This window comes from Megamonas funiformis (genome assembly GCF_010669225.1).
Taxonomy (GTDB): Bacteria; Bacillota; Negativicutes; order Selenomonadales; family Selenomonadaceae; genus Megamonas; species Megamonas funiformis.
The window spans coordinates 2,018,501-2,076,171 of record NZ_CP048627.1 but is presented as its reverse complement, the minus strand read 5'-3'; the positions used below and the strand labels follow the sequence as shown (position 1 = coordinate 2,076,171).

The window sequence follows — 57,671 nt, the reverse complement described above, 5'->3', positions numbered from 1 at the left end:
TATATGCTCGTAAATATGATGCTGAAACAGGCAATTTAGATAATTTATCCATACAGGAATTTGAACAAGGCAAAATGGTGCGTGTAGAAAATGCAGAATATGCTAAATGGAGTGTTGATGAATGGGTAATGTATAATGGCGTATTATATGATTTATCTCAACCAAACACAGAACGTATGATGAAATTTGACTCACAAGTTTTGCCAATAAATCAAACTCCTAAACAGATTATTAAAAGTCAGAAAAAACCTGATGAAATGACAATTAAAGAACTTCGTGAACAAATTAATATAATGAAATCTCAATATGTAGATACTAAAAAATTAGAGATAGAATTATATCAACGTTTTACAGTGCCAATGGCTAGCTTGATGTTTGCTTTAATTGGGGCGCCACTTGGCATTCAACCAAATCGTAGTTCTTCTTCTATCGGTTTTGGTATAAGTATTATAATTATTTTCATTTACTATACTTTGATGACTTTAGCTGGTGCAATTGGACAAAATTCCTTTATTCCGCCAGTTATAGCTGTTTGGATACCTAATATTGTAACTTTGATAGCAGGTATTTATTTAATTCGTAAAGAATCAAAATAAAATAATAAGTAGGTGGTATGAACCGTGTATGGCATTATGCTGATTGTCGTATTAGTTTTAACCGGTGGCGTAATCGCTTTCATTGGCGACCGCCTAGGCAGTAAAGTTGGCAAGAAAAAATTATCATTATTTGGTTTAAGACCAAGACATACATCTATTTTGGTAACAATTATCACAGGTATATTGATTACAACTGTTACCTTTGGTATATTGGCTATTGCTTCTAAAGATGTTCGTACCGCTCTTTTTGGTATGAATAAATTAAAGGCAGAACTAAATGAAAAACAATCTATGCTTGAAGAAGCTTCAGGCGCTTTAGTCAACGTAAAAAACGATTTAAATACGACTAAAGAGGAATATGCTAAATCTAAAAAGGATTTAGAAGAAACTCAAGAGGATTTAGAAATTGCCCAACAAGCGGCTGAACTTCTAAGACAAGAACAAGTTGCTTTGCAAAATAGAAATCAAGAATTGTGGTCAGATAATCAGACTTTAATAGAACATAATCAAAGTTTAGCCGAAAATAATCAATTTTTATTAGCCAATAATGAAAGCTTGAAAGCTGATAATTTAGAATTGGAAAAAACGAATAATGACTTGCAAGAAGGTATAGAAAATATTCGTGAACGACCAATAATTTATCGTGTAGGCGAATTATTGGCTAGCGGTGTAATTAAAAAGACTGATGACCCAGTAAAAATTCAAAACGATTTAAATCAAATCATAGCATTAGCTAATAGTAAAATAATTGATAGATTGGGAACAGAAGGCTCTAAAGATGGCGTTTGGATTTATCCTATTGAATATCAAAAAGCGATGGATAGATTAAAGCAAGCTAAAGGAGATACAGTTATTCGCCTTATTGTAGCTGCTAACTTAGTAAAAGGTGATCCTGTATTGACTGAATTAGAGATGCATCCTAATCGTGTAGTTTATCAAGAAAATGAATTTGTATATCAAAAGATATACAATGTTCCTATTGATGGTAGTAATAGTGAAATGTTGATAAGTGATTTTCTACGTAATGTGAATATGACAGCTATAAATAATGGTATTTTGCCAAATCCTTTGACTGGTACAGTTGGTGTGATAAACGGCAATCAGATATATGCCATTGAAAAAGCTTTAGCTGAAAACAGAGGTAAAGATGTTTTAATTAGTGCCTTTGCAGCTGCTGATACAGAAGTTTTAGGACCATTGCGTTTGCATATCTATTTAAAAAATGAAACAGAGCAAGAGATTAATCATGAATGATGAAATTTTAGCTATTGATCCAGGTAGAGAAAAAACAGGCATAGCTATTTTAAAGAATAGTGATGTTTTAGAGCATAAAATAATTAATTCAGAAGAATTAGTGCAAATAATAAAGTCTTTGCTGGAGAAATACATTATCAAGACGATTGTCATGGGAAATGGTACGAGCAGTAAGAAAAAATATGATTTATTAAAACAAGAATTTATAGATAGAGATATAGTTTTAATAAATGAATATCGAACAACAGATGAAGCCAGAAAATTATATTTTCAGGAAAATCCACCTAAAGGTTGGAAAAAATTAATTCCTTTAGGTATGCAAGTACCACCAGTTCCTGTTGATGATTATGCTGCTATTGTTATCGGTAGGAAATATTTAAAGGATAATAAATAATTTTAGATTTTGAGACTGTATTTTAGAAATTAGATGAAATTATTTAGTCTAGTTTTTAAAATACAGTTTTTTTATAAAGTGATTGTATATGTATGTATAAACATAAATACAAATATGACTTTTGTCACTTATTTTTATGCCTAGCTTAATGCTATAATGATAGAAGGTGATATAGATGAAGCGTTTTTATAAGAACATGACATATATAATAATTTTTTTTATGGTATTAATAATTTTTACAGTTACATACAACATATATACGGCACCTGTTGCTAAACATAAAGTTTTTGGTGTTAGTTATATGACCATGAATAATCCATTCTATAAAATAATCAATAATGAGATTTTAAAAGTAGTAGAGAAAAATAATGATACTTTGATTACTTTAGACCCAGAATTAGATGTAGATAAGCAAAATGAGCAGATATATAAATTCATAGACCAAAAAGTAGACGGAATTTTTATAAATCCTATTGATTTTGAACAAATAGAGCCAGCTTTACAGGCAGCAAAAAGAGCAAATATTCCTGTAATTATCATAGACGCCCCAGTTAGTGATGAAAGTTTAGTGAATTGTACGATTGTTTCGGATAATTATGATGCTGGTGTTCAATGTGCAAAAGATATGATGGAAAGATTAGATAGTGCAAATATTGTTCTATTGAAACATACAACAGCAAAATCAGCAAAAGAGCGAATTGAAGGTTTTTTGAGCGTAATTGATAATAATGAAAAATATAAAGTTATAAACGAAGCTGAATGTGATGGGCAATTGGAAATTGCCATGCCTAAAATGCAAGAGATTATAGAAGAAACACCTGATATAGACGTAGTAATGGCGTTAAATGACCCAAGTGCTTTAGGTGCATTGGCTGCTTTAGAAAAGAACAATAAAAATGATGTAATGGTATATGGAATAGATGGCACGCCAGAGATAAAAGCTTTGATTGGCAGAAATCAAATGATAGTCGGTACGGTAGCGCAATCACCTATCAAGATGGGGCAAATAGCTGTAGAAAATATGTATAATATTTTAAATGGCAAAAAAATAGAAAAAAATATAATAATACCTATTTCGCTGATAAACAAAGAAAATTTATTTAAATATGATGAAGATAGGTGGCAATAATGAATAGAACATATGGATTATTTTTCTTTATTGTTAAAAATACGATGTTTATTTTAAATGTGATAATTGTTTTATTTTATGTAGCAGTTATTGCGATTACAACAAAATATATCATTGGAAATGATTTGGCGAGGAGTTTTCTTGATAAAGTAATGTATATGCCTACGGCTCCAGTATATATTATTAGTGGGTCTGTTGGTTTATTACTTTGTTTAGCTTATTGCGTTTATTATCGAGAGTTTAATAATATAAGAAATAAAACAATAAATTACTTATATAGTTTGTTAGAAGTAGTAATTTCAGTAATACTTATTTTTTTAATATATTTATCATATAATGGAATAATTTTATTTGTTTTTTGTGATTGTATGTATCATCTGAAAAAAGGCTTGAAGTATCAAGTCTTATTAGTTGCATTAGGTCTTATATATTTATTGGCAAATTATGAAATAGTTACATATTTTTATACTTTAGTTAATATAGAAGAATATTTCCTAGTCTATGATGCTAGCATAAGAAATTGTTTAATAATCATAAAGAGATTATTAGAAGGCTTTAATATAATATTGTTTATAATTTTTATGATTATTTATATCTTGAAGCAGATACAAGAAAATGAATATATCAGTAAAAAATTATCCATGGTGGCAATGATAAATAAAAAAATGCAAAAATATGTTATTGTTACGGAAAAATTTGGTGAAAAAAATGAACGCAAGCGTTTGGCTAGAGAACTTCACGATACGATAGGACATGCTTTGGCAGGAATGGCTGTGGGCGTTGATGCGTGTATCACTATGATTGATAAAAATCCTCAATTGGCAAAAGCACAATTAAAAGTAATATCCAAGGCTATACGCAAGGGCATGAAAGATGTTAGAAATTCACTAAATAAGATGCGACCAGATTTTTTACAGCAGTATAGATTAAAAGAAGCTATTGAAAAAATGAAAGAAGAGATATCTAATGTAACGGATTTGAAGATAAATTTAAATTATCAGATTGATGAAACTGGTTTTGATACTAAGATAGAAGATATCTTATTTAGAGTTATTCAAGAAAGTATAACAAATAGTATACGACATGGATTGGCTACAGTTGTGGATATTAATATTTACAAAGAAAATAATTTATTGTGTTTAAAAATAAAAGATAATGGTAAAGGTTGTAAGGCTATAAACTATGGTTTTGGTCTAAAACAAATGGTAGAAAGAGTTTCTCAAATAAGAGGCGATATAAATTTTTATAGTGAAAATGGTTTTACAACTGAGATAAAAATACCTTTATAGAGTAAAAATCTTATAGAGAAGGAGAGTTATTGGATGCGGTATTTCCAATAATAATTGCGAAAATGATAAAAGTATTAATAGCAGATGACCAAGAATTGATAAGAGAGTCGTTAAAGATAATTTTAGGCGCACATGATAATATTGAAATTGTTGGTGTCGTAGGCAACGGGTATGAAGTATTAGAAACACTGAAAAAACATAAAGTGGATATTATTTTAATGGATATAAGAATGCCTAAAATGGACGGTGTATATTGTACTAAGCTCGTAAAAGAACAGTATCCAGAGATAAAAATAGTGATATTGACGACTTTTGATGATGATGAATATATATTTAGTGCTTTGAAATATGGTGCAAGTGGTTATTTATTAAAAGATGTGGGCATGGAAGAATTGTATGAAGATATTATGGTTATCTATAATGGCGGAGCTTTGATTAATCCAGATATAGCTACAAAAGTAGTAAGCATGTTTTCTAATATGTCGAGAAATAGAAATTTAATTATTAATGTTGAGGAAAATTGTCTAGATGAATTATCTAAAAATGAATGGAAGATAGTTCAAAATATAGGATTAGGTTTATCAAATAAAGAAATTGCTAAAAAAATGTTTTTATCTGAAGGTACAGTCAGAAATTATTTAAGTTCCATTTTATCTAAATTAGATCTACGAGACCGCACGCAATTGGCTATTTGGGCTGTACAGACAGGTCAAATTGCAAAGGATTTTGATAATGATTAAGAAAGTTATAATAAGTTTTATGGCTATAGTATTTATTTATGTAGCTGTAACAAATATATATACGAATAAAGTAGTAATACATTTAGGTATATTTGTAGGCAATTGGGAATTGCCAAATGGAAATGATTATAAAGTCATAGATGATGCTATAGCTCGTTTTGAAAAATTACATCCTAATGTAGAGATTGAATATGAAAGTGGTATTTTAAAATCTGATTATTCTTTGTGGTTAGCCAATAAAATTGTAAATGGTGAAGAACCTGATGTATTTATGATTGTAGATGAAGATTTTAATACGCTGAGTTCTTTAGGTGTTTTAAAGGATTTAACGGAAGAAATAGAAAATGATAAGAAATTTAATAAAGATGATTATTATGAGAGTACTTTAAAAGCTGGTCAATATGAGCATAAACAATATGCTTTGCCATATGAAAGTAATCCTATGTTGATGTTTGTAAACAAGACTTTATTAGAAAAAGAAAATATACCTATACCAGAAAATGATTGGACTTTAGATGACTTTTATAATATTTGTCAACAAGTTACAAAAGATACTAATGGTGATGGGGCTATCGACCAGTATGGTTGTTATAATTTTAGTTGGTTAAATTCTATGTATAGTCATGGTATAAGATTATTCGATGAAGATGGAAAAGAATGTTTTATCGATCAAGATGAAGCAAAAGAAGCAGTTATTTTCGTAGAAAAATTAAATAAATTAAATCAAGAACATATCATTACGAAGGAAGAATTCAATACAGGTAAAGTGGCATTTGCTCCTATGTCTTTTGCGCAATATCGTACATATAAGCCATATCCTTGGAGAGTAAAAAAATTCTCTGATTTTGAATGGGATTGTATAAAAATGCCGTTGATATCATCTAATGATAAAGGAAGTGAAATTTCTTCATTATTGATGGGAATATCTTCGAGAAGTAAAAATGCTGATATAGCTTGGGAATTTTTGAAAATGCTCACCTATGAAAAAGAAACACAAAAGGATTTATATAAGTATTCACAAGGAATTTCTTCTTTAAAATCAATCAATAAATCAGAAGATATTGTATGCCTTTTAGGTAAGGATAATAAAGAAAATCAGATAAATGTAAATCTTTTAGATGAAGTTATGAATAAAACGTTAGAACATAGTAGATTTAAAAAATATAATCAAGCTTTGAATTTAATTGATATAAAAATTAATGATATGATAAGAAATAAAAACGATATTGATATAGGTTTATTGGAATTGCAAAAGGATATAAATAAGTATTTAAATGAATAATGAGAAATAGTTTTATACTGTTTTTGATGGTAATAGTAGCTTAAAATTCTGTTTTTAGGCTACTATTTTTTATTGTTCATAATGAATGAAATAAAATTGTGACAAATGTAATGCCCATTTTGTGATTGTAGACATATGATTATTTTCGTCAATATTGATAGAATAGTTGATGTAAAGAGAATTATTAGAAAATATAAAAAATAAAGGAGCAACTACTATGAAGTATGTAATATTAGTTAGCCATGGAAAATTTGCAAATGGCTTAAATGATGCTTTATCTATGTTGGCAGGAAACAGAGAAGATATTTTATCTGTTGGTCTTGAAAATGGAAAAAGCGTAGATGAATTTACAGCATTATTCACTGAAAAAGTAAAAGATATTTCAAATGATGATGATGTTATTTTACTAGGTGATATAATCGGTGGTTCACCACTTACAAATGCCACAAATGTTTTAGTTAATAAAGGAATTAAAACAGTTATTTTAGGCGGAATGAATTTACCATTAGCTTTAACAACTGTTTTGATGAAAGACACTGTTTCTTTAGATGAAATAGCAAATCAAGTTTTAGAACAGGCTCGTATGGCTATGCAAGAATTTAAAATAGTAGAAGAGTCTGAAGAAGATATTTAATTTTAGGTAATTATTTTAGGAGGTTTTTATAATGTCAGTTTCATTTATTCGTATTGATGACCGTATGATTCATGGTCAAACTTGTACTCGTTGGGCTAGAGAATATCCTTGTGATGGATTAATCGCTGTAAATGATAAAGCAGCAAAATCCGATGTATTAAAAGCAGCTTATAAAGCAGCTAGTGGTAAAAAAACATTTGTTTGGACTATAGAAGATTTTAAAAAGAAAGCTCAAAAAGTTTTAGATAGCGATACACGTTATTTCTTAATTACAAAAGACCCTATTGATATGAGAAAAATCTTAGTTGAACAAGGTTTTAAATGTGGTATTACAAAAGTAATCGTAGGTCCATGTAATGACCGTGAAGGTTCAACAACACTTGGAAATAATCAGTCCATTACTCAAGAAGAAGCACAAGCTTTAGAAGATATCAGTAAAGCTGGTTATAGCATTGAATTTTCTTTATTACCAGATGTTTCTATTGGTAATTGGGATAAATTCAAAGGTAAATTTGGTTTTTAATTAGATTGTATATAAGATGAAGTGGAGGGAGTTTCATGGAAATAAGTTGGCTCCAAGCCATTATATTAGGTATATTTGCTTGTTTAGCTAGTATGCCTGGTATGGGTGGTACTGTAATTGGTAACTATACATTAGGTCGTCCACTCGTTGGGGGCTTAGTTTGCGGTATTGTTTTAGGTGATATTCAAAGCGGTATTTTAATTGGTACTGCAATGCAGGTTGTATACATAGCACTTGTTACTCCAGGTGGTACAGTTTCTGCTGATGTTCGTGCTGTAAGTTATATTGGTATTCCTCTTGCAATGATAGCTGTTAAATCTTTAGGTCTTGATCCAGCAAGTCCAGCAGGTATTGGTTTGGCTACTTCATTTGGTTCCATGGTAGGTACACTTGGTACAGTTTTATTCTATGGTACTGCTACTATCAACCTTGCATGGCAACATATTGGTTGGAAAGCTGTTGAAGAAGGTAATTTCCATAAATTATATTTCGTAGATATGGGTCTTCCTTGGATTTCTCATATTATATGTTCTTTCATTCCAACTGTAGTTATGTGTTTATATGGTCAAGATGCTGTAGAAGCTATTAAAACTTATTTACCAATGGACGGTATTGCAATGCAGACATTATTCACAGTAGGTGCATTACTTCCATCAGTTGGGGTTGCTATCTTATTAAAACAAGTTGTTAATGATGTTATGGATTTCATTCCATTTTTCTTAGGTTTTGCTTTAGCTGCAGGTTTAGGATTAAACTTAATCGGTGCTGCTATCGTTGGCGGTATGTTTGCAATTATCAATTATAAAATTCAGATGCTTCGCATAGAAGCTAAAAAAGCAGCAGCTAGTGGAGCAACAAGCTATGATGATGACGATGAGGAGGATATTTAAATGGAAAAGAAAATTTCTAAGAAAACACTAAATAAATCTTTTAGAAATTGGTACTATGGACATTTAACATGTTTCTCCCAAGAACATATGCAGACTTTTGGTTATTTATGTGCTATGTTGCCAATTATCGAAGAATTATATAAAACAAAAGAAGAACAGAAAAAGGCAATGCAGACATATACAGCCTTCTTTAATACAGAACCACAGGTTGGTAGTGTAGTTGTAGGTATTACTGCAAGTTTGGAAGAAGCAAAAGCTAATGGCGCAGATGATATCAATGCAGAAACAATAAATGGTCTTCGTGCAGGTCTTATGGGACCACTCGCTGGTATCGGTGACTCCTTGGTAGTAGGTACATTAATTCCAATTTTATTAGGTATTGCAATGGGTCTATCTACTGGCGGTTCTCCAATTGGGGCAATCTTTTATATAATCGTTTGGAACTTACTTATTACTTGGGGTATGAGATTTTTATACTTCAAAGGTTATGAACTCGGTGGTAAAGCAATTGATTTCTTAGTTGGTGAAAGAGCTACAGCTATCCGTGAATCTATCGTAATGTTAGGTACTATCGTAATTGGTGCTGTTGCTGGTACTTGGATTAATATCAGAACAGGCTTCACTATGACTGCCGAAGGTGCAGATAAACCATTTTTAGTACTCCAAGATACATTAAATGGTGTATTCCCTAATATTTTATCAGCTGTATTTGTTATTTTCTGTTGGTATTTATTGACTAAGAGAAATATGTCACCAATTTATGTTATGCTTTTATTAGTAGTTATTGCTTTCGTTGGTGTATTAGTTGGTTTCTTCGATACAGGATTAACTTATTGATGAAAGGTGATTTTTTATGCAGAGCAAAATGAAACAAGCTTATATTGGAGAAATACAATATCAAACGAAGATGTTGAATAATTTAAAAGTTTGGCTTAGAAATATGATAATGCTTTCTTCTATATCATTAATATTGATTTTATTTGGAGATGAGATATATTCTTTCTTATCAACTGTAGGTATAGTATTAATGGTTTTAAGTGTGATAGCTTGTTTGATATTGAGCTTAGGCATAAAAAATGGACAGGATAATATTAATAAATTGATTAACTATATAGAAAAATAACAGCAATAAAAGGCTATGATGAATATAATTTCCCCCATCTAAATATTATTCATCATAGCCTTTTTAGAGTTTAAAATAATTTTAGTTTAAGTGGGTGATGATATGGATTGGAAAATTGTATTTTCAGATATTGATGGAACAGTATTAAATTCTAAACATGAATTATTGACTAGTACAATTGAAGCTGTACAAAAATTAGCTTTAAAAAATATACCATTTGTATTGGTGTCAGCGCGTATGCCTAAAGCTATGAAATTAATTCTTGATGAAATGAATGTAAAAATGCCAATGATTAGTTATGGTGGGGCTTTAGTTTTAGATGAGCAAAATCAAATTTTACATGATGATAAAATTAATAAATTAGATACGAAGGCTATTATTGATGAAATAGAACTATTATGGCCTGATGATGTAGTAATAAATTATTATAGTGATGATAATTGGTTTATAAAAGATGAAGATAATAAAGCTGTAAAGAGAGAAGAAAATATCACTAATGTAAAAGCAAGTCAGGCGGATTTTAAAGAATTGATAAATAAAGATATATTGCCTAATAAAATATTATGTATGACAAAAGCAAATATCAGCTCAAAAATAGAAGCTGTTTTGCAAGAGAAGTTTCCTCAATTAAATATAGTGCGTTCAAGTGATATTTTAATTGAAATCATGAATAAAGATGTAAGTAAAGCAAATGGTATCGAAGTATTATTGCATCATTTGAATATGACACCTGAACAAGCTATTGCCTTTGGGGATAATTATAATGATTTAGATATGTTGAAATTGGTAGGAAGAGGAGTAATTATGCAAAATGCTCCAGAAGAAATCAAAAAACAAATGGAATATATAACAAAGTCTAATAATGAAGATGGCATTTATGAATATCTGCAAAAACTTGATTTAGTATAAGAGGAGATGAAAAAGATGTTATGGGAGAATAGACAATCTAATTATGATAAATATCCTAAAATAAAGATAAAAGAAATAGATGAATTATCTAGTGAAGCTTATGAAGGTTATGCAGATATTGTAAATGTTTTGAATTTAATTGAAGGTGAAGAAGCAATTGTAACTTCACCAGAAAATTTATTTGCTCCATTTGTCGTTCATTATGCAGAAACATTCATAATACCTGAAAATATAAAAGAATATACTATAGCACCATACGGAAAATCTAAAGGGCAAAAAATTGCAACATTAAAAGCTTATGTGCGAGTTTAATTTCTATTCGTAAATAAAAAAGCAAGGATTAAAACATTTGTTTATATCCTTGCTTTTTGTTTAGGCGATTAATATATGAGCCTTATTTAATTCAGTTTTTATTAATTCCAAAGTTTCCATATTAGGAATTTCAATTGTATGATAATGAAGACCTTTTGTTATGCTCATTAAAGCAGAAGCATTTGTTTTTTCTTTTTTTGCCAAAAATAACTGAATATCTCTACGACTATTGATGAAGAGATTAACACGAATTTCACCATATAATGGGTGTTCAACGATAACATCACGGACTTTACCACCATTATCAATGATAATTTCTAATTCTGTTTGTAAATTATCATCATTATGTTGGCAGGCTATAGTGGCGAGTTGTTCTTCTTTTGCTTGGTCGTGAGGTAGTAAATATCCTCTAGGTGTAGCAAAGATATTATGACCAGAAGCTCTTAAAACGGTAATATCTCCGACAATAATCTGTCTACTGACTTTAAAGATATTGGCTAGTTCTGAGCCAGTGATTGGCGTATTAGTTTGTTTTAACGTATAAAGGATTTGTTCACGTCTTTCATCTGTATTCATATAAATCACTTTCTTTTTTATTTAATTAAATCGGCAACAGTAGCATTAACAGCTTTTATTAAATCTTGTGGTGCAAGTAAAATCTGTTCTCCGCGCACACCTGCACTGATAGCTATTTTAGGCCATTTCAAAGCTGTTTCATCAATGAATACAGGATAAGCTTTTTTTGCACCAAGTGGAGAACAACCACCACGCACATAACCAGTTAAAGGCAATAGTTCTTTAAGATGTATCATTTCTACCTTTTTAAAATTAGCAACTTGAGCAAGTTTTTTTAGATGCAATTCATCATCACCAGGGATACAAGCCATGATGATATCATTTTTATCACTTCTAGCTACTAAAGTTTTAAATACAGTTTTTATATCCATATTTACATCTTTAGCAACATGGATAGCACTTAAGTCATTTAAATCTACTTTATATTCTTTTAGTTCATAATCTATCTTTAAGCGGTCTAAAATGCGAGCCGCATTAGTCTTTTTCATAATGATATCCTCCTAAAAATATTAATGAATATAGCTATTATTATAGCATTTAGAAAACTTTTTTAAAATATTTTATATTTTTTTCAAAAAAAGTGTTGACATTTATTTGAAATCGGGTTATTATATAGAAGCTGACTCACGGAGACAGCAACAAGCAAGAAATGTTCTTTGAAAACCAAACAATGCACAATATGTTTTCTAACATAAACGAATGTGCGGTATCTGCTTTTTATAGCAGATTACCTAATAAATTCTTTTTAAACAGATAATTAAGAGCCAATCGGTTCTTCGAAAAATAATTTTTTTTGGAGAGTTTGATCCTGGCTCAGGACGAACGCTGGCGGCGTGCTTAACACATGCAAGTCGAACGGGGTGTTTATTTCGGTAAACACCAAGTGGCGAACGGGTGAGTAACGCGTAAGCAATCTACCTTCAAGATGGGGACAACACTTCGAAAGGGGTGCTAATACCGAATGAATGTAAGAGTATCGCATGAGACACTTACTAAAGGAGGCCTCTGACATAAGCTTCCGCTTGAAGATGAGCTTGCGTCTGATTAGCTAGTTGGTGAGGGTAAAGGCCCACCAAGGCGACGATCAGTAGCCGGTCTGAGAGGATGAACGGCCACATTGGGACTGAGACACGGCCCAGACTCCTACGGGAGGCAGCAGTGGGGAATCTTCCGCAATGGGCGAAAGCCTGACGGAGCAACGCCGCGTGAACGATGAAGGTCTTAGGATCGTAAAGTTCTGTTGTTAGGGACGAAGGATAAGGATTATAATACAGTCTTTGTTTGACGGTACCTAACGAGGAAGCCACGGCTAACTACGTGCCAGCAGCCGCGGTAATACGTAGGCGGCAAGCGTTGTCCGGAATTATTGGGCGTAAAGGGAGCGCAGGCGGGAAACTAAGCGGATCTTAAAAGTGCGGGGCTCAACCCCGTGATGGGGTCCGAACTGGTTTTCTTGAGTGCAGGAGAGGAAAGCGGAATTCCCAGTGTAGCGGTGAAATGCGTAGATATTGGGAAGAACACCAGTGGCGAAGGCGGCTTTCTGGACTGTAACTGACGCTGAGGCTCGAAAGCTAGGGTAGCGAACGGGATTAGATACCCCGGTAGTCCTAGCCGTAAACGATGGATACTAGGTGTGGGAGGTATCGACTCCTTCCGTGCCGGAGTTAACGCAATAAGTATCCCGCCTGGGGAGTACGGCCGCAAGGTTGAAACTCAAAGGAATTGACGGGGGCCCGCACAAGCGGTGGAGTATGTGGTTTAATTCGACGCAACGCGAAGAACCTTACCAAGACTTGACATTGATTGAAAGACTTAGAGATAAGTTCCTTCTCTTCGGAGAACAAGAAAACAGGTGGTGCATGGCTGTCGTCAGCTCGTGTCGTGAGATGTTGGGTTAAGTCCCGCAACGAGCGCAACCCCTATACTATGTTGCCAGCATTTCGGATGGGAACTCATAGTAGACTGCCGCGGACAACGCGGAGGAAGGCGGGGATGACGTCAAGTCATCATGCCCCTTACGTCTTGGGCTACACACGTACTACAATGGGATGAACAGAGGGAAGCGAAATCGCGAGGTGGAGCGGATCCCTAAAAGCATCTCTCAGTTCGGATTGTAGGCTGAAACTCGCCTACATGAAGTCGGAATCGCTAGTAATCGCAGGTCAGCATACTGCGGTGAATACGTTCCCGGGCCTTGTACACACCGCCCGTCACACCACGAAAGTCATTCACACCCGAAGCCGGCTAAGGGCCTATGGTACCGACCGTCTAAGGTGGGGGCGATGATTGGGGTGAAGTCGTAACAAGGTAGCCGTATCGGAAGGTGCGGCTGGATCACCTCCTTTCTAAGGAGCATGCGTTACCGAGGTAACGGCATGTGTCGAGCACATTCGAGCATTGTTTGGTTTTGAGAGAATATCTCTCTATATGGGGGTGTAGCTCAGTTGGGAGAGCACCTGCCTTGCAAGCAGGGGGTCAGGAGTTCGAATCTCCTCATCTCCACCATATTAAATAATAAGCCTTCGGGCATTAGATAAAGACAGGATAACCTGTCTTTTTTGTTTGTGTAAAAATAAATATATTTTCATATATGGATAATAGAATAAGGAGGAAGACATCAGTGAATAGCATTATGGTAACAATCGCTTCTGTTTGTTTAGTAGCTCTTACAGTTATTAATTTCTAAGAGGGAATAATTTGTAATTATTGTTTTTAATTAGAGAAAGGATTTTAAAATGAAAAGCAATGGCAAAAATATAGTTATATTAGTGATGTTTTGTTTATTAACTGTTGTATTTGCTGGTTGTGGAAATACTTCTCAAGATAATAGTTCTCAAAAAACAGAAAAGCAACAAGAAGTTTATATTGTAGCAGCTGCTAGCATGACAGATGCTATAAAAGAAATTGGTGCAAATTATGAAAAAGAATATCCAAATGTGAAATTAACATATAACTTTGGAAGTTCTGGTGCCTTACAAACACAGATAGAACAAGGGGCTCCTGCTGATGTATTTATTTCAGCAGCACAAAAACAGATGAATGCCCTAGATGAGAAAGGATTAATTGATAAGTCCACGCGTAAAGATTTATTGGAGAATAAAGTGGTTTTAATTGTGCCAAAAGACAGTGAATTATCTTTAAATGATTTTGCTGATGTGGCTACAGATAAAATCAATAAAATAGCTTTAGGTGAACCAAAAGCTGTACCAGTTGGACAATATTCAGAAGAAATCTTCTCTAATTTAAAGATACTAGACGCTATGAAACAGAAGGCAGTATATGCTTCTGATGTACGTCAAGTTCTCGGTTGGGTAGAAACAGGCGAAGTAGATTGCGGTATAGTTTATGCTACAGATGCAGCTATTTCTGATAAAGTTAAAGTATTGATGGAAGCACCAGAAAATACGCATAAACCTGTAGTTTATCCAATAGCGATGGTAAATTCCTCTAAAAATCCAGATGTAGCAAAAGATTTTATTGCATATTTATCTCAAGATGCACAAAAAAATATTTTGGCAAAATATGGATTTAACGTAAAATAATAAAATATATAGCGACAAATTAAAGCAGATTAATGCTTTAGCTTGTCGCTATTTTCATTTGAGGTGAAAATATGGATTTTTCTCCATTATATATTTCCTTAAAAACAGCGGGACTTGCTACAATAATTACTTTTATTTTAGGTATATATGCAGCTAGATTTATTTGCAAATTAAAAAAATATCAAGGATTTATAGATGGCATCATCACTTTACCTTTAGTTTTGCCTCCTACTGTAGTGGGTTTTTTCTTATTGTTATTTTTAGGAAAAAATAGTTTTATTGGACAATTTTTAGCTGTATTTGATATTAATATAATTTTTTCCTGGCCAGCTACTGTAATTACAGCAGTTGTAGTTTCTTTTCCATTGATGTATAGAACGACGCGTGGAGCTTTTGAGCAGATAGATAAAGATTTGATTTTTGCAGCGAGAACTTTAGGTATGAGTGAAGAAAAAATCTTTTGGAAGATTATATTACCTTTGGCAAAATCCGGTATATTAGCAGGTGCAATTTTATCTTTTGCTAGGGCTTTAGGTGAATTTGGAGCGACAATTATGCTAGCGGGTAATATTCCAGGAAAAACGCAGACAATGTCTACAGCTATTTATTCAGCAGTGCAAGCAAATGACCAAGAAACGGCTTTTGTTTGGGCAGGGATAATAATTGTTGTATCATTAATGGTAATGGTATTGATGAATTATTGGTTAAAACAGCAACAAAAAGTCAATAGTTGAGGTGAAGTAAATGGCTTTAGAAGTAGCAATAAAAAAATATTATCCTGATTTTAGTTTAGATGTGAATTTTTACACTGAAAAAGGAATTTTAGGTGTATTAGGTGCATCTGGTTGTGGTAAGAGTATGACTTTAAAATGTATTGCAGGGATAGAAACACCAGATGAAGGTAAAATAATTCTCAATGGTAGAGTTTTGTTTGATAGTGAAAAAAAGATTAATTTATCACCACAAAAGCGAAATATAGGCTATTTATTTCAAAATTATGCGTTATTTCCTCATATGAATGTTGAAGAAAATATTGCTGTAGGTATAAAAATTAAAGAAGAGCAAAAAGAAATTATAGCTAAGTATTTAAAAATTTTTCATTTAGAAAATTTAAAAAAGGCTTATCCTAAAAATTTATCAGGAGGGCAACAACAAAGAGTAGCATTAGCTAGAATTTTTGCTTCACAGCCTGATATATTAATGTTAGATGAACCATTTTCGGCTTTAGATGATTTTTTGAAATGGCAAGTTGAATTAGAATTAGCAAAAGTTTTAAAGCTTTATGGTAAAAATGTATTATTCGTTTCCCATAATAGAGATGAAATTTATCGTTTTTGTGATGAAATTATGGTATTATCACAAGGAAAAACTGTGTCTTTTAGCACTAAAAAAGATTTATTTGAAAAACCAAATTCAATAGCTGCTTCTAAATTGAGTGGTTGTAAAAATCATTCACGCATAGAGAAAATAGACAAGTATTTATGTAGAGCTATTGATTGGAATATAGATTTAACAGTTACTAGTGAAATAAGTGATAAAGATAGATACATAGGCATTAGAGCCCATGAATTAATGATAGTTGATGATAAAGAAAGAAAAAAAGATATAAATGTAGAAGAAGTCATCATTGATGAATTAGTAGAAAATATTTTTAGCATAGTTATAATGTTGAGAAAAGAAAATGCTAAACAAGCCATTCGTTTAGAAGTCAGCAAAGAGTATTGGCAAAATAATAAAAGAATTGGCGATACTATATATGTAAAATTACCTCAAGATAAGATTTTTCTTTTAGATAAGTAATAAAAAAACTCATTTCAATGAAATTGACTATAAAAAAGATATATTTTCATAGTTAATTTAAATATTGAAATGAGTTTTTTATTTTATTTGCTAATTGTAAATTTAAAAACAGTATATTTATCAGACTGTTTTTCTGTTGTCAATTTTATTTGATGTAAACTAGCTAGATGTTGGGCAATTTTTAGTTCAATGCTATTTAAGATAGTATCATCTTCTGCGGTCTGATAAAATTGAGGGAACATTTCTGGTAGGTGTTCGACAGATATTTCATCATTATTGTTTTGCATATAGATATAATAATTGTTATCATCTTCTAAAATCTTTATGATTAAATCACTTTTTTGAGGATAGATTTGAAGTGCTTTATCTAAAGTTTCACAAAACATTTGTTTAAGACGATTTTTATCTCCTGTAAATAAAATGATTTCTTTAGCTAGACTTATTTTTAAATCTATCTTTATATTTTGTTCCTTAGCTACTTTTTCACGAGCTTTTATACTATCTTGAAGAATTTCTATTAAATTGAGCAAATCTTTTTGAAGTGTAAAATCTTTATTATCTAATTGAGATAAATCTAAAAGATTACTAGCAATCATATCTAGTTTATCAATATTTTTTTGCATTTGTTTTAAATATGGCTCAGGTATATTGGATTTTTTTTGAGCTAATTCTTGTATATCATGTTTTAATTCTTTTAAAGGTGTATGGAGTTTATAAGCTGTTTTTATGATTAAATTATTATCAGATTGAGCTTTAGCTTTAGATGTAGTTTCGAGATTTTGTAAATATAAAGAAAGACGATTTAAGTTTTGAGCTAGTTGAGCTATCTCATCATTAGCTTTTGTTTTTATATGGGAAGTATAATTATGGTGCAAAATCTTTTCAATAAATTGATTTAATACTTCTAAAGGTAAAACGTATTTTTTTAGGAGAACTTTTAAGAGAAGTATTAAAATTACAAATAGAACTATAGAACAAAATAGCATTAAAGCAATTCCATCATACCAACTGAATTTTAATGTAGGCATTTTGCTATGAAACAGCAATGCTCCTTTGACATTACCTTCACTATCATATATAGGAACACCAACTGTAGTATAATGTGGCTGTGTATATATATTAAAGGTTTGAGTGCGAATATTTTGACCGTTTAAAATGGATTGAAGGTCATTGGCTGCTTGAGCTGGAAGTTGGTCATAAGTTAATGCTGGATTAAAGCGAGAACCTACAATTTGCAGTGTATTTTTATCTACAAGCCATATTTCACCTTGTTCTAATATATTTACTAATTGCAAAACATTAGCGTTATATATATTATTTAAAGGATTGTTACCTGTAGACTTACTCAAAATATCAGCTAAAGATAAAGCTGTGCTTTCTAAACGACTGCTTTCTATGTTTTGAGAATGTTGAAAGAATAGATAGCCAAATACTGCACTAAACGAAACAACGAATAAAATGAGTATTGTGGACATGATTAATAAAATTTTATTGATAAGTTTTGACATAATATAACCTCTATAAATAATCATAAAGTGAATTTAAATAGATTTTAGCATAAAAAAGAGAAAGAAAAAACACTTTTCGATGATTAAAAACACTTGAAATATAAAGCTTTTTATAGTTTTTATAAAAATATAAAAAAAAAATCAAAAAAAGTGTTGACAAGAGGCTCATTATTTAATATACTATAGAAGCTGGCTCGTGAGCCAACAAGAAAAAAGCCAAACGGCTTGAACATAAGAATATGGGCCTATAGCTCAGCTGGTTAGAGCGCACGCCTGATAAGCGTGAGGTCACTAGTTCAAGTCTAGTTAGGCCCACCATTATTGATCTTTGAAAACTACACAGAAGAAGAAATGCAAAAAACAAATTCACCATATGAGTAGGCTGTTAATGATTTATCATTTACAGATACTATAGTTAGAACAAAAGTTCTAACCTCATTAAAAGAATTAGCTTCTCTTATGAGTTTAAAGTGGATTGAACCAAGCATTTTAGGATTTAAACAAATTACATTAGCGAAGACAAACGCAAATGACCTTAAGTAAGTTAAGTGAACAAGGGCATACGGCGGATGCCTTGGCGCCAAGAGCCGATGAAGGACGCGGTAAGCTGCGAAAAGGCATGGGTAGGAGCAAGCATCCAGTGATCCATGCATATCCGAATGGGGCAACCCACCATCAGTCATGTGATGGTACGAAAGAGGCAGACCTGGGGAACTGAAACATCTAAGTACCCAGAGGAAAAGTAATCAATTGAGATTCCCTAAGTAGCGGCGAGCGAAAGGGGAAGAGCCCAAACCATGAAACTTCGGTTTTGTGGGGTTGAGGACCGGCAAAAAGAGGAAACTTCTTAGTCGAATGGTTTGGAAAGGCCATGCACAGAAGGTAAAACACCTGTAGGCGAAAAGAAGTCAATCGGGCTGGTATCCAGAGTACTGCGAGACACGTGAAACCTTGCAGGAAGCAGGGGGGACCACCCTCCAAGGCAAAATACTACTTGGCGACCGATAGCGCATAGTACCGTGAGGGAAAGGTGAAAAGAACCCCGGGAGGGGAGTGAAATAGAACCTGAAACCGTATGTCTACAAGCAGTCGAAGCACCTTAAGAGTGCGACGGCGTGCCTATTGAAGAATGAACCGGCGAGTTACATTATGTTGCGAGGTTAAGTGGGAGACACGGAGCCGAAGCGAAAGCGAGTCTTAATAGGGCGACTAGTAACATGGTGTAGACCCGAAACCGCAGTGATCTATCCATGGTCAGGTTGAAGCGCAGGTAAAAATGCGTGGAGGACCGAACCCGTGAGTGTTGAAAAACTTTGGGATGAACCGTGGATAGGGGTGAAATGCCAATCGAACGCGGAGATAGCTGGTACTCCCCGAAATAGCTTTAGGGCTAGCCTCAGGGAAGATTATAGACGGTAGAGCACTGATCTGGCAAGGGGGCGTAAAGCCTACCGACCCTAGTCAAACTTCGAATGGCTATAATTAAGACCCTGGGAGTCAGACTGCGAGTGATAAGACCCGTAGTCAAGAGGGAAACAGCCCAGACCGCCGACTAAGGTCCCCAATGCTGTACTAAGTGGAAAAGGATGTAAGACTTCATAAACAACCAGGATGTTGGCTTAGAAGCAGCCACCATTAAAAGAGTGCGTAATAGCTCACTGGTCGAGAGGCCTTGCGCCGAAGATGTCCGGGGCTCAAGTACAGAACCGAAGTCGCGGCAGGATTATATAATTCTGGGTAGGGGAGCGTTGTATATCCGACTGAAGGTGTACCGGAAGGAGCGCTGGAGGATATACAAGAGAGAATGCCGGTATGAGTAGCGAAAAGAACAGTGAGAATCTGTTCCACCGAAAGCCTAAGGTTTCCTGAGCAACGCTCGTCGACTCAGGGTAAGTCGGGACCTAAGCCGAGGCAAAAAGCATAGGCGATGGACAACAGGTTAATATTCCTGTACCGCTTCAAATCGTTTGAGCAATGGAGTGACACAGAAGGTAGCTTGAGCACGCGAATGGATGTGCGTGTCGAAGGTGGTAGGTTGCAGTATAGGTAAATCCGTACTGTATAAGACCGAGAACTGATAGATAGACGATACTTCGGTAAAGTCAAATTCAAGTGAGCCATGCTGTCGAGAAAAGCTTCTAGTGAGAGATGAGGCGCCCGTACCGAAACCGACACAGGTAGGCGGGGAGAGAATCCTAAGGTGCGCGGGACAACCCTCGTTAAGGAACTCGGCAAATTGTATCCGTAACTTAGGGATAAGGATAGCCGGAGGATGTGAAGGGATTTACTTCTGGAGCGTCAGCCGGTGGCACAAGAGAGGCCCAAGCGACTGTTTAGCACAAACACAGGTGCCTGCAAAAGAGAAATCTGACGTATAGGTGCTGACACCTGCCCGGTGCTGGAAGGTTAAGAGGAGGGCTTAGAGGAAACTCGAAGGCTTGAATTGAAGCCCCAGTAAACGGCGGCCGTAACTATAACGGTCCTAAGGTAGCGAAATTCCTTGTCGGGTAAGTTCCGACCCGCACGAAAGGTGTAACGACTTGGGCACTGTCTCAACGAGGGACCCGGTGAAATTGAAGTACCTGTGAAGATGCAGGTTACCCGCGACTGGACAGAAAGACCCCATGGAGCTTTACTGCAACCTGACATTGATGTTCGGTAAATAACGTACAGGATAGGTGGGAGACGGAGAAGTATTGGCGTTAGCTGATATGGAGTCAACCTTGGGATACCACCCTTTATTTATTGGACCTCTAACTGAAGAAGTAACGACTCTCAGGACAGTATCAGGCGGGCAGTTTGACTGGGGCGGTCGCCTCCCAAAATGTAACGGAGGCGCCCAAAGGTTCCCTCAGCGCGAACGGAAACCGCGCAAAGAGTGTAAAGGCAGAAGGGAGCTTGACTGCGAGTCAGACACGACGAGCAGGTACGAAAGTAGGGCTTAGTGATCCGGTGGTTCCGAGTGGAAGGGCCATCGCTCAACGGATAAAAGCTACCCTGGGGATAACAGGCTAATCTCTCCCAAGAGTCCATATCGACGGGGAGGTTTGGCACCTCGATGTCGGCTCATCACATCCTGGGGCTGGAGCAGGTCCCAAGGGTTGGGCTGTTCGCCCATTAAAGTGGTACGTGAGCTGGGTTCAGAACGTCGTGAGACAGTTCGGTCCATATCCATCGCGGGCGTAAGAGACTTGAAGGGGGCTGCTCCTAGTACGAGAGGACCGGAGTGGACGGACCAATGGTGTACCAATTATCCCGCCAGGGGTACAGTTGGGTAGCTACGTCCGGAAAAGATAAACGCTGAAAGCATCTAAGCGTGAAACTTGCCTTAAGATGAGGTCTCCCAAAGCGAAAGCTTGAAAGACACCTTGAAGATGACGAGGTTGATAGGCCAGGAGTAGAAGTTCAGTAATGAATGTAGCGTACTGGTACTAATATGTCGAGAGCTTAACTTAAAAAAGAAATGACTTGGAGCAAAGTAATCTTCTGAGTGGTTTTGAAAGATTAATATCTTTCAAAAAAGAAAAAGAGAATATCTGGTGACGATGCCTAAATGGTTCCACCTGTACCCATACCGAACACAGTAGTTAAGCATTTAGAGGCCAAAAGTACTTGCATGGAGACGTGCTGGGAGGATAGGAAGTTGCCAGTTAGAGCCTTTAGGCTCATTATAATGGAATATGGCGGCTATGGTGAAGCGGTCAACACGGCGGATTGTGGCTCCGTTATTGCGTGGGTTCGATCCCCACTAGTCGCCCCATTAAATTAGGGGTATAGCTCAATTGGTAGAGTAGTGGTCTCCAAAACCATTGGTTGTGGGTTCAAGTCCTACTGCCCCTGCCATTATAGCATACAGTATTCCATTAAGTTTTATTAAAATTTTATATCATGGAGCGATACTCAAGAGGCTGAAGAGGACGGTTTGCTAAATCGTTAGGCGGCTTCGCCGTGCGAGAGTTCGAATCTCTCTCGCTCCGCCACTTTAAAAATGTAGAGTCTTTGGATTTTATAATCTAAAGGCTCTTTTTGTTTTTATTGACTTGTATTGACTTGTGATGATAAACAAGATATGATTAAGTTAGGATATAATTTTGTATCGGTCATAATAAGAAAGGAACTTTATTATGAAAAAAATAGTTAAATACTTTATGATGGTTATTACCTTATGTATATTTGCTTTAACGGCAAATAGTTTTTCCATGGCTGAAGCTTCAGCATTATATACTCCAGCTAGCTATTGGAATAATGATACAAATTATCCATTAGCATTTTCACAAAACGGTGTAAATAGATATGTTGACGTATCTTCAGCAAAAATTATTGAGCAAGAAGAAAAAGTTGAAGAAAATACCAAAACAGCAGTATTTTCTTATGATGTTGTGATGGTAGATGGGGATAAAACAACAAAATTCACTTATAAAACGATGATAAGATTTGTAAATGATGAAATGTATGTTGCTAGTGCTAGAGGAAATGGCAATGGCTGGTTCCAATTAAGCAGTCGTTCTTTTGATCAACCACAATATAATGCAACGCTGATTTTAGCAGATTATTTTGGGATAAATAAATAAAAAATAATAGTAGAAAAGGCAGTTTATGATTAATTTCATAAACTGCCTTTTTTTAATGGATTTTTATGAACCATTTGAAGAAATGGAAGCTAATAATGTTTGGTTTTTTTCTTCTAGATCTAATTCATATTCAACAATTTTACGTTTTTCTTCTATAGTTAATTTGTGATCTGGTTTTGTTAAAACGGGAGAATTGTCAATATTTTTTGAAGTCAATAATCTTAATAAAGAAAGAAAATGTTGACGATCTTTAGCTGGTAAATTGATATATTTTGTAATAAAAGATATATCATCTATATTTAGATTATATTCATTAGCTAGTTTTTCTAAGTTATCAGTTGCTTTTGGATTGGGTTTATCTTTTATATTTAGATTATCATAAATCAATGAATTTATATCAACATCTAAAGCATCTGTGATAGCTATAAGAGTACCAATTTTGGGATCTTTGATAACAGAAGATAAAATCTTATTCAAAGTACTGAGGGGAATACCTGATTTTTGAGCTAAAACTTCATTAGTATAACCTTTTTCTTGTTTTATTTTTTTTATTTTTTCCAATATAGGTTTAAAGGATTCCATAATATATTATTCCTCCATTTTGGATTATTGAAATAGTATATCATTTATAAATTTTAGTGTAAAGTTGACAGATTTCTAAAAATTTTAATATTTCCTTTGAGGTATTTGACTTTTTCCATAAATGGAAGTAAAATAAAACTAAAATATTTCCATATTTGGAAAGGTGGTGGTATTATGTATAATAATTTAGTTAATGAGATTGTAAAAAAAGGCTATAAAACAGAAGAAATAGCACATATACTAGCTAATTTGCTAAATTGTTCAGAAGAAATTATCGAAAATAAGCTAAAACATGTTGGGGAATTTACATTCCAAGAAGTAATAAAGATAAATAGTGAGATTTTTAATAATGAAATGGATATAAAATATCTATTTACAGAAGAACAAGATAATGAAGCTACATATCATGACGATATTATACAGAAATCAAAGCCGTCTAAATGGTGGATATAAATGAATAGTAGTTATTTTATTATTTTTTGAAGCAATAATTACTAAACCGAGGGAGGATATTTTTATGGCAAGTAATAAAAAAGCCCAGATTTTAGCAGCAGTAATGTGTGCTTCTTCCATTTTTGGAAGTTATACAGTGGTATCAGCAGCAGATACACCTACTAAAATAGAAAGTACAGATAAAAATTCATCTGTAACAGCTAATGGTAGTACTATCACAGCTACAGCTGGAGCACAAGGTAGTCAACAATCTACAATTACTTTAGGTAATAAAAGTTTAGCTATTAATGTTGGTAAACAAACAACAACAGATGGAACTACTTATGGTACATTTACTTTAAATAGTAGTAATCTTGCTGTGAATAATAGTGGTTTGTCTGTTAAAAATACTAAGGGAATTGTAGTGGGTAGTATTAGTAATACAGGAGCTATTACTGGTACAGGATTAACTATAAAAAATGGTACTGGTACTACATTAGCAAGTTTAAATAATAATGGGTTGAATATTTATGATGGTATTAATACGAAAGCAACAGCTACTATTACTAAGGCAGGGGCTATTACTGGTACAGGATTAACTGTAAAAGCAGTATCTGATCCTATTAAACCAGAGGGCAATTATGTTGAATCAAAAGTAACAACTAGTGGAGTAGCAGATACTATAAAACAGGGTGGTTTTACTAGAGCTACATCTAATGTAACAACTAATTCTATAAAAGATACAATATACACTGACAGTGGAACAGAATTGTCATCTATAAATGTATTTAAAAATACTGCTGCAAATGGTATTGAAAATGGTAAAGTATCATTAACAGCTAAAAAAATAGTTACTGATAATCAAACATCAACTACAACAACATCTACTTTAACTTTAGGTGGAGATAATGCAAGTTTAAAAGTAGGTAACTATGGATTTACTGTTGATAGTAATAACAATGTATTATTTAGCGGTAAAAATGCAAGCTTAACATCTACAGGATTAACTGTAAATGGAACAGGAACTTCTAGTATTAAATCTACAAATGCAACAACAGGTGCTATGGGACAAAGCCAAGTATCTTACAATGGTGTAACAGATACAGTAACAAATGGAACAAATACAACAACATCTACAGTAGGTGCTACTGGTGTAACAGATACAGTAACAAATGCATCTAATCAAACACTAGCACAATCACAAGTAAATACTGCTGGTATAACATTAACAGCTAATAAATATGATGAAGAAAATACTAAAACATCATCTTCATTATCGATAAAAGGTGATAGTGCAACATTAACATCAGGTACTGCTTATGTGAAAGTAGATAATACTTTAGGAAATGTAACATTATCTGGTAATAATGCAACATTATCTGGTAGTACATTTACATTAAAAGATGCAACAAATGGAAAAACTTTAGCAAGCTTAGGTGCTAGTGGATTAAGCATTAATAATGCTGATGGTATTAAAGTTGGTGGTATTAGTAATACTGGAAATCTTATAGCTAATGATGGAATGAATGTTACAGATAAGAATTCTAGTTGGGTAAATATTGGAACATCAACAATGAAAAAGGATATAGCAGCTACTACAACTACATCATATGCTGGAATTACTAATAAAATTGATACAACATTAGCTGGTAATAAAACATATACATCTGGTACAGTAGTAGGACCTACAAGTGTAACAACAACTGTACAAGGTAATAATACAACAGATGCGATTTCTGGTAATAAGAATAAAACAACATCTACAGTAAGTGCTACAGGTGTAACAGATACAGTATACAATGTAAAAGGCAATCAAGTAGCTTCTTCAAGTGTAACAACAAATGGCATTGTTAATACAACAACAAATTTAAGTATAGATGGATCTACTAATAATACAATGAGTACTAGTATATATCAAGATAAAAGAGGTATATCTGCAAGTGCTACTAAAAAAGATGAAAATGGAACAGTTGGTACATCAACTTTAACTTTAGCTGGAAATAGTGCAAGCTTGAAAGTAGGTAACTATGGATTTGCTGTTGATAGTAATAACAATGTATCAATTGCTGGTAACAATGCAACATTATCTGGTAGTACATTTACATTAAAAGATGCTAATGGTAAAACAGCAACATTAAATACTAGTGGATTAACATTAAAAGATGAAGATGGTAATACTACTGGTGGTATTAGTACTACAGGTGCTGTTACTGGTACAAGCTTAAATATTACAGCTAAAAATACAGCTGGAAATAAAACAACATCTACAGTAGGTGCTACTGGTGTAACAGATGCAGTGTATGGTACTGATGGAGCTAGAGTAGCATATTCAAATGTAGGAACAGGTGGCATTTCTAATACAACATCTTTAAAAACTACTACAGGAAAAATAGATACAGCGATTAATCAGAATACATCTGGAGTAGGTATTAGCTCTACAAAATATGATACTAATAATAATGTTACAGACAAAACATCTGTTAGTGTAAATGGTGGTACATCATCTATTACTTCTTATGGAAACTATATTTATGGTGAAGATGGAAAAGCAACATCTTATAATCAAGCCTCTATAAGCTTAAATGGTAATACTGGTACAGCTACAATAAGAGGTGGTAGTAACACAGCTTCTTCAACATTGACTCTTAATGAAGCAGGTGTAGCTTTATCTGGTAAAAATGTAGGCTTAAATGCAAATGGATTAACATTGTACAAAGATGTTGATGGTGTAAAAACTCAATATGCAAGCTTATCTACTGGTGGTTTAAGTGTAAATGGTACAGGTAGTACTACTATTAAATCTACAAATGCAACAACAGGTGCTATAGGACAAAGCCAAGTATCTTATAATGGTGTAACAGATAGCTTTACAAAAGATGATGTAACAAATTCTGTAACAACAAATGCTAATGGAACAACTTTTTCAAGTACAGGAAATGGTTCTACAACAATAAAAGGTGACACAATAAAAACTACTAATCTTATAGTTAATGGTAAAGATATAGGAGGAGTAGCTACTGATGTAGCAGGTATTGATCGTAATACTGAAAACGAAGATGGATTAGGTTATTATACTCAAATTGAAGGAAAAACAAAAATATATAACACAGGTCGTTTTTCTACAGCTAATGGTAATTTTGTAGTAGATCCATATGGAAGCATAACATCAAAAGCTGGTAATTACCGTTTTAATATGGATAGAACAAATGGTTTTGATTTGGGCTATGCAGCAACAACTAGTTTCACTTTAGATAACACAGGTGTAAGTCTTGGTTTTAGAAATAACAGTTTTATATTAGATAAAAATGGTGCAACATTTATAAATGCTAATGGAGAAAATGTATCTTTTACATCTATTAATGGTGGAACTATTACAACAGGTGAAACTGTAATAAATGGTTCTTCAATCACTACAAAAGATTTATATGTAGATAATATTCATTTGAATGGTGCTATTACAGATGGTAATGGTAATGTTGTAGGTGGAGGAGATTTATCACTTGGTGCAGATGGTACATTAGATCTTAAATATAATGCTAATGGTATTACTAATACTTTTGTTAGTGGTGCAACAGGGGTTCATTCTTCCTTTAGCAATGGTACAACAACAGCTAGCAGTAGTGTAGGATATATTGATGATAAAAATACAATAGGAATTAAAGATCAAGTAGGAAATACTAGTGTTACTACAACTACTGATGGTACAACATTTGCAAATGGTAGTGGTTCTACAACAATTAATGGCGGTAATATTACAACAACTGGTGATGTAACAGTTGGTGGAGATTTATCTGTTGGAGATAACTTTAAAGTTGATGGAACAACTGGTAATGTAACTGGTGGAACATATAATGGAGTACAAATTTCTACAGATAAAGATGGTAATGCTATAATTGGTGGCACAAATATCGGCGACTTAGCAACAAATGAAGAAGTAAATAAAGTAAATGATAAAGTAGATGCAGTTGATAATAAAGTTGGAGATACATCAAAACTTGATAAAGAAATTACAGACAATCAGAATTATAAAGATAATCCAAATCTTGTTGGTGCAGTAAATGCCGAAGCTGATATTCGTCGTAATGAAATTTCTAGAATTGATGGTCAGATTGAACAATTAGATGGTAGAGTAGGTAGTTTGGAAAATCGTATGAGTGATGTAGAAGATCGCATTGATAAAGTAGGTGCTATGTCTGCAGCTATCGCAAACCTTCGTACTATGGGATTTGACCCAGAAGCTCCAACAGAAATCGCTATTGGTGTAGGTCAGTATAAGAGCGAAACAGGTCTTGCTCTTGGTGTATTCCATTATCCAAATCAAGACTTCATGCTCAGTGCAAGCATTTCCACTTCTGGTGATGAAGTAATGGGCGGTATCGGTGCTACATGGAAACTCGGTCGTAAATCTGCTGCTGAAAAAGCAAAAGATGAAGAAGCAAGACGTCTTGAAAAAGCTGAAGAAATGAAAAAATTAGCTCAAGATGCAAAAGTAAAAGCTCAGGCTGAAAGACATGCTAAATTATTAGCAGAAAGAGAAGCTCAAAAAACAGCTTAATAGTTAAATTATAAGTTATAAATCTAGAGGATAAGCGACAGATATTCTGTCGCTTATCTATTATAAAAAAATAGTGATAGTAAAGGACGTTGTTTAATATGAAAAAAGTTATATTTACAGTAACATTAATTATGATGATGGCTTTTAGTGGATTATGTTTTGCAGCTGATGGTAATGATTTAAATAAAGAACAAAAAGTAGCAGAAACTTTTATGGAAGTATTTACTAAAGATCAAATTCCTGCATATGATGTAGTTAGTAAAGATTTTTCAGATACCTTAAAAACAAATGTAAATGAAAAAGCTTACAAAGATTTATCTAAACAAATCAAAGAACAATATGGTAATGTCAAAGAAGTTAAGTTCTATAATTTTCAAAGATTTGACCAAGGCGATAGAGTAACTTATGTAGCAGCATTTGATAAAGAACAAGCTGTAGCTATTATGCTTGCATTTGATAAAGACAAAAAATTAACAGATTATGTATTTACTCCATTACAAGTAGAAGAAGCTTCTAAATAATATAGGTAGTGAATATGGACATTCTAAAAGATAATATAGGCATAATAGGAGTTTTTTTTGTAGTTATTATAGGTGTGGGTATATTTTTTTTGAGTAAACCTGCAAAACCAGTAGAAGCACAATCAAATAAAATGATTGGAGAAACAAATATTGGTACTGTATATATAGATACAGATACTATAGAAACAGTAAAAAAAGATGGACATTTTTATTTAATAGTATCTGCTGAAGAACACTACAAAGAAAGTGATTTTTTAACTGAACTTAGAAAAGGTGAAGATTTAAAAGATACTGTTTCTTCATTAACATTATATATGTTTACTAATGATGGAAGATATTATTGTATGCCACAAAGATATTTAATTGATTCACAAGGTAAAGTTTGTGGTGATTTAGGTTCTAGTATGCAATTACAAATGATTGATGATGAAATAATTTTTAAGATTTATACAAATGCATTAAAAACTTTAGAAGATAAAAATCGTTTTCTAAAAATGATGGAGAAATAAATGCATTTAAATAAGATATGCCCAGTTTGTCATCAATCTTTCGAAGCTAGAAGAAAAGATCAAGTGTATTGTACCTATTATTGTCGAAAAAAACATCATAAAGAAACATACTATAGCAAAAATAGGATTGTAGAAGATATAAATGATGAAGAAAATACAGGAGTTATACTAAGACAATTTAGATGTAAAAAATGTCATGAATTAGTAACAGTTGTGAATAAGCATGATAGGCGAACTATTTTTTGTTCACCTCGTTGTGAAAAGTTATATTGGAAACATCCTAAAAAGATAATAAATAAAAATTAAATATTGTAAAGAAGAAAGTAAAAGAGGAAATTAAATTTTTTAATTTAATTTCCTTTTTTTATTTGCTTTTTTTTATTTTTTATGTATAATAATAAAGGTAATAGGTATTACCTTTTAAGAAAGAGGGTTGATTATGGAACAAATTGGGAAAAAAGACTATATTAATGAAAAAATTCCTGTAAGTAAATTAACAATATTAGGGTTTCAACATGTATTAGTAATGTATTCAGCGGCAGTAATTGTGCCAATAATTTTAGCTAATGCTTTGCAATTATCTAATTTAGATTTAGCTTTTTTGATTTCGGCAGATTTATTTACTTGTGGTATTGCTACTTTTTTACAATCCTTTGGTATTGGTCGATTTATTGGAATCAAATTACCAGTAGTATTGGGATGTGCAGTAATAACTTTAGGTCCTATGATTTCTATCGGTAAAACTGGTGGAATGACAGTTTTATATGGTGCAATTTTATTATCTAGTGTATTAGTTTTTGCGTGTTCATTTTTTATTAATAAGATTATTAAATTCTTTCCACCAATAGTAATAGGGTCTTTAGTAACTATCATTGGTTTTTCACTAGTTCCTTTGGCTTTACAAGATATGGCAGGTGGAATTGGAGCAGAAAATTTTGGTGATCCAATAAATTATTTAGTTGCTATTTTTGTATTGATAATTATTTTGTTGATAAATCGTTTTTGCAAAGGTTTTGCAAAATCTATAGCTATTTTAGTAGGCTTAATTTTAGGTACAATATTTGCTAGTTTTTTTGGTATGGTAGATTTATCTCATCTAAATGATGCAGATTGGTTTAAGCTTATTCATCCATTGCATTTTGGTGCTCCAGAATTCACATTCAACAGTGTAGTTGTAATGTCTATCTTTTTAGTTATTAGTGTAGCTGAATCTGTGGGGATTTTTTACATGATTGCTGATATTTGTGAAGTGAAAATAACGCCAAAAGATATAGCAAATGGTATTCGAGCTGAAGGTTGTGCTCAATTTTTAGGCGGATTATTCAATTCTTTCCCATATGTTACCTTTTCTGAAAATGCAGGACTTATGACTGTTACAGGCGTAAGAAATAGATTTGTATTAGTAGCTGCAGCAATTATTTTAGTTATCTTAGGTCTTGTTCCTAAATTTGCGATGCTCACTACATTAATTCCTCATCCAGTATTAGGAGGAGCTATGATATGTCTATTTGGTACAATTGGTGCAAATGGTATTAAAATCTTATCTAGTGTAGATTTTAAAAAGAATGAGAATATTATTATTGTAGCTTGTAGTATTGGTATTGGTTTAGGAACAACTGTTACACCAGGGCTTTTTAATGAAATGCCAGAAATTTTGAAAATGCTTCTAGAAAATGGTATTTTTACAGGCACTGTTACAGCTATTATTTTGAATACTTTATTTAATTATAGTGAAATTTTTAAAACAAAATAAAATATGGATATATCTGGTAGAGATAAATTGACAGCTTGATTTTTTCAGTCATATAATTAAAACAAAATTAGTTAATTAGTAGAGGAATTGTAAATGAAATTTTGTAAAGTAAAAGAACAAGCATTGAGTCAATTGACAAAACAATCTATTTTACAGTATATACAATCAATGGATTTATCTATATCAAACAAGCTCCCTAGAGAAGAATTATTGGCTCAAGAATTAGGTGTTAGTAGAATTACTGTAAGAAGTGCATTAAATGAGCTTGCTAGTGAAGGTATTATTTTTCGTAAACAGGGAAAAGGAACATTCGTTAATCAACAAGCTTTGGGCATGAATGTAGTATTTAATCCTATTGGAGATTTACGTGATGTAATTGCTAATAGTGGTTATGAGGTAAAAACAGAAGTGTTATCTACTAATAAGCGTTTAGCTACAGATGATGAAGCTAAGAAATTACAGTTAGATAATAATGAGGAAGTTTTTATTGTTGAGCGAATGTTTTATGCTAATGAGATGCCAGCTATTTATTGTGTTGATAGAATTCCTGTAAAAATAGTTAAAGAGAATTTTTTGCAAAACTGCTTAGATATGTCTATATATAAATATTTTAGCGAATTTTTAAAGCGTACAATTATTTGGGACAAAGTAGAATTATCTACAATAACAAATCAGGAATTATCTTCTTTGACTGATTATTTTAAATGTGAACAAATAACAAGCTTTTTAAATTGCGATATTATCAATTTTGATAATAATGATGAACCTGTCTTTTATGCTAATGAATATGTAGATACAAAATTTATTCATTATCAATTAATTAGACAAAAGAAATATTAATTATAAGTAATTTGTGAGGTAAAATTATGGATCATTTATTTTATTTAAGAAAAGCAATTGAAGTATCAAAAAAATCTCGTGAACATGGAAATACTCCATTTGGTGCTATCTTAGTAGACGGTGAAGGCAATATTTTATTAGAACAAGAAAATATTGAAATCACAGAATATAATTGTAGTGGTCATGCTGAAACTAGCTTAATGATAAAAGCTTCTAAAAAATACAGTAAAGATTTCTTATGGAATTGCACTCTTTATTCTACTGCTGAACCTTGTGCAATGTGTGCAGGTGCTATATATTGGGGTAATGTAGGTAAAGTAGTTTATGGTATTAGTGAAAAACGCCTTTTGGAATTAACTGGTGATGATGAACAAAATCCTACTTTTGATTTACCATGTAGAGAAGTATTCGCTAGAGGTCAAAAAGATATAAAAGTAGAAGGTCCATTCCCAGAAGTGGAAAATGAAGTAGTAGAAGTTCATAAAGATTATTGGAATAAATAATTTAAGATAAATAATAAAATAAGTAATATAGGAAAGCTTGATGAAATCTTAGAAAATATAGATAAGATTTTATCAAGCTTTTTATTTTTAGCTATTAATCATAGAGCATTTTGTAAATAATAAGGTTTATTATGGATAAAATGTATAAAATTTTTATCTTTTTTCTTAAAAATAATGTAAATATGTAAATTTTTTATGGATTGTATGATATAATGGAAAGCGTATTATTTTATAAATTAAGGGTGTGATAATTTGAAAAATCTTAGTATGAGCGCTAAAGTTTTTCTAGGTTTTGGGATAGGGATTATCTTAGGTCTTATTTTTCAAAAAGATATTTTATGGTTACAACCTATTGGAGATTTATTTTTAAAACTCATTAAAATGATTGTTGTTCCTGTTGTATTTTTATCTATTATTAGTGGAATATCTAGTATAGGTGATATTGGAAAATTAAAACGCATAGGAACAAAGGTAGTAGGGTTTTATATTGTAACTACAGTGCTTTCTGCAATTATTGGTCTTATTGTGGCACATATAATGAAGCCAGGTGCTGATTTTGCTGTAAGTCAAATTGTAGATACAGGCGAAGTGATAAAACCTGCTGAGCCAATGACTGTTAGCCAGACTATTTTGAGCATGGTTCCTGATAATCCGATAACAGCTTTAGCTACAGGTAATTTAATGCAAATTATCGTATTTGGGGTATTTATTGGTATTGCGATAACTATTTTGGGTGATAGAGTAAAAAATATTAAAAAAGTTATTGATGAAGCCAATATTATTATGTTTAAAATCACAGATATGGTAATGCAAGTAACTCCATTTGGGGTAACTGCTTTAGTTGCTTGTAGTGTTGGCGAATATGGTTTATCTATTTTTAATATTTTAGGTAAATTTATTTTAACTCATTACATAGGTGCTTTTTCTGTAGTGTTATTTATGTATGTATTTATTATTAAATACATTGCTAAGATTTCATTGAAAGATTTCTTTACTAAAATTACAGAGGTTTGGTTAGTAGCATTTAGTACAACAAGTAGTTCTGGTACTTTACCTGTTAGCTTACGTGTTACTGAAGAAAAATTTAAAGTAAAAGATGAATTGGCATCATTTACTTTGCCTATTGGTGCAACTATCAATATGAATGGGATTGCTGTATATTATGCTGTTACTGTATTATTTGTAGCTCAAGTATATGGTGTAGAACTTTCTTTAATGCAACAAGTGATGTTTATCTTTATGACTACATTGATTTCCATAGGTACTCCTGGTATTCCAAACAGTGGCATTGTATTGACTATAATGTTACTTACAACAATGGGGCTTCCTATTGAAATTATGGGTATGATAGTTGGTATCTTCCGTTTAATAGATATGATTCATACTGCACTCAATGTAACAGGCGATGTAGTAAGTACATTGGCTGTAGCACGTATTGAACATATGTATAAAGAATAATTTTAAAGGTGGATTATTATGAGTGATGAAAATAATAAAATGAAGCGAGGGCTGAAAAATCGCCATATGCAAATGATTGCACTTGGTACTTCTATTGGTACGGGGCTGTTTTATGGTTCTGCACCAACAATTAAATTAGTAGGTCCAGGGATTATTTTATCTTATGCTTTAGCTGGTGTTTTCATTTTCTGTATCATGAGAATGGTAGGGGAAATGTCTGTAAAAGAGCCTGTTTCTGGTTCATTTGTTTATTTTGCGAATAAATATTTAGGTCCTTTTGCAGGTTATTTAGCAGGTTGGAATTATTGGTTTTTATATTTATTAGTTTGCTTTGCGGAATTATCTGCAATTGCTATTTATGTAAATTATTGGTTTCCTGATGTACCTCATTGGATAACAGTTTTAGTCTGTATTGTAGTAGTAACAACTGTAAATTTAATCAATGTAAAAACTTTTGGTGAAGCAGAATTTTGGGCATCATTTATTAAAATTTTAGCTATCTGCTGTATGATTGTATTTGGTTTTTATTTGATATTTACAACAATGGGACCATTTCCTGATAATTTTAGTAATTTATGGAATAATGGTGGCTTTTTCCCTAATGGTGCTTGGGGATTTGCACAGTCTTTAGCTGTAGTTATGTTTTCTTTTGGCGGTGTAGAATTAATCGGTATTGCAGCAGGAGAAGCTGAAAATCCAGAAAAAACTTTACCAAGAGCTATAAATGAAGTATTGCTTCGTATCTTAATTTTCTACATTGGTACTATGGTAGTATTGATGACACTTGCTCCATGGGATGAAGTTGGTTTAAATGCTAGCCCATTTGTACAGATTTTCTCTAATATCGGTGTTCCAGCGGCAGCTAATATTTTAAACTTCGTAGTAATTGTAGCAGCACTTTCTGTATACAATAGTAGTTTATATAGTACATCTCGTATTTTGCACAATTTGGCGCAAAATGGAAATGCACCTAAGATGTTTGCTTCTTTATCTCGTCGTGGTATACCAATGGTAGGTATTTTGGTATCTACAGCAATTTCTTTATTGCTTGTAATTTTGACTTATATTTTACCTGAAAAAGTTTTCATGTATTTATTATCAACTGTAGTTGCAGCACTTGTTATCACATGGGCAACTATAGCTATAACTCATATGAAATTTAGAATGAAATTCATACAGGAAAATCGTTTGGATGAACTTCATTTTAAAGCATTTTTATTCCCGTATATTAATTATTTTTGTTTTATTTTCTTAGCTGCTATTGTAGTGATTATGTTCTTTATGGAAGACATGAGAATATCTTTAGGGGCATTAGTAGTTTGGGTAGCATTTATTTATATAACATATAAATTGAGAGCAAAAGTATAATAAGGTATGAATTAAGATGAAAAGCATTAACTATTGATTTTTGATAGTTAGTGCTTTTTGTCTGTAATTTTTATACATATTATTTTATTATTTATAGGGATTTTTTATTTGTTTATTGTAAAGTTGATAAGGTAAATGATAATATATTATTTATGTTTTTAGATTTTATTAAAAAAGGTGGATAGATATGGATAATAATGAACACAAAATGAAGAGGGGCTTAAAAAGTCGTCATATGCAAATGATTGCTTTAGGGGCTTCTGTTGGTACAGGTTTATTTTATGGTTCTGCACCAACAATCAAATTAGTAGGGCCTGGTATTATTTTATCTTATTTATTAGCAGGGATTTTTATTTTCTTTGTCATGAGAATGTTGGGTGAAATGTCTGTTAGAGAACCAGTATCTGGTTCTTTCAGTTATTTTGCTGATAAATATTGGCATAGATTTGCAGGTTATTTAGCAGGTTGGAATTATTGGTTTTTATATATGATAGCTGGTATGGCTGAATTATCCGCAACAGCAACATATGTCAATTTCTGGTTACCTGATTTTCCACAATGGCTCACTATTTTAATTTGTATTTTAGTAATTATAACTGTTAATTTAATCAATGTAAGTTTTTATGGTGAATCAGAATATTGGGCATCATTTATTAAAATAACAGCTATTTGCTGTATGATTGTTTTCGGTTTGTATTTAATTTTTACAACAATGGGACCATTCCCTCAAAATTTCAGTAATTTATGGGTAAATGGTGGATTTTTTCCTAACGGTGCTTGGGGCTTTGCGGCTTCTTTAGTAGTAGTTATGTTCTCTTTTGGTGGTGTAGATTTAATTGGGATAACAGCAGGAGAAGCTGAAAATCCAGAAAAAACTTTACCAAAAGCTATAAATCAAATTTTAATTCGTATTTTAATTTTCTATATCGGTACTATGGTAGTATTGATGAGTCTTTCTTCATGGGATCAAGTTGGTCTTCAAGGCAGTCCATTTGTACAGATTTTCTCTAATATTGGTATTCCAGCAGCAGCTAATATTTTAAACTTTGTTGTATTAGTAGCAGCATTATCTGCATATAATGGTATTTTATATGGTACATCTCGTATGCTTTATGGTTTAGCAAAAGAAGGAAATGCACCAAAAATTTTCGCTTCCTTATCTCGTACTGGTATTCCAATGGTAGGGATTTTAGTATCAGCAGTTATTGGTATAATTCTTGTAATAATGACATATTATTTCCCTAAAGAATTATTTATGTATTTATTATCTATTGTAGTAGCTGGCTTAATCATCAGCTGGTTTATTATCACTATTACACATATGAAATTTAGATTGAAATTTACTCGTGAAAATCGTTTAGATGAACTTAAATTTAAATCTTTATTTTATCCATATACAAATTATTTCTGTATCTTGTTCTTAATTGCAGTAGTAGTGATTATGACACAAATACCAGATATGTTGATTTCTATAATAGTTTTACCTATTTGGGTAATATTTATTTATATGACATATTTATTTAAAAAGAAAGATTAGAGGTGTAAATCATGAATTTAGAAGTAATTCATCATGTGGCAATTATCGTATCTGATTATGCGAAATCTCGTCATTTTTATGTAGATTTATTGGGTTTTGAAGTGATTAGAGAACATCATAGAGAAGATAGAAATGATTATAAGCTAGATTTAAAATTAGGTAGTTGTGAATTGGAGATTTTTGGTAAAGCAGATGCACCAAAACGTGTAAATAATCCGGAAGCTTGTGGACTTAGACATTTAGCTTTTAAAGTGGAATGTATAGAAAAGACTGTAGCAGAATTAGAAAAATTGGGCATTGAATGTGAACCAATTAGATGGGACGATTTTACGCAGAAAAAAATGACATTTTTTAAAGACCCTGATGGACTGCCATTGGAATTACATGAATAGAATATAATAAAAAGAGATTTATGAATTTGTTTATATAGAGCAAAGGTAATAAATCTCTTTTTATTTTAATAATCTTTTAATTTATTTCTAATAGATTTCTTATTGAATATGTTCATTAAAGATGATAATATAAGGTTAATGAATATATTCAATGGAGGTTGAATTTACAATGAAGAAATTTAGAATTTTATTGATGATGGTGTTATGTTTAGCTTTTGCTTCTACAGCTGCATTTGCTGCTGCTGCAAACAAAGCAGTAGATAATGTGGTAAGTATGCATGGTCAGATTGTATCTATTAATGATGACATGATTACTATAAAAGATACAAATTCTGATAATACAGTGGCTTTAATCGTGCGTTGGGATACTGAAATTTTAAATGGTAAAAATGGTGAGGATGTAGACCTCAATCGTTTACATGTAGGCGATGAATTAACAGCATATTATAGCTCTATTTCCACTCGTAGCCTCCCACCACAAAGCAGAGCATATGCACTTGTAATGGGTGATGGTCAGCATGATGGTATCTATATGCATGTTAGCAAAGTGGATAAAGTAAAAAATGGCGTTAAATTTTTAAATACTAATGAAGATATGTTCGTTACAATTCCTGAAAATGTAGAAGATGATGCTAAAGAATTAAAACAAGGTGATAAAGTTTTAGTATGGTATGATTTTGTAGCAATGAGCATGCCTGGACAAGCTACAGCTACAAAAGCAGTTATCTTAGACTAATTATTGTAAAAAGATAGCTCAGATTTTATCATTTTTATAAATTAGGGCTTCCTATGGTTTATTTAATGAATAAATGGCTATAGGAAGTCTTTTTGCTTATTTTATAAATTTTGTAAGGTTTTAGTTAATAGTGTATTTATAAGTGAAAAATTTTTTTGTATAATAAAGCAGTATAGTAAGTTTCTTGTAAATTTTAGTGATTTTGGTAAAGCGAGAAAGAAGGATTATATTGCTAAATAAAATTTTGTTAGGTTTAAATAAAAATTTAACAAAAATAATAAAAACCTTTATCTTTTTTTGGTTATTATTATGTGTCTATCGTTTGATTTTTATTTGGGGGATGAGTGAATATCTCAGTGCAGGTAGTGGACATAATTTAATTCTTACAGCAATTTATAGTGGGGCAAAATTAAGTTTGCAAACAGCAGGCGGACTTACATTATGTATGCTCATTGGTTTTATCGCTGAAACTATATGGCATAGATTAAAATATTTTCGCTATATTTGTTCATTTGTGATTTTGTTTATAACCACATTATTATTTGTAGCTAGATTTCCTTTTTATCAACAATTCCATAGCGGTTTCAATCAAATGTTATTTACAGCAATGCATGAAGATTTATATGCATTATTTATTTCTTTGGTGGAAGAATTTCAGTTGCCATTGAAATTGCTATTAATAATTGCTTTAGTTGCTATCTTGAATTATGCTTTTAATAAATTTTTAGTTTATAGTTTTAAAGTTAAAAGATGGCAAATATTACCAGAGAAAATAAAAACGGTTTCCTTGCTCATGTGCATATATGTCTTAGGTACATTATCTTTATATGGCGGTGGCTGGAGCTGGAAATCTGGTGTGAATTGGGAAAATGCAGGAATTACAAATGATACATTTTTAAATGAGTCTATTTTAGATGATTATCAAGCTATTTATCGAGCATATGCAAATCAAATGCGTATGGAAGCTTGTAATGGACTTAGTTTTTCAGCGCAAAATGTGAGAGATTTAGCAAAATCTTTAACAAATAAAGATGGCGGAAATGATTTAAGTATATATCTAGCTAAAGAAGCAACAGGGGCTAAGATAGAAAAACCAAAACATATTTTTGTGATTGTATCAGAAAGCTATGCGAACTGGCCATTATTAGATAAATATAGCAATTTGCATATTGCTGATAATATGAAAAAAATAATCGCTGAAGATGATACGATTTATACTTCGCATATGTTGCCTAGTGGCTCAAGTACAGTAGGTGCTTTAATGACTATGGTTACAGGCATGGCAAATTCTAATTTATATTTGACAACTATGCCAGAAGCATTAGCAAATCCTTATATCACGGCAACAGCACCACAGATGAAAAATTTAGGCTATGAAACAAGTTTTTGGTATGCTGGTCCTGCTACATGGGAAAATATTCAAGAATTTACATTAGCACAAGGCTTTGATAATTTTTATAGTAGAGGCAATATTGACCCTAATGCTACAGGTAGCGTATGGGGCGCTGATGATGAATATTTATATGATGCTATTTTTAAACAGATTGATGATAATAAAATGACTTTTTCAGTGATTTTAAATACATCAAATCATTCACCATTTAATATTGACTTAGAAAAAGAAGGTTTTGATGTTAGTAAAGTGATTGAAGGTTTGCCTGATAAAGAAAAAAATAATCAAGAATTAATCAAAGAGCTTGGTCATTTTTGGTATGCAGATAAGATGGCAAGTGATTTCATCAATAAAGTCAAAGCAAAATATCCAGATAGTTTATTTATTTTTGTGGGCGACCATGCTGATAGATATAATATCGATAAAGTACCTACAATGTATGAACGCTATAGCGTGCCACTTATCATCACAGGAAAAGGCATACAAAAAGATTTATTGCCAGAAGATATGGCAGGAAGTCAAATAGATATTATGCCAACAGTGATAGATTTAATAGCTCCAGAAGGTTTTACTTATTATAGTGTGGGGAAATCTTTGAGTGAAAATAAATTAGGTCAAAGTTATGCTTTTTGGATAACTGCTGATGCTATCGGCAATACTGATGATTTAGTAGAAAAACCACAATATTTTAATCGTGAAGCCTTGCCAGATAGAACTGTTTTAGAAAATTATATCAATGGTGTAAGAGCTATTTCTTGGTGGCTTGGCAAATATGGTACAATTATAGATGAAGCCTTGTTGCAGTAAAATAAGAATAAGGTATAATTATATAGAAAAATAAAAAAGATAGGGTGAATAATTTTGAGTAATTTAGAAGTTGGTATTGTAGGATTGCCAAATGTGGGTAAATCTACTTTATTTAATGCTATTACAAAAGCAGGTGCAGAAGCAGCAAACTATCCATTTTGCACAATTGAACCAAATGTAGGTGTTGTAGATGTTCCTGATGAAAGATTAAAAGTTCTTCATGAAATGTACAATTCTAAAAAAACTACTCCTGCAAGCGTAAGCTTTGTTGATATTGCAGGTTTAGTAAAAGGCGCTTCTCGTGGTGAAGGTTTAGGAAATAAATTCTTATCCCATATTCGTCAAGTAGATGCAGTAGCTCATGTTGTACGTTGTTTTGCTAGTGGTGATATTACTCATGTTGAAGGTAGTGTAGACCCAATTCGTGATATTGAAATCATCAACACTGAACTTTGTTTAGCAGACCTTGATTCTGTAGAAAAACGTTTAGATAGAGTTTCTCGTACAGCTAAAAGCGGTAATAAAGAAGCTCGTGCTGAAGAAGCTGTTTTGGAAAAAGTAAAAAAAGTAGTAGAAGAAGCTATTCCAGCACGTCAGGCAAAACTCAGTGAAGATGAATTAGAACTCATCAAAGATTTGAATTTATTGACTTTAAAACCTACATTATATGTAGCAAATGTAAGTGAAGATGAAGCAGCTACTGCTGAAAATGATAATGAATATGTAGCAAAAGTAAAAGAATATGCTCAAAAAGAAAATGCAGGTGTTGTAGTAATTTCCGCTAAAGTAGAATCTGAAATTGCAGAACTCGATGAAGAAGAAGCAAATGAATTTTTATCTGATTTAGGACTTGATGAATCTGGTCTTAATAAATTAATCAAAGCAGCTTTTAAATTATTAGGTCTTATGACTTTCTTGACAGCTGGTGAAGATGAATGTCGTGCATGGACTATTAAAGTGGGTACAAAAGCTCCACAGGCTGCCGGTAAAATTCACTCTGATATAGAGCGTGGCTTCATTCGTGCAGAAATCGTATCTTATGATGATTTAGTAGCTTCTGGAAGTGTAGCAGCAGCTCGTGAAAAAGGTCAAGTTCGTGTAGAAGGTAAAGATTATATCATGCAAGATGGCGATGTTACACATTTCCGTTTCAATGTTTAATGCATAAATAAATATAGGGAAAATTCTTCCCTATATTTTATCTGGAAAATTTTAATAAAATTTTAATAATTTAATTAATTTAAAGCAAAAGGAGTGTTATTTATGCGTAAATTTAGTTTGGTCGGCTTAGTGATGGCTCTATGTATTTTATTTTCTTGTAGTCTAGTACAAGCACAGGATTTAAGAACAATTTCTGTAGATGGAAGTTCTACGATAAAAGTTGCTCCAGATAAAGCAACTATAAGTATTAGCATTGAAAATACTGCAAAAGATGCAAAATTGGCTTCAGCACAAAATGCTCAAATCATGCAAAATATTCAAAGTGCTATATTGGGATTAGCTATAACTAAAGATAAAATGCAGACAACAAATTATAATTTATATCCTGTATATAACACTAAAGATAATAGTAGAGAAATCATTGGCTACAGTGTATCAAATGAAATTACTGTTACTATAGATAATATCGATATGGTAGGAACTGTGATTGATACAGCAATTAATGCAGGTGCTAGTAATGTAAATTCTATAGAATTTGGTTTAAAAGACAGCCAAGTTTATAAAGATAAAGTATTACAGCAAGCTATCGCAGATGCTAAACGTAAAGCACAAGTAGTTGCTAATAGCTTAGAAAAATCTATAGTAAATGTAGTCAGTGTAAATACTGGAAGCACATATATTGAAGCTAAAAATTTCAATAATGCTATGTATATGAGAGCAGCTGATGCAACAGGAGCAACTTCACCTATTCAAAGTGGTGATATCAGTGTTAGAGCAAATGTATCAGTTGTATTTGAAATGAATTAATTAGATAAAAAAAAGACTTTAGTTCTATTTAGAGCTAAAGCCTTTTTTTGCGTAATATTATAATTTTTCACCAGCATATTTGATTAAAATATGACCACTTCTGCGATTTGTAGCAAGTGGAATATTGTGAACGTCGCAAATGCGAAGAAGTGCGTTGATATCAGGTTCGTGAGGCTGAGCGTTTAATGGGTCGCGCATGAAAATTACATAATCTACTTTTTCAGTTGCTACCATAGCACCGATTTGTTGGTCGCCACCTAAAGGACCAGACATCATAGTTTCAACATTTAAATTATATTTTTCGTTGATTAATGTACCAGTTGTGCGAGTTGCTACAAGATGAAATTGTTTTAAGACATCAAGATGATTGCCAACAAATTCAAGCATTTCTTCTTTTTTCTGGTCATGGGCAATTAATGCGATAGTTTTCATAAATTTAACACCTACTTAATAATATAATTCCTTTTCATTTGTTATGGAACAAAGAAAAGGAATATAGGAGAAATAATAAAACATAAAAGGATTTCCATATATTAATCTTCTTTGTATCGACATAAACATCTAAAGGATATTATAAGTATAAACTATTTGACTTTTTTGGTAAAGAAAAATTCAGGTAAAATAATTCCAAGATAAGGTATTAATAAATTTGATAGCTTGTTATATAATATTACTTTAAAGTGTTGATAGAGCATATTTATTGCGGTATAATTATAAAAAATGAATTATATTCATATTTTGAAGAGGTGTGGGTGTGTATCCTATTAATTTAATTTTGGATAATAAGCCTTGTGTAGTCTTAGGTGGCGGACATGTAGCACTGAGAAAAGTAAAAGGTTTATTAGAGGCAAAGGCAAAAGTTACAGTTATCTCTCCTCAAATAGTGGAAGGTTTGGCTAAACTAGTGGAAACAAAAGCTATAATTTGGCAAAAAAAATGCTATGAACAAGGAGATTTAACTGATTTTATTTTGGCTATTTGCGCTATAGGCAATGAAGAAGTAAATGCACAAGTTCGAAAAGAAGCAAATCAAAAAAAAGTGATATTAAATGTAGTTGATAGATTAGAATTTTGTGATTTTGCTTTGCCTGCAAAAATTAGAAGAGGTGATTTATTAGTAACTTTTTCAACTAATGGAAAATCACCAGCATTATCTAGATATTTGCGTTGTAAAATGGAACGAGAATTTGACGAAACATATGCAAATTGGTTAGATAAATTAGTGCAATTAAGAAAAGAAGCTATTGAAAAATTGCCAACAAGTGATGACCGTGAAATCTTTTGGCGTAGTGCGTTAAGTGATGATGTGATGGAACTTGTAAGGGCTAAAAAATATGATGAAGCGGAGGCGAGCATAAGAGATGCAATTAGTGGTTTTAGGGCTTAATCATAAAACTGTATCTGTAGAAGTACGTGAAAGATTTGCCATTTCTGTTGACAATATTAATAAAGGATTACGTCATTTAGATAATTATAATGGAATTAGTGAAGTTGTAATTTTATCTACTTGTAATCGCACAGAAATCTATGCTGTTGTAGATGATGCAAACGAAAATATGCAAGATGTAAAAGAGTTTTTCTTCACGCTTGCAGGAAGTGATGATGCAAAAGATGAGTATTTTTATTATCATGTAGATAAAGATTGTATACGTCATTTATTTGCAGTAGCTTCTAGCTTGGATTCACTTATCATTGGTGAAGGTCAGATTTTAAGTCAGGTTAAAAAAGCTTATTCAATGGCAAGAGAAGCTCAAGCGACAAGTACAATTTTAAATACTTTATTTCACCGTGCGATTACTACAGGAAAAAGAGTGCGTACAGAAACTAGAATTGCTTATAATGCAGTATCTGTTAGTTATGCCGCTGTACAATTAGCTTTAAAGATTTTCGGCAATCTAGAACATAGCAATACGCTTATCTATGGTGCAGGTCAAATGGCAGAACTCACTGCTCGTAATTTAATGGGCAAGGGCGCTAAGAAAATTTATGTAGCTAATAGACATTTTGATAAAGCACAGGAATTAGCTAGTCAATTTGGCGGTGAAGCAGTAGGTTTCCGTGATGCTTTGCGCAAAGCAAATGATGTAGATATTGTAGTAACTTCCACAGGAGCACCTCATTATGTAGTAAAACCTTGGGAAACACAATTATTCATGTCTAAGCGTAAAGGTAGACCGCTTGTCATTATTGATATAGCAGTGCCTCGTGATGTTGATCCAGATGTAGCAGAGATAAAAGGCGTAGAATTATATAATATTGATGATTTAGAAGCTGTAGTTGAAGATAATATCAAAGAACGTGAATATGAAGCATATCAAGCTCAAAAAATTATTGATGAAGAAGTAAATTCAATTTTAGAGCGTTTTCAATATTTATCTTGTCAGCCAGTAATGGCTCGTTTATCAACAAAAGCTGAGCGCATTCGTCGTCGCGAAGTGAAACGAGCAATGACAAAACTTGGCGATTTAACTGAAAGTCAGGTTAGAGAAATTGAACATATGTCACATATGATTGTTCGTAAATTATTGCGTGAGCCAATGATTAAGTTAAACAGTTTTGCAGGAACACAACAAGAAGATTATTATGTGAATGCTGTAACTAAGTTATTTAAAATAGATGTATTAAAAGAGAGGGAATAATAGTGCGTAAAAAGATTGTTATTGGTACACGTAGCAGTAAATTAGCATTATGGCAGGCAGAATATGTGGCAGATCGCCTACGTAAACAATATGAAGGTTTGGAAGTTGAGTTGATGCATATTGTTACTAAAGGCGATAAAATTCTTGATGTGCCACTTGCTAAAATCGGTGGCAAAGGATTATTTACAAAAGAACTTGAAGTAGCAATGTTAGAAAAACGTGTAGATTTAGCAGTACATAGTTTAAAAGATATGCCTACTGTATTACCAACAGGATTATCTTTGACCACTATAACTAAGCGTTTAGATTGTGGAGATGCACTAGTTAGTCCAAAATATAAAACTTTAGAAAATTTACCACAAGGGGCTAAGGTAGGAACTTCTAGTCTTCGTCGCAAGGCTCAATTATTAAAAGCACGACCAGATTTAGATATTCATAGTCTTCGTGGAAATGTAAACACAAGACTTCGTAAATTAGAAGAAGAAAATTTTGATGCTATTGTTTTAGCAGTAGCAGGGCTTAAAAGATTAGGCTTTGGTGATAAAATAACACAGATTATTCCTCGTGAAATTTGTCTTCCAGCTGTAGGTCAAGGTGCTTTGGCTATAGAAACTAGAGAAGATGATGAAGAAATAAAACAAATGCTTGAATTTTTGCATGATGATAAAACAGCAGATGCGACAAAAGCAGAACGTAGCTTTTTGGCTCGTGTAGAAGGCGGTTGCCAAGTGCCTGTTGGTGTCTATGCTCAAGTTGAAGATGATGATAATTTGTCTGTAGAAGCTGTAATTGGTTCTATTGATGGCAAATGTATAATCCGTGATAAAATCATAGGTTCAAGAGCTAATGCCAAAACTTTGGGAAAAGATTTAGCTGAAAAACTTTTGGCAAATGGCGGATTAAAAATCATGCAAAGTCTAGGTTTATGTTGCCCTGATGAAAATGCCCAATAAGTAATTGGGATTATAATATCTTTTGGAGGTTCTTATCAATGAATGGAATGGTTTATTTAGTAGGTGCAGGTCCTGGAGATTATCGCCTAATTACTTTAAAGGGAAAAGAATGTTTAGAAAAAGCAGATGTAGTTATTTGTGATTATTTAGCAGATAAACGTTTGATGGCTTTTGCTAAAGATGATGTAGAATATATCTATGTAGGTAAAAAAGCTGGCAATCACGCAATGCGTCAAGAAGATATCAGCCAACTTATCGCTGATAAAGCGAAAGAAGGAAAATGCGTGGTACGCTTAAAAGGTGGCGACCCATTTGTATTTGGTCGTGGCGGTGAAGAAGCAGAAGTTTTAAAGAAAAATAATGTAGCTTTTGAAATTGTACCAGGTATCAGCTCTGCTATTGCAGCACCTGCTTATGCGGGTATCCCTGTAACTAATCGCAAAGTTGCAGTATCTTTTGCCGTAATCACAGGTCATGAAGACCCAACAAAAGGAAAATCCGATATAAATTGGGAAAAATTAGCTACAGCTGTAGATACTTTAGTATTTTTGATGGGTGTAGGTAATTTACCACATATCACAAGTCAATTGATAAAATATGGAAGAAGTGCAGATACGCCAGCAGCTTTAGTGCGTTGGGGTACAAAAGCAGAACAAGAAGTATTAGTAACTACAGTAGGTAATGCTGTGGAAGATGTAAAAAAACATAATTTAAAACCACCAGCAGTTTTTGTAGTTGGTAATGTAGTAAATTTACGTCAGACAATTCAATGGTTTGACAATAAACCATTATTTGGCAAAAATATCTTAGTTACAAGAGCGCGCGAACAAGCTTCTAAATTGACAACAGCATTAGAAGATTTAGGGGCAAATTGTATAGAAGCTCCAGCTATAAAAATCACAACTCCTGATGATGATTTTGCAAGTTTAGATAAAGCTATCGCTAAAATCGGTGAATATGAATGGATTATTTTCACTAGTACAAATGGTGTAGATAGATTTTTCGCTCGCTTAAATGAAAAAGGATTAGATGTACGTAGCTTAAGAGATGCTAAAATTGCAGCTATCGGTACAGCTACTGCAAATAAATTAAAAAATTATGGTATCATTGCAGATAAAGTACCAACAATGTTTATGGCAGAAGGTATTTTAAATGTTTTAAAAGATGATATTAAAGAAGGTACAAAAGTCTTAATACCCAGAGCACAAAAAGCTCGTGAAGCTTTACCAATAGGACTTCGTCAATTAGGTGCTGTTGTAGATGTAGCAGAAACATATACTACAAAAATGGCAGATACAAATAAAGAAGAGATAAAGGCTTTATTAAAAGAACATAAAGTAGATATGGTAACTTTTACAAGTTCTTCTACTGTAGAAAATCTTTTAAAATTAATTGATGAAGATAAATCTTTATTAGATAATGTGGCTAAAGCAAGCATTGGACCTATCACAGCCAATACTTGTGAAAAACATGGGCTCACTGTTGATGTAGAAGCCGATGTATATACTATAGATGGTTTAGTAGCAAAAATAAAAAATTTTGGATGGTGACTATTGATGAAACTCAATACTTTAAGACCACGCCGTTTGCGTTTAAATAGCGCTGTTCGCGACATGGTTCGTGAAAATTCTTTATCTGTAAAGGATTTAATTTATCCTATCTTTGTGGTTGCTGGTGAAAATGTAAAAGAAGAAATTCCTAGTATGCCAGATGTATATCATCTTTCTGTAGATAATGCAGTAAAAGTGGCAAAAGAAGTTTATGAACTTGGAATTCCAGCGATTGAAGTTTTTGGTCTTCCTGAATATAAAGATGAAATAGGTTCTAGTGCATGGGATTTAAATAGCCCTGTACAACGTGCTATGCGTGCAATTAAAGAAGCTGTGCCAAACCTTGTAATTGTTGGTGATGTATGCCTTTGCCAATATACAACACATGGTCATTGCGGTCAGCTTTGTGGTCATGAAGTAGATAATGATGCTACTTTAAAATTGTTAGCAAAAGTTGCTGTAAGCCAAGCTCAAAGCGGTGCGGATATCATTGCCCCATCTGATATGATGGACGGCAGAATTGCTGTAATTCGTGAAGCTTTAGATGAAGCTGGATTTAAAAATGTATCTATCATGTCTTATGCAGTAAAATATGCTTCTGGATATTATGGACCATTTAGAGATGCAGCTGATTCTGCTCCTCAATTTGGTGATAGAAGAGCTTATCAGATGGATCCTGCTAATAGTCGTGAAGCTATGAAAGAAGTAGAACTTGATATGGAAGAAGGAGCAGATTTCATCATGGTAAAACCTGCTTTATGTTATCTTGATATCGTTCGTCAAGTTCGCGATAAAATTGATCGTCCTATAGCTGTATATAATGTAAGTGGTGAATATTCCATGGTAAAAGCAGCAGCTCAAAATGGCTGGATTGATGAAAAACGCATCGTTATGGAAACACTTCTCAGCATGAAACGTGCAGGTGCAGATATCATCATCACATATCACGCTATTGATGTAGCAAAATGGTTAAAAGGCTAAAAACTTGTTCATTTCTTTGATGACAAAGAAACGAACCAAAGAAAACCATCGCAGATAAAATTTGAACTTTGAACATAATTATCACTTCATACAACGCTTAGAAACTCGCTTCGCTCAAACATTCAGACTAAAATCGTATTCAGTGATAATTATGTTCAATAACCTAAAGGTTACCATTCAAATTTTATAATGCGGAAAAAATAGTACGGTATTATTAATAAATACCAAATTTTCCCGCGTTAGCAGACTTTTACGGTAGCTGAAAGCTATTGGCAAAGATAAAATTAGGGCTACGGTTTTTAGCTCTACTGTTTGAGCAAAGCGAGTTTAGAGCGTTGTAGACATAATTTTATCTTTGACAAAGTAAAATCAATATCGCGGGTGGTTTTTCTTTTTGGTTCATTTTTCTTTTGACTAAAAGAAAAACGAATGAGCGAACACTTGTAATAATTCTTTTTTTATGCTAAAATATCATTCATGAGCAGTTTCTCATGTAAGACTGCGGTATTCGGGTCTCGCGCAATGGAGACTCATGAACCCCGCCAGGTCCGGAAGGGAGCAACGGTAAGTGATCATCTTCATGTGCCGTGAGGGCGCCTGAATACCGTGTTCTTACCTGAGAAGCTGTTTTTTTTATATCCAAAAATAGGAGGGGAGCATTTATTATGGCTTATATGGCACTTTACCGAAAGTGGAGACCACAAGATTTTTCGGATCTTATAGGCCAAGAACATATCAGTGAAACTTTATCTAATGCTATAAGCACCGGTAAAGTAGCTCATGCATATTTATTTTCTGGACCACGTGGTACAGGGAAGACAAGTACAGCTAAGATTTTAGCGAAGGCTTTAAATTGTGAGCATGGACCGACACCAACACCTTGTAATCAATGTGTATGTTGTCAAAAAATAAATGATGGTTCATTCATGGACGTTTTTGAAATAGATGCGGCTTCCAATCGTGGTATTGATGAAATTCGTGATTTACGTGAAACAGTGAAATTTGCTCCTGTAGATGGTAAATATAAAGTATATATCATCGATGAAGTTCATATGTTGACGACAGAAGCTTTTAATGCTTTGCTAAAAACATTAGAAGAACCACCATCTCATGTTGTATTTATTTTGGCAACAACAGAAGTGCATAAGGTGCCAATAACAATACAATCACGTTGTCAAAGATATGATTTTAAACGCATAACAAAAGATGATATCTTAAAACGACTTGTGATGATTACTGATGAGATGGGGCTAAATGCAGATAAAGATGCATTGTCTATTATTGCCATTCAGGCAGATGGCGGTATGCGTGATGCACTCAGTTTATTAGACCAATGTCTTGCTTTTACCAAAGATGAACTTACTGTTACACAAGTGAGAAAAGTATTAGGGCTTGTAGGTCATGATTGGGTATGGCAGATAACAGATGCTCTAGCTAAAAAAGATAGTCAAACGATTTTAACTATCCTTGATGAAATAATAGCTCAAGGTAAAGAAATAAAACAATTATTGAACGAATTAGTATTGCATTTTCGTTCGATTATGCTCTATAAAGCTTCAAATAAATTATTAAATTTAAATATGTATTTTGAAGATGAAGAGGTATTATCTCGCCAAGCTAAAGAATTTACGCATGAGCAGATAATGCAAATTATTCAAAAAATACATGAGGCTATTAACGAAATAAAATGGGCAAGTCAACCTAGAATAACGGCAGAAGTTTTATTTTTAAAATTATGTTGGCAAGGCGAAGCTGAAAATAATAATTCAGAGAAAATAATGCCGATGATGAATAATATACCTGCAGTAAATAACAAGGGAGCTTCAGAGGCAAAAATAATGGCGCTAGAACAGACTGTTTCTCGTTTAGATAGAATAGTCAAAGCACTTAGTAGTCAGTTGGCTAATATGCAAGAGCAGTATAAATCAGCTCCAATGACAAATGCGCCAATGATGAATACTTCTGTAGAGCCAAGACAAAATACAGTAAAAAGAGCTTCAAAAATAGTTGAAAATGAGCCAGTGCATACTAATATAATGCCAATGGAAAATGCTGATGCTACAGCTATTTGGCAAAATGTGTTGGCAGGGCTTAATGCTCGTCGCAAAAAAGTTGTAGTGGCTTGTGTAAATAGAGCGCTACCTTATCGTATAGCAGATAATCAATTTTTTATCCATTTTGATAGCCCATTTTTACAAGCTCGTACAGAAAAAGATGATTATCGTTTATTGATAGAAGAAGTATTAGAAAATGTAACAGGTCATAATTTGCGTTTAGTCTGTACTTGTGGAGATTTGAAAATAACGCAAATGCCACAGGTTAATACTACTTTAAATAATAATGTTGATAAAATACAGGAAATAAAAGCGCCAAAAGTAATAATTCCTATGATTGAAGATGAGGATGTATTGCCACAAGGTGATTATCAAGCAGACATTCCTATGCCTACAGATGAAGATTATGTAGATATAGCGCCAACAGATGTAGATTATGATAATATGACACCAGAAGGTAAACATACATTACAGACGGCGATTGAGATTTTTGGTGGAAAAATAATTCCTGAAGATAATAAATAATAGATAATTGACGATTTTATTTTATTTTGATACTCTAAATAGAGAAAAATATTTTATATGGAGGTATTTTGATGTTTAATCAAGGTAATATGGCTGGCATGATGAAAAAAGTTCAGAAAATGCAAGCTGATATGAAAAAAATGCAAGATGAACTTAAAAAGAAAACTGTTGAAGTAAGTGTTGGTGGCGGTGTTGTTAAAGTCGTTATGAACGGTGAAAAACAGATGCAGTCCCTTGTTATTGATAAAGCTGCAGTAGATCCAGAAGATGTAGAAATGTTACAAGACCTTATTTTATCTGCTGTAAATCAGGCTATGGTAAAAGTAGATGAAATGATGGCTAGTGAAATGAGCAAATTAACTAGTGGTTTAAATCTTCCTGCTGGATTATTCTAATGAGATATATTGAGCCTATGGCTAAGCTAATTGAACATTTTCGTGCTTTACCAGGAATTGGTTCAAAGACAGCTGTACGCTTAGCATATCATATTTTAGACATGGAGCCTGCCCAAGCAAAAGCCTTGGCGCAGGCTATTATTGAAGCTAAAGAAAAAATTGGCTTTTGCAGTTGTTGTTTTAATCTCAGTGATACAGACCCTTGTGCTATTTGCACTTCTCCAAATAGAGATCATTCTATTATTTGTGTAGTAGAACAGCCTAAAGATATAGTGGCTATGGAACGTATGCGAGATTATAAAGGCGTTTATCATGTATTGCATGGAGCTTTATCGCCAATTGAAGGAGTAGGGCCAGAGGATATTCATATCAAAGAATTATTAAATCGTCTATATGATGATAAAGTAAAAGAAGTTATCATGGCTACTAACCCTAATATCGAAGGCGAAGCAACAGCTATGTACATTGCCAAATTATTAAAACCACTAGGTGTAAAAGTAACAAGAATTGCTCATGGACTTCCTGTTGGTGGCGATTTAGAATATGCAGATGAGGTAACTTTAGCTAAAGCTATTGAAAATCGTCGAGAAATGTAAGTTCATTTAGAACAAAGGTTGTGATTTTATGGTTGAATCTACATTAGTTATTGCTTTTTTTGTGGGCTTATTGATTTTATGTGTATTCACTAAAATTTTTTCTATGCCACTAAAAATCTTATGGAATTGCATTTATAATAGCATAATAGGTGCTATCGTTTTATATATTATAAATTTCTTGGGATTTGTATACATTCCGATTAATTTTATAACGGCATTGATAGCAGGGATATTTGGAGTACCAGGAGTATTGGTATTAGCGATTTATTCTATGTTATAAGAGCTACAGTTTTGGCTGTAGCTTTTTTTGTAGGCAAGTTTATAAATAATTAATTAGATAATTGATTGATTATGCTTTATATGTTAAAATAACTATTAATTAGACAAAAAATAACTATTAAAAAGAGAGTGTGTATAATGAATTTCAAAAAAATATTAGCAATTGTGATGGTGTGTGTTTTTGCTTTTAGTGGTATCGGCATGGCAAAAGCAAAATCTGGCGGTGGCGGGTTCAAAGCTCCAGCTAGTACAACAAAATCTTTAACACCTTCTACAAAATCAACAACAACAACAACACCAAAAACTGATGCACCAAAGACAAATGCTACAGAAGCACCTAAGTCTAATGCAACTACAAATAATACAACAAATAATGCGAGCACAAATACTGCAAATAAAACTAACACTACTACAAATACAGCAAACAATCAGCAATCTGGTAGCCGTTGGGGTAGTGCTTTAAGAAATATTGGTTTATTTGCTGGTGGTATGTTCTTAGGTAGCATGCTCAGCAATATGTTTGGTCTTGGCGGATTTATGGGTGATATTTTAGGCTTAATTGCCAATGTGGTACTTATCGGTATCGTAGTAATGATAATTATGGCTATTTATCGTAAACTTTTTGGCAAAAAAAATGAAACTAATGCTTATGCTAGCAGTAGATATGATGAAAATAATTTCCGTTGTCCTAATTGTGGATGGATGGCACCAGATAGAAATAATCCTCCAAAATTCTGCCCTGAATGTGGAAACCGTTTAAATGGTGCAAATCAAAGTGAATATCAACAATATAATCAATATACAAATGAACAAGATGCGGAATATACAGAGTCTAAAAGTGGTAAAATAATAGATATTACACCACCAAAAGATAAGGATAAATTTTAATTAAATAATGATTTTATCTATAAAAGCGACACTATTTAAAGGTGTCGTTTTTTATTTTTTAGATAAAATTTGCCTAGATGTGATAAAATGAAAAATATGTATATTTAGGAGGCAATAATTTTGAATGTATCACAAGCACAAAAAGGAAGAACTTATCTTGTAAAAAAAGTAAATTTAGAGGGAAATATTGAACGTCGTTTGGAGATGCTCGGCATGACTGACCAAGTAAAACTTATGGTTTTAAATAAAAAAAATCAAGGTGCTGTAATTATAAAGGTACGTGGCACTCGTTTTGCCATAGGTAAAGAAATAGCAGATGCTATAGAAATCGAGGAAATAGAAAATGAGTAAAGATGTTCATGTAGCTTTTATTGGCAATCCTAATTGTGGGAAAACTACTTTATTTAATGCTTATACTGGTGCTCATTTAAAAGTTGCTAATTGGCCCGGTGTAACTGTAGAAAAAAAAGAAGGAGCAATGCAATTTCACAATGAAAATTATAAATTAGTGGATTTACCAGGAATTTATAGTTTGACTTCATATACTATGGAAGAGCAAGTATCACGTCAATATATATTAGATGATGAAGTCGATATTGTTGTCGATGTGGCAGATGCTTCTTCTTTAGAGCGAAATTTATATTTAGCATTGCAACTTATTGAATTAGGTAAGCCAATGGTTCTAGCTTTAAATATGATGGATATTGTTGAAGAGCGAGGCATGGATATCGATTTTCATAGATTGCCAGAAATGCTAGGGATACCAGTAGTTCCTGTCAGTGCTAGAAAAAAACGTGGTCTGGAAATCTTAATGCATGCAGTTGCTCATCATCAGGGTGAAAAAATTAAAGATAAAATAGAACATCATCATGGTGAAGAAATTTTAAATCGCAAGCATAGACATAATCATCATAAAGATTGTGTAGTTGTTTATAGTGATGAGATTGAAGATAAGATAGATATTATTGAGGAAGCTCTCGTTGAAAAATATGGTCAATTACCTAATTTGCGTTGGCATGCAATCAAAGAATTAGTACAGGATAAAGAAATTATTGAAAAATATCCTTTAGATTTGCCTGATGTATTGGATAGAAGTTATGAAAAAGATATCATCAAGCAAAAATATGACTTTATCGAAGAAATAATACAAGAGGTATTAGTAAATAAAGATAAAGAAGCGCGCTCTACAGATAGAATAGATGCTGTGCTTACTGATAATGTTTGGGGTATTCCAATTTTCTTGGCTATTATGGCATTTATTTTCTTCTTAACTTTTACTATAGGTGATATTTTTAAAAATTATTTAGTAGAAGGAATAGATATTGTAAGCAATGATTTGATGGCAATATTGAATTCTATAGATGTCAGTCCAATTATATCGTCATTGTTAATTGATGGGGCTATAGCTGGTATTGGTGGTATATTAGCATTTTTACCGAATATATTTATTTTATTCTTAGCTTTAGCTGTGTTAGAAGATAGTGGATATATGTCGCGTGTGGCTTATGTCATGGACTCAGTAATGGGCAAAATCGGTTTATCTGGTAGAGCATTTATTCCTTTATTATTGGGATTTGGTTGTTCAGTGCCAGCAATTATGGCATCAAGAGCATTAGAAGACCCAAAAGATAGATTGCGTACTATTTTAGTAACGCCATTTATGTCATGTAGTGCTAGACTTCCAATATATATTTTATTTTCAGGAATGTTTTTCCCAGAATATGCGATGTTTGTAGCTTTTTCTATGTATGTAATCGGCATAGTTATGGCGATAATTATTGCTAAAATCTTTTATAAGGTGAGCGATAAGAGCGATAAAAAAGTATTGTTGATAGAACTTCCTGAATATAAATCACCAAATGTAATGTCTATATTCTTATATGCTTGGGAAAAAGTTAAATCATATTTAGCCAAAGCTGGTACAACGATTTTCGTAGCTTCAATAATTATCTGGTTTATCTTAAACTTTAATTTCTCCGGTATGGTAGATATCGGTGATAGCTTTGGAGCTCAAATCGGTCGATTGATAGCACCTATTTTAGTTCCTGCTGGACTTGGATTATGGCAGATTGCAGTGGCTTTGATATCTGGTATTGCAGCAAAAGAAGTTGTTGTAGCAAGTTTGAGTGTATTGTATGGTATTTTAAATATCAATTCAGCAGAAGGCATGAATAATTTAGTTGGTCAATTAGCACAAGTTGGTTTTCATGAATTAAATGCTTATGTTTTGATGGTATTTTGTTTATTATATACTCCATGTATAGCTAGTATTGTAACTATAAAAAAAGAAACTAATTCTACAAAATGGACTTGTTTTGCAATATTTTTCCAATTATTAATTGCATATTTAGTAGCCGTTATTATCTATCAAGTAGGTAGCAATATTTTATATTAATATTTAATTTTTGTTTGAACAGTGTTTATGAGAGTTTAATTATTTATAAAACTCTTGTAACACTGTTAATTTTTTTATTAAATATATGAGAATAGTGCTATAATCGGTGTTATTGAGAGCAATTTTCATGATATAATATAAATAAAAGTATGATAAGTAAAGGTGTAAAGATGAATTTGAAGTACAAGTTTTTTGATTATTTGCCCCAAGAGGCAAAAGATATACGCATAGAAGTATTTGTGAATGAACAAAAATTTGAAAATGAATTTGATGATATAGATGATATTGCATATCATTTAATTATTTGGGAAGGAGAAAAAGCTATAGCAAATGCGAGATTATATCGAGATGAAGATGAGAAAAATTCATATATAATTGGCAGATTAGCAGTGCTTAAAGAATATCGTAAATGTCATATAGGCACTAACTTGATGAACTTATTAGAGGAAAAAGTGAAAGCTTTATCAGGTGAAAAAATAAATTTATCTGCACAATGTAGAGCGAGAGCTTTTTATGAAAGTTTAGGATATAGAGCAAGTGGAGATATTTATTTAGATGAATATTGTCCGCATATACATATGGAAAAATTAATAAAGTAAAGTTTAAATAGCATGGATAGAGAATAAAGAAAGGGTATGATTTTGTGAGGATTGTTGGTATTATAATTATCATTTTAGTATTGGGCTTTTTTGGAGGCTATGGTATAATGCAATCGCAGATAGATGACCAAAAAGAATTTAAAGGAGTAAAAAATGTTATTCCTATGGATAATAGAACAGAACAGCAAATTGAACAGCATGATGTAAAAGTGGAAAAATCAGGAATAATATCAAAGGAACAAGCTGAAATTATTGTTTTAGAAAATGCAGATATGGAAGCTAAAGATATCAGTCGATTAAAGACTAAAATAGAAAATTATTATGGTAAAGATATTTATGATATAGAATTTTATGCTGATAATAAAGAATATAATTATAATGTAGATATGTATGGCGGAGAAATTTTGGCAATGGATTATGAGATTGATAAAAAATATTATGCCAAATTATCTGGAAAACCAGTAGATGAAGCGGGTGCTATTGAATTAGTAAAAGCACAAATTCCAAATTGTACTACAGGTGATATTAATTTGAAATTAGAACATGATGATGACTATTTACAATATGAAGGTAGAGCACAAGTCAATGGTGTTTTATATGAATTTACCATAGATAAAAATACAGGAACTTTCGTAGAATGGAAATGGAAAAATCATAAATAAAAATAAGCTATAGCAAAGTAAAATTTTAATTGCTATAGCTTATTTTTTATAGACTAATCTTAGCCTTTAACAACGATATTTACAAGTTTTTTAGGAACGCTGATTACTTTAACGATAGTTTTACCTTCGATTAAGCCTTTGATTTTTTCATCAGCAAGAGCGATTTCTTGTTGTGCTTCACGAGTAGCAGAGGAAGATACCATTATTTTGCTACGTAATTTACCATTTACTTGGACAACAACTTCAACTTCATCAGCAATAGTAGCTTTAGGGTCAAATGTTGGCCATGTAGTATGATGTACGCTACCTGTTTGACCGATTTGTTGCCAAAGTTCTTCAGTAACATGTGGTGCAAATGGTGCTAAAAGTTTAATTAAGTTGATAACTACTTCGCGAGCAAGACCTGCATTTAAGTTGCCATCTTTGAATACATAGAAAGCATTTACAAGTTCCATGATGGAGCTAATTGCAGTGTTGAAAGTACTACGAGTACCGATATCTTCAGTTACTTTTTCAATAGTAACGTTTAAAATACGGAATAATTCTTTTTCTTCTTTAGTGAGTGCTTTTACATCAAAAGTTGGATTTTCTTTAACTTTATCAGCATAGGAAAGGATAATTCTCCATACACGCTGAATGAAACGCCAAGCACCTTCAACGCCTTGGTCACTCCATTCAAGGTCACGTTCTGGTGGAGCAGCAAATAAAATAAAGAGACGAGCAGTATCT

General features: G+C 32.7%; 53 protein-coding genes, 5 tRNA genes, 3 rRNA genes and 1 other RNA gene (2 of these 62 running past the window's edge). 56 read left to right on the top strand and 6 right to left on the bottom strand.

The features are described from left to right. From GXM21_RS10480 to GXM21_RS10415, 14 genes are all read left to right on the top strand, one after another. A protein-coding gene (locus GXM21_RS10480) for an LptF/LptG family permease (protein ID WP_008539776.1) crosses the window boundary here: on the top strand, window positions 1-596 show its 3' portion. 490 nt of this gene lie to the left of the window's left edge; the window shows 596 of its 1,086 coding nt (coding positions 491-1,086); its start codon lies beyond the left edge, outside the window; its stop codon occupies window positions 594-596. Window positions 597-620: 24 nt separating this feature from the next. Next, entirely contained in the window at window positions 621-1,850 is a 1,230-nt protein-coding gene (locus GXM21_RS10475; protein WP_008539777.1) for a DUF3084 domain-containing protein, read from the top strand. Further along, window positions 1,843-2,244 carry a RuvC family protein gene (locus tag GXM21_RS10470; RefSeq protein ID WP_008539779.1) on the top strand — a complete coding sequence of 134 codons (402 nt, stop codon included), beginning with the start codon at window positions 1,843-1,845 and terminating at the stop codon, window positions 2,242-2,244. The genes GXM21_RS10475 and GXM21_RS10470 overlap by 8 nt, the downstream gene beginning before the upstream one ends. Window positions 2,245-2,419: 175 nt before the next feature. Then, window positions 2,420-3,373 (top strand): sugar ABC transporter substrate-binding protein, encoded by a 954-nt coding sequence (locus GXM21_RS10465; RefSeq protein ID WP_008539780.1) that lies wholly within the window; start codon window positions 2,420-2,422, stop codon window positions 3,371-3,373. Further along, window positions 3,373-4,662, top strand: coding sequence for a sensor histidine kinase (locus GXM21_RS10460; protein ID WP_008539781.1), 1,290 nt, complete (start codon window positions 3,373-3,375; stop codon window positions 4,660-4,662). The genes GXM21_RS10465 and GXM21_RS10460 overlap by 1 nt, the downstream gene beginning before the upstream one ends. A 29-nt stretch (window positions 4,663-4,691) precedes the next feature. After that, the gene (locus GXM21_RS10455) at window positions 4,692-5,402 is read left to right on the top strand and encodes a response regulator transcription factor (protein WP_008539782.1); all 711 of its coding nucleotides are present in this window, start codon (window positions 4,692-4,694) and stop codon (window positions 5,400-5,402) included. Continuing rightward, a complete protein-coding gene (locus tag GXM21_RS10450) occupies window positions 5,395-6,684 on the top strand; it encodes an ABC transporter substrate-binding protein (protein WP_008539783.1) in 1,290 nt (429 codons plus the stop codon). The genes GXM21_RS10455 and GXM21_RS10450 overlap by 8 nt, the downstream gene beginning before the upstream one ends. A gap of 217 nt (window positions 6,685-6,901) precedes the next feature. After that, entirely contained in the window at window positions 6,902-7,318 is a 417-nt protein-coding gene (locus tag GXM21_RS10445) for a PTS sugar transporter subunit IIA (protein ID WP_008539784.1), read from the top strand. A gap of 31 nt (window positions 7,319-7,349) precedes the next feature. Then, window positions 7,350-7,841 carry a PTS sugar transporter subunit IIB gene (locus GXM21_RS10440; protein ID WP_008539785.1) on the top strand — a complete coding sequence of 164 codons (492 nt, stop codon included), beginning with the start codon at window positions 7,350-7,352 and terminating at the stop codon, window positions 7,839-7,841. Between the two features lie 35 nt (window positions 7,842-7,876). Beyond that, complete coding sequence (locus GXM21_RS10435) at window positions 7,877-8,731, top strand: PTS mannose/fructose/sorbose/N-acetylgalactosamine transporter subunit IIC (protein ID WP_008539786.1); 855 nt, start codon at window positions 7,877-7,879, stop codon at window positions 8,729-8,731. Further along, the gene (locus GXM21_RS10430; protein WP_008539788.1) at window positions 8,732-9,568 is read left to right on the top strand and encodes a PTS system mannose/fructose/sorbose family transporter subunit IID; all 837 of its coding nucleotides are present in this window, start codon (window positions 8,732-8,734) and stop codon (window positions 9,566-9,568) included. It abuts the gene before it with no gap. 16 nt (window positions 9,569-9,584) lie between these two features. Beyond that, complete coding sequence (locus tag GXM21_RS10425) at window positions 9,585-9,854, top strand: hypothetical protein (protein WP_008539789.1); 270 nt, start codon at window positions 9,585-9,587, stop codon at window positions 9,852-9,854. 102 nt (window positions 9,855-9,956) lie between these two features. Next, window positions 9,957-10,763: a Cof-type HAD-IIB family hydrolase gene (locus GXM21_RS10420; RefSeq protein ID WP_008539791.1), complete on the top strand. Its 807-nt coding sequence runs from the start codon at window positions 9,957-9,959 to the stop codon at window positions 10,761-10,763. A 15-nt stretch (window positions 10,764-10,778) separates the two neighbouring features. Next, on the top strand, window positions 10,779-11,075 hold the full coding sequence (locus tag GXM21_RS10415) for a hypothetical protein (protein ID WP_008539792.1): 297 nt from the start codon (window positions 10,779-10,781) through the stop codon (window positions 11,073-11,075). Between the two features lie 60 nt (window positions 11,076-11,135). Here the strand turns inward: GXM21_RS10415 and GXM21_RS10410 are convergent, their stop codons facing one another. Together GXM21_RS10410 and ybaK are read right to left on the bottom strand one after the other, a co-directional pair. Then, window positions 11,136-11,651, bottom strand: coding sequence for a transcription repressor NadR (locus tag GXM21_RS10410; protein WP_008539793.1), 516 nt, complete (start codon window positions 11,649-11,651; stop codon window positions 11,136-11,138). A gap of 17 nt (window positions 11,652-11,668) precedes the next feature. After that, the gene (ybaK, locus tag GXM21_RS10405) at window positions 11,669-12,139 is read right to left on the bottom strand and encodes a Cys-tRNA(Pro) deacylase (protein ID WP_008539794.1); all 471 of its coding nucleotides are present in this window, start codon (window positions 12,137-12,139) and stop codon (window positions 11,669-11,671) included. Window positions 12,140-12,441: 302 nt separating this feature from the next. Here ybaK and GXM21_RS10400 point away from each other — a divergent pair. The 5 genes from GXM21_RS10400 to GXM21_RS10380 all read left to right on the top strand — a co-directional run bounded on the left by GXM21_RS10400 (window position 12,442) and on the right by GXM21_RS10380 (window position 16,993). Next, window positions 12,442-13,996: ribosomal RNA gene (locus GXM21_RS10400) — 16S ribosomal RNA — on the top strand. Window positions 13,997-14,080: 84 nt separating this feature from the next. Continuing rightward, window positions 14,081-14,156: transfer RNA gene (locus GXM21_RS10395), tRNA-Ala, on the top strand. Between the two features lie 230 nt (window positions 14,157-14,386). Further along, the gene (modA, locus tag GXM21_RS10390) at window positions 14,387-15,193 is read left to right on the top strand and encodes a molybdate ABC transporter substrate-binding protein (protein WP_008539798.1); all 807 of its coding nucleotides are present in this window, start codon (window positions 14,387-14,389) and stop codon (window positions 15,191-15,193) included. A 71-nt stretch (window positions 15,194-15,264) separates the two neighbouring features. Further along, complete coding sequence (gene modB, locus GXM21_RS10385; protein WP_008539799.1) at window positions 15,265-15,927, top strand: molybdate ABC transporter permease subunit; 663 nt, start codon at window positions 15,265-15,267, stop codon at window positions 15,925-15,927. A 10-nt stretch (window positions 15,928-15,937) separates the two neighbouring features. Then, window positions 15,938-16,993 carry a sulfate/molybdate ABC transporter ATP-binding protein gene (locus GXM21_RS10380; RefSeq protein ID WP_008539800.1) on the top strand — a complete coding sequence of 352 codons (1,056 nt, stop codon included), beginning with the start codon at window positions 15,938-15,940 and terminating at the stop codon, window positions 16,991-16,993. Window positions 16,994-17,076: 83 nt separating this feature from the next. Here the strand turns inward: GXM21_RS10380 and GXM21_RS10375 are convergent, their stop codons facing one another. Further along, the gene (locus GXM21_RS10375; RefSeq protein WP_008539801.1) at window positions 17,077-18,501 is read right to left on the bottom strand and encodes a HAMP domain-containing sensor histidine kinase; all 1,425 of its coding nucleotides are present in this window, start codon (window positions 18,499-18,501) and stop codon (window positions 17,077-17,079) included. 241 nt (window positions 18,502-18,742) lie between these two features. On the opposite strand from GXM21_RS10375, the gene GXM21_RS10370 reads away from it, so the two are divergent. From GXM21_RS10370 to GXM21_RS10340, 7 genes are all read left to right on the top strand, one after another. After that, a tRNA-Ile gene (locus tag GXM21_RS10370) sits at window positions 18,743-18,819 on the top strand. A gap of 224 nt (window positions 18,820-19,043) precedes the next feature. Beyond that, window positions 19,044-21,956: ribosomal RNA gene (locus GXM21_RS10365) — 23S ribosomal RNA — on the top strand. Between the two features lie 80 nt (window positions 21,957-22,036). Continuing rightward, a 5S ribosomal RNA gene (gene rrf, locus GXM21_RS10360) occupies window positions 22,037-22,153 on the top strand. 31 nt (window positions 22,154-22,184) lie between these two features. After that, window positions 22,185-22,261: transfer RNA gene (locus GXM21_RS10355), tRNA-His, on the top strand. 7 nt (window positions 22,262-22,268) lie between these two features. Further along, a tRNA-Trp gene (locus tag GXM21_RS10350) sits at window positions 22,269-22,344 on the top strand. A gap of 47 nt (window positions 22,345-22,391) precedes the next feature. Further along, window positions 22,392-22,481: transfer RNA gene (locus tag GXM21_RS10345), tRNA-Ser, on the top strand. A gap of 144 nt (window positions 22,482-22,625) precedes the next feature. After that, entirely contained in the window at window positions 22,626-23,072 is a 447-nt protein-coding gene (locus tag GXM21_RS10340) for a hypothetical protein (protein ID WP_008539805.1), read from the top strand. A 63-nt stretch (window positions 23,073-23,135) separates the two neighbouring features. On the opposite strand, the gene GXM21_RS10335 is transcribed toward GXM21_RS10340, so the two are convergent. Next, window positions 23,136-23,654: a helix-turn-helix domain-containing protein gene (locus GXM21_RS10335; protein ID WP_008539809.1), complete on the bottom strand. Its 519-nt coding sequence runs from the start codon at window positions 23,652-23,654 to the stop codon at window positions 23,136-23,138. 174 nt (window positions 23,655-23,828) lie between these two features. On the opposite strand from GXM21_RS10335, the gene GXM21_RS10330 reads away from it, so the two are divergent. The 15 genes from GXM21_RS10330 to GXM21_RS10255 all read left to right on the top strand — a co-directional run bounded on the left by GXM21_RS10330 (window position 23,829) and on the right by GXM21_RS10255 (window position 42,426). After that, a complete protein-coding gene (locus tag GXM21_RS10330) occupies window positions 23,829-24,107 on the top strand; it encodes a hypothetical protein (protein WP_008539810.1) in 279 nt (92 codons plus the stop codon). Between the two features lie 64 nt (window positions 24,108-24,171). Then, window positions 24,172-28,641: a YadA-like family protein gene (locus GXM21_RS10325; RefSeq protein ID WP_008539811.1), complete on the top strand. Its 4,470-nt coding sequence runs from the start codon at window positions 24,172-24,174 to the stop codon at window positions 28,639-28,641. A gap of 98 nt (window positions 28,642-28,739) precedes the next feature. Next, the gene (locus GXM21_RS10320; RefSeq protein ID WP_008539812.1) at window positions 28,740-29,162 is read left to right on the top strand and encodes a DUF3887 domain-containing protein; all 423 of its coding nucleotides are present in this window, start codon (window positions 28,740-28,742) and stop codon (window positions 29,160-29,162) included. Between the two features lie 89 nt (window positions 29,163-29,251). Beyond that, the gene (locus tag GXM21_RS10315; RefSeq protein WP_224169225.1) at window positions 29,252-29,671 is read left to right on the top strand and encodes a hypothetical protein; all 420 of its coding nucleotides are present in this window, start codon (window positions 29,252-29,254) and stop codon (window positions 29,669-29,671) included. 439 nt (window positions 29,672-30,110) lie between these two features. After that, on the top strand, window positions 30,111-31,424 hold the full coding sequence (locus GXM21_RS10305) for a nucleobase:cation symporter-2 family protein (protein WP_008539815.1): 1,314 nt from the start codon (window positions 30,111-30,113) through the stop codon (window positions 31,422-31,424). A 93-nt stretch (window positions 31,425-31,517) separates the two neighbouring features. Further along, window positions 31,518-32,264 (top strand): GntR family transcriptional regulator, encoded by a 747-nt coding sequence (locus GXM21_RS10300; protein WP_008539816.1) that lies wholly within the window; start codon window positions 31,518-31,520, stop codon window positions 32,262-32,264. A 26-nt stretch (window positions 32,265-32,290) separates the two neighbouring features. Further along, window positions 32,291-32,767 (top strand): nucleoside deaminase, encoded by a 477-nt coding sequence (locus GXM21_RS10295; RefSeq protein WP_008539818.1) that lies wholly within the window; start codon window positions 32,291-32,293, stop codon window positions 32,765-32,767. A gap of 252 nt (window positions 32,768-33,019) precedes the next feature. After that, window positions 33,020-34,225 (top strand): dicarboxylate/amino acid:cation symporter, encoded by a 1,206-nt coding sequence (locus GXM21_RS10290; protein ID WP_008539824.1) that lies wholly within the window; start codon window positions 33,020-33,022, stop codon window positions 34,223-34,225. An 18-nt stretch (window positions 34,226-34,243) separates the two neighbouring features. Then, the gene (locus GXM21_RS10285; protein WP_008539826.1) at window positions 34,244-35,593 is read left to right on the top strand and encodes an amino acid permease; all 1,350 of its coding nucleotides are present in this window, start codon (window positions 34,244-34,246) and stop codon (window positions 35,591-35,593) included. A 187-nt stretch (window positions 35,594-35,780) separates the two neighbouring features. Next, a complete protein-coding gene (locus GXM21_RS10280) occupies window positions 35,781-37,130 on the top strand; it encodes an amino acid permease (RefSeq protein WP_008539827.1) in 1,350 nt (449 codons plus the stop codon). An 11-nt stretch (window positions 37,131-37,141) separates the two neighbouring features. Next, entirely contained in the window at window positions 37,142-37,522 is a 381-nt protein-coding gene (gene gloA2 / locus GXM21_RS10275) for an SMU1112c/YaeR family gloxylase I-like metalloprotein (RefSeq protein WP_008539828.1), read from the top strand. Window positions 37,523-37,691: 169 nt separating this feature from the next. Next, entirely contained in the window at window positions 37,692-38,258 is a 567-nt protein-coding gene (locus tag GXM21_RS10270; RefSeq protein WP_008539829.1) for a DUF3221 domain-containing protein, read from the top strand. Between the two features lie 340 nt (window positions 38,259-38,598). Next, on the top strand, window positions 38,599-40,458 hold the full coding sequence (locus tag GXM21_RS10265; protein WP_244263890.1) for an LTA synthase family protein: 1,860 nt from the start codon (window positions 38,599-38,601) through the stop codon (window positions 40,456-40,458). 54 nt (window positions 40,459-40,512) lie between these two features. Beyond that, window positions 40,513-41,619, top strand: a complete 1,107-nt coding sequence (gene ychF / locus GXM21_RS10260; RefSeq protein WP_008539831.1) for a redox-regulated ATPase YchF — start codon at window positions 40,513-40,515, stop codon at window positions 41,617-41,619. A gap of 102 nt (window positions 41,620-41,721) precedes the next feature. Then, on the top strand, window positions 41,722-42,426 hold the full coding sequence (locus tag GXM21_RS10255) for an SIMPL domain-containing protein (protein WP_008539836.1): 705 nt from the start codon (window positions 41,722-41,724) through the stop codon (window positions 42,424-42,426). A gap of 57 nt (window positions 42,427-42,483) precedes the next feature. Here GXM21_RS10255 and GXM21_RS10250 read toward each other — a convergent pair whose 3' ends face one another. Further along, the gene (locus GXM21_RS10250; protein WP_008539837.1) at window positions 42,484-42,858 is read right to left on the bottom strand and encodes a methylglyoxal synthase; all 375 of its coding nucleotides are present in this window, start codon (window positions 42,856-42,858) and stop codon (window positions 42,484-42,486) included. Window positions 42,859-43,180: 322 nt separating this feature from the next. Between GXM21_RS10250 and GXM21_RS10245 the strand changes: the two genes are divergently transcribed. The 15 genes from GXM21_RS10245 to GXM21_RS10175 all read left to right on the top strand — a co-directional run bounded on the left by GXM21_RS10245 (window position 43,181) and on the right by GXM21_RS10175 (window position 56,942). Further along, complete coding sequence (locus tag GXM21_RS10245; protein ID WP_008539838.1) at window positions 43,181-43,813, top strand: precorrin-2 dehydrogenase/sirohydrochlorin ferrochelatase family protein; 633 nt, start codon at window positions 43,181-43,183, stop codon at window positions 43,811-43,813. Further along, on the top strand, window positions 43,788-45,065 hold the full coding sequence (gene hemA, locus GXM21_RS10240) for a glutamyl-tRNA reductase (RefSeq protein WP_008539839.1): 1,278 nt from the start codon (window positions 43,788-43,790) through the stop codon (window positions 45,063-45,065). Before GXM21_RS10245 ends, hemA begins: the two co-directional genes overlap by 26 nt. Continuing rightward, entirely contained in the window at window positions 45,065-46,018 is a 954-nt protein-coding gene (hemC, locus tag GXM21_RS10235) for a hydroxymethylbilane synthase (RefSeq protein ID WP_026296979.1), read from the top strand. Before hemA ends, hemC begins: the two co-directional genes overlap by 1 nt. Window positions 46,019-46,056: 38 nt before the next feature. Continuing rightward, window positions 46,057-47,568 (top strand): uroporphyrinogen-III C-methyltransferase, encoded by a 1,512-nt coding sequence (gene cobA / locus GXM21_RS10230; protein WP_008539841.1) that lies wholly within the window; start codon window positions 46,057-46,059, stop codon window positions 47,566-47,568. 6 nt (window positions 47,569-47,574) lie between these two features. After that, window positions 47,575-48,549, top strand: coding sequence for a porphobilinogen synthase (gene hemB, locus GXM21_RS10225; protein ID WP_008539842.1), 975 nt, complete (start codon window positions 47,575-47,577; stop codon window positions 48,547-48,549). 506 nt (window positions 48,550-49,055) lie between these two features. After that, window positions 49,056-49,155: signal recognition particle sRNA small type (gene ffs, locus GXM21_RS10220), an RNA gene on the top strand. Between the two features lie 59 nt (window positions 49,156-49,214). Next, window positions 49,215-51,128, top strand: a complete 1,914-nt coding sequence (dnaX, locus tag GXM21_RS10215) for a DNA polymerase III subunit gamma/tau (RefSeq protein WP_008539846.1) — start codon at window positions 49,215-49,217, stop codon at window positions 51,126-51,128. 71 nt (window positions 51,129-51,199) lie between these two features. After that, on the top strand, window positions 51,200-51,523 hold the full coding sequence (locus GXM21_RS10210) for a YbaB/EbfC family nucleoid-associated protein (RefSeq protein ID WP_008539847.1): 324 nt from the start codon (window positions 51,200-51,202) through the stop codon (window positions 51,521-51,523). After that, a complete protein-coding gene (recR, locus tag GXM21_RS10205) occupies window positions 51,523-52,119 on the top strand; it encodes a recombination mediator RecR (protein WP_008539848.1) in 597 nt (198 codons plus the stop codon). The genes GXM21_RS10210 and recR overlap by 1 nt, the downstream gene beginning before the upstream one ends. Before the next feature lie 28 nt (window positions 52,120-52,147). Further along, window positions 52,148-52,399, top strand: a complete 252-nt coding sequence (locus tag GXM21_RS10200; protein WP_008539849.1) for a pro-sigmaK processing inhibitor BofA family protein — start codon at window positions 52,148-52,150, stop codon at window positions 52,397-52,399. A 137-nt stretch (window positions 52,400-52,536) separates the two neighbouring features. Continuing rightward, entirely contained in the window at window positions 52,537-53,286 is a 750-nt protein-coding gene (locus GXM21_RS10195) for a zinc ribbon domain-containing protein (RefSeq protein WP_008539850.1), read from the top strand. 120 nt (window positions 53,287-53,406) lie between these two features. Continuing rightward, window positions 53,407-53,637, top strand: coding sequence for a FeoA family protein (locus tag GXM21_RS10190; protein ID WP_008539851.1), 231 nt, complete (start codon window positions 53,407-53,409; stop codon window positions 53,635-53,637). Beyond that, a complete protein-coding gene (gene feoB, locus GXM21_RS10185) occupies window positions 53,630-55,681 on the top strand; it encodes a ferrous iron transport protein B (protein WP_008539852.1) in 2,052 nt (683 codons plus the stop codon). Before GXM21_RS10190 ends, feoB begins: the two co-directional genes overlap by 8 nt. Window positions 55,682-55,851: 170 nt before the next feature. Continuing rightward, window positions 55,852-56,280 carry a GNAT family N-acetyltransferase gene (locus GXM21_RS10180; protein ID WP_008539854.1) on the top strand — a complete coding sequence of 143 codons (429 nt, stop codon included), beginning with the start codon at window positions 55,852-55,854 and terminating at the stop codon, window positions 56,278-56,280. A gap of 107 nt (window positions 56,281-56,387) precedes the next feature. Then, complete coding sequence (locus GXM21_RS10175) at window positions 56,388-56,942, top strand: PepSY domain-containing protein (RefSeq protein ID WP_008539855.1); 555 nt, start codon at window positions 56,388-56,390, stop codon at window positions 56,940-56,942. 59 nt (window positions 56,943-57,001) lie between these two features. Here the strand turns inward: GXM21_RS10175 and leuS are convergent, their stop codons facing one another. Beyond that, a protein-coding gene (gene leuS, locus GXM21_RS10170) for a leucine--tRNA ligase (RefSeq protein ID WP_008539856.1) crosses the window boundary here: on the bottom strand, window positions 57,002-57,671 show its final stretch. Its footprint extends 1,802 nt past the window's final position; only the last 670 of its 2,472 coding nucleotides appear in the window; its start codon lies off the right edge, out of view; it ends in the stop codon at window positions 57,002-57,004.

Bases quoted from the DNA above. Each gene is read 5' to 3' on its own strand.
- GXM21_RS10470 (WP_008539779.1), top strand. From the start codon at position 1,843: ATGAATGATGAAATTTTAGCTATTGATCCAGGTAGAGAAAAAACAGGC.
- GXM21_RS10465 (WP_008539780.1), top strand. From the start codon at position 2,420: ATGAAGCGTTTTTATAAGAACATGACATATATAATAATTTTTTTTATG.
- GXM21_RS10460 (WP_008539781.1), top strand. From the start codon at position 3,373: ATGAATAGAACATATGGATTATTTTTCTTTATTGTTAAAAATACGATG.
- GXM21_RS10450 (WP_008539783.1), top strand. From the start codon at position 5,395: ATGATTAAGAAAGTTATAATAAGTTTTATGGCTATAGTATTTATTTAT.
- GXM21_RS10445 (WP_008539784.1), top strand. From the start codon at position 6,902: ATGAAGTATGTAATATTAGTTAGCCATGGAAAATTTGCAAATGGCTTA.
- GXM21_RS10440 (WP_008539785.1), top strand. From the start codon at position 7,350: ATGTCAGTTTCATTTATTCGTATTGATGACCGTATGATTCATGGTCAA.
- GXM21_RS10435 (WP_008539786.1), top strand. From the start codon at position 7,877: ATGGAAATAAGTTGGCTCCAAGCCATTATATTAGGTATATTTGCTTGT.
- GXM21_RS10430 (WP_008539788.1), top strand. From the start codon at position 8,732: ATGGAAAAGAAAATTTCTAAGAAAACACTAAATAAATCTTTTAGAAAT.
- GXM21_RS10425 (WP_008539789.1), top strand. From the start codon at position 9,585: ATGCAGAGCAAAATGAAACAAGCTTATATTGGAGAAATACAATATCAA.
- GXM21_RS10420 (WP_008539791.1), top strand. From the start codon at position 9,957: ATGGATTGGAAAATTGTATTTTCAGATATTGATGGAACAGTATTAAAT.
- GXM21_RS10415 (WP_008539792.1), top strand. From the start codon at position 10,779: ATGTTATGGGAGAATAGACAATCTAATTATGATAAATATCCTAAAATA.
- GXM21_RS10410 (WP_008539793.1), bottom strand. From the start codon at position 11,651: ATGAATACAGATGAAAGACGTGAACAAATCCTTTATACGTTAAAACAA.
- ybaK (WP_008539794.1), bottom strand. From the start codon at position 12,139: ATGAAAAAGACTAATGCGGCTCGCATTTTAGACCGCTTAAAGATAGAT.
- modA (WP_008539798.1), top strand. From the start codon at position 14,387: ATGAAAAGCAATGGCAAAAATATAGTTATATTAGTGATGTTTTGTTTA.
- modB (WP_008539799.1), top strand. From the start codon at position 15,265: ATGGATTTTTCTCCATTATATATTTCCTTAAAAACAGCGGGACTTGCT.
- GXM21_RS10380 (WP_008539800.1), top strand. From the start codon at position 15,938: ATGGCTTTAGAAGTAGCAATAAAAAAATATTATCCTGATTTTAGTTTA.
- GXM21_RS10375 (WP_008539801.1), bottom strand. From the start codon at position 18,501: ATGTCAAAACTTATCAATAAAATTTTATTAATCATGTCCACAATACTC.
- GXM21_RS10340 (WP_008539805.1), top strand. From the start codon at position 22,626: ATGAAAAAAATAGTTAAATACTTTATGATGGTTATTACCTTATGTATA.
- GXM21_RS10335 (WP_008539809.1), bottom strand. From the start codon at position 23,654: ATGGAATCCTTTAAACCTATATTGGAAAAAATAAAAAAAATAAAACAA.
- GXM21_RS10330 (WP_008539810.1), top strand. From the start codon at position 23,829: ATGTATAATAATTTAGTTAATGAGATTGTAAAAAAAGGCTATAAAACA.
- GXM21_RS10325 (WP_008539811.1), top strand. From the start codon at position 24,172: ATGGCAAGTAATAAAAAAGCCCAGATTTTAGCAGCAGTAATGTGTGCT.
- GXM21_RS10320 (WP_008539812.1), top strand. From the start codon at position 28,740: ATGAAAAAAGTTATATTTACAGTAACATTAATTATGATGATGGCTTTT.
- GXM21_RS10305 (WP_008539815.1), top strand. From the start codon at position 30,111: ATGGAACAAATTGGGAAAAAAGACTATATTAATGAAAAAATTCCTGTA.
- GXM21_RS10300 (WP_008539816.1), top strand. From the start codon at position 31,518: ATGAAATTTTGTAAAGTAAAAGAACAAGCATTGAGTCAATTGACAAAA.
- GXM21_RS10295 (WP_008539818.1), top strand. From the start codon at position 32,291: ATGGATCATTTATTTTATTTAAGAAAAGCAATTGAAGTATCAAAAAAA.
- GXM21_RS10285 (WP_008539826.1), top strand. From the start codon at position 34,244: ATGAGTGATGAAAATAATAAAATGAAGCGAGGGCTGAAAAATCGCCAT.
- GXM21_RS10280 (WP_008539827.1), top strand. From the start codon at position 35,781: ATGGATAATAATGAACACAAAATGAAGAGGGGCTTAAAAAGTCGTCAT.
- gloA2 (WP_008539828.1), top strand. From the start codon at position 37,142: ATGAATTTAGAAGTAATTCATCATGTGGCAATTATCGTATCTGATTAT.
- GXM21_RS10270 (WP_008539829.1), top strand. From the start codon at position 37,692: ATGAAGAAATTTAGAATTTTATTGATGATGGTGTTATGTTTAGCTTTT.
- GXM21_RS10265 (WP_244263890.1), top strand. From the start codon at position 38,599: ATGAGTGAATATCTCAGTGCAGGTAGTGGACATAATTTAATTCTTACA.
- GXM21_RS10255 (WP_008539836.1), top strand. From the start codon at position 41,722: ATGCGTAAATTTAGTTTGGTCGGCTTAGTGATGGCTCTATGTATTTTA.
- GXM21_RS10250 (WP_008539837.1), bottom strand. From the start codon at position 42,858: ATGAAAACTATCGCATTAATTGCCCATGACCAGAAAAAAGAAGAAATG.
- hemA (WP_008539839.1), top strand. From the start codon at position 43,788: ATGCAATTAGTGGTTTTAGGGCTTAATCATAAAACTGTATCTGTAGAA.
- cobA (WP_008539841.1), top strand. From the start codon at position 46,057: ATGAATGGAATGGTTTATTTAGTAGGTGCAGGTCCTGGAGATTATCGC.
- hemB (WP_008539842.1), top strand. From the start codon at position 47,575: ATGAAACTCAATACTTTAAGACCACGCCGTTTGCGTTTAAATAGCGCT.
- dnaX (WP_008539846.1), top strand. From the start codon at position 49,215: ATGGCTTATATGGCACTTTACCGAAAGTGGAGACCACAAGATTTTTCG.
- GXM21_RS10210 (WP_008539847.1), top strand. From the start codon at position 51,200: ATGTTTAATCAAGGTAATATGGCTGGCATGATGAAAAAAGTTCAGAAA.
- recR (WP_008539848.1), top strand. From the start codon at position 51,523: ATGAGATATATTGAGCCTATGGCTAAGCTAATTGAACATTTTCGTGCT.
- GXM21_RS10200 (WP_008539849.1), top strand. From the start codon at position 52,148: ATGGTTGAATCTACATTAGTTATTGCTTTTTTTGTGGGCTTATTGATT.
- GXM21_RS10195 (WP_008539850.1), top strand. From the start codon at position 52,537: ATGAATTTCAAAAAAATATTAGCAATTGTGATGGTGTGTGTTTTTGCT.
- feoB (WP_008539852.1), top strand. From the start codon at position 53,630: ATGAGTAAAGATGTTCATGTAGCTTTTATTGGCAATCCTAATTGTGGG.
- GXM21_RS10180 (WP_008539854.1), top strand. From the start codon at position 55,852: ATGAATTTGAAGTACAAGTTTTTTGATTATTTGCCCCAAGAGGCAAAA.
- GXM21_RS10175 (WP_008539855.1), top strand. From the start codon at position 56,388: ATGCAATCGCAGATAGATGACCAAAAAGAATTTAAAGGAGTAAAAAAT.